Origin of the sequence: Paenibacillus koleovorans NBRC 103111, from assembly GCF_004000845.1 — a bacterium.
In the GTDB taxonomy this organism is placed as follows: domain Bacteria; phylum Bacillota; class Bacilli; order Paenibacillales; family NBRC-103111; genus Paenibacillus_AA; species Paenibacillus_AA koleovorans.
Genome location: NZ_BIMA01000010.1, coordinates 1 through 57,671 on the forward strand (window position 1 = coordinate 1; position 57,671 = coordinate 57,671).

General features: G+C 56.0%; 52 protein-coding genes, 2 tRNA genes, 2 pseudogenes and 1 riboswitch (1 of these 57 running past the window's edge). Of the genes and pseudogenes, 40 read left to right on the plus strand and 16 right to left on the minus strand.

What is annotated here, in order from left to right:
* Nucleotides 1-406: 406 nt before the first annotated feature.
* Nucleotides 407-1,381 (minus strand): MraY family glycosyltransferase, encoded by a 975-nt coding sequence (locus PKO02S_RS04965; RefSeq protein WP_127579994.1) that lies wholly within the window; start codon nt 1,379-1,381, stop codon nt 407-409.
* Between the two features lie 137 nt (nt 1,382-1,518).
* On the opposite strand from PKO02S_RS04965, the gene PKO02S_RS04970 reads away from it, so the two are divergent.
* From PKO02S_RS04970 to PKO02S_RS04980, 3 genes are read left to right on the plus strand one after another with little or no spacing between them, the layout of a single operon-like run.
* Entirely contained in the window at nt 1,519-2,100 is a 582-nt protein-coding gene (locus PKO02S_RS04970; protein WP_127580068.1) for an RNA polymerase sigma factor, read from the plus strand.
* The gene (locus PKO02S_RS04975; protein ID WP_127579995.1) at nt 2,097-3,620 is read left to right on the plus strand and encodes an extracellular solute-binding protein; all 1,524 of its coding nucleotides are present in this window, start codon (nt 2,097-2,099) and stop codon (nt 3,618-3,620) included. The genes PKO02S_RS04970 and PKO02S_RS04975 overlap by 4 nt, the downstream gene beginning before the upstream one ends.
* A 29-nt stretch (nt 3,621-3,649) precedes the next feature.
* Nucleotides 3,650-4,978, plus strand: a complete 1,329-nt coding sequence (locus tag PKO02S_RS04980) for an extracellular solute-binding protein (protein ID WP_127579996.1) — start codon at nt 3,650-3,652, stop codon at nt 4,976-4,978.
* Here the strand turns inward: PKO02S_RS04980 and PKO02S_RS04985 are convergent.
* Nucleotides 4,961-5,926 (minus strand): EamA family transporter, encoded by a 966-nt coding sequence (locus tag PKO02S_RS04985; protein WP_127579997.1) that lies wholly within the window; start codon nt 5,924-5,926, stop codon nt 4,961-4,963. The genes PKO02S_RS04980 and PKO02S_RS04985 overlap by 18 nt on opposite strands.
* Before the next feature lie 114 nt (nt 5,927-6,040).
* Between PKO02S_RS04985 and PKO02S_RS04990 the strand changes: the two genes are divergently transcribed.
* Together PKO02S_RS04990 and PKO02S_RS04995 are read left to right on the plus strand one after the other, a co-directional pair.
* Nucleotides 6,041-6,322, plus strand: a complete 282-nt coding sequence (locus PKO02S_RS04990) for a hypothetical protein (RefSeq protein ID WP_127579998.1) — start codon at nt 6,041-6,043, stop codon at nt 6,320-6,322.
* 49 nt (nt 6,323-6,371) lie between these two features.
* Complete coding sequence (locus tag PKO02S_RS04995) at nt 6,372-6,824, plus strand: hypothetical protein (protein WP_127579999.1); 453 nt, start codon at nt 6,372-6,374, stop codon at nt 6,822-6,824.
* Here PKO02S_RS04995 and PKO02S_RS05000 read toward each other — a convergent pair.
* Nucleotides 6,744-7,787 (minus strand): YkvI family membrane protein, encoded by a 1,044-nt coding sequence (locus PKO02S_RS05000; RefSeq protein WP_127580000.1) that lies wholly within the window; start codon nt 7,785-7,787, stop codon nt 6,744-6,746. The genes PKO02S_RS04995 and PKO02S_RS05000 overlap by 81 nt on opposite strands.
* Nucleotides 7,788-7,950: 163 nt before the next feature.
* Between PKO02S_RS05000 and PKO02S_RS05005 the strand changes: the two genes are divergently transcribed.
* Complete coding sequence (locus PKO02S_RS05005; protein ID WP_246066840.1) at nt 7,951-8,562, plus strand: DedA family protein; 612 nt, start codon at nt 7,951-7,953, stop codon at nt 8,560-8,562.
* Nucleotides 8,563-8,662: 100 nt separating this feature from the next.
* Here PKO02S_RS05005 and PKO02S_RS05010 read toward each other — a convergent pair whose 3' ends face one another.
* Complete coding sequence (locus PKO02S_RS05010) at nt 8,663-9,439, minus strand: hypothetical protein (RefSeq protein WP_127580001.1); 777 nt, start codon at nt 9,437-9,439, stop codon at nt 8,663-8,665.
* Nucleotides 9,440-9,715: 276 nt separating this feature from the next.
* Between PKO02S_RS05010 and PKO02S_RS05015 the strand changes: the two genes are divergently transcribed.
* From PKO02S_RS05015 to PKO02S_RS05035, 5 genes are all read left to right on the plus strand, one after another.
* Nucleotides 9,716-10,285: a xanthine phosphoribosyltransferase gene (locus PKO02S_RS05015; protein WP_127580002.1), complete on the plus strand. Its 570-nt coding sequence runs from the start codon at nt 9,716-9,718 to the stop codon at nt 10,283-10,285.
* Between the two features lie 90 nt (nt 10,286-10,375).
* Nucleotides 10,376-10,702 (plus strand): hypothetical protein, encoded by a 327-nt coding sequence (locus PKO02S_RS05020; RefSeq protein WP_127580003.1) that lies wholly within the window; start codon nt 10,376-10,378, stop codon nt 10,700-10,702.
* 89 nt (nt 10,703-10,791) lie between these two features.
* Nucleotides 10,792-11,031: a hypothetical protein gene (locus tag PKO02S_RS05025; RefSeq protein WP_127580004.1), complete on the plus strand. Its 240-nt coding sequence runs from the start codon at nt 10,792-10,794 to the stop codon at nt 11,029-11,031.
* Nucleotides 11,031-11,762 (plus strand): adenosylcobinamide amidohydrolase, encoded by a 732-nt coding sequence (locus tag PKO02S_RS05030; protein ID WP_246066847.1) that lies wholly within the window; start codon nt 11,031-11,033, stop codon nt 11,760-11,762. The genes PKO02S_RS05025 and PKO02S_RS05030 overlap by 1 nt, the downstream gene beginning before the upstream one ends.
* 79 nt (nt 11,763-11,841) lie before the next feature.
* Nucleotides 11,842-11,925: transfer RNA gene (locus tag PKO02S_RS05035), tRNA-Leu, on the plus strand.
* Between the two features lie 409 nt (nt 11,926-12,334).
* Here PKO02S_RS05035 and PKO02S_RS05040 read toward each other — a convergent pair.
* The gene (locus PKO02S_RS05040; protein WP_127580006.1) at nt 12,335-13,675 is read right to left on the minus strand and encodes an LLM class flavin-dependent oxidoreductase; all 1,341 of its coding nucleotides are present in this window, start codon (nt 13,673-13,675) and stop codon (nt 12,335-12,337) included.
* A 298-nt stretch (nt 13,676-13,973) separates the two neighbouring features.
* On the opposite strand from PKO02S_RS05040, the gene PKO02S_RS05045 reads away from it, so the two are divergent.
* The 11 genes from PKO02S_RS05045 to PKO02S_RS05095 all read left to right on the plus strand — a co-directional run bounded on the left by PKO02S_RS05045 (nt 13,974) and on the right by PKO02S_RS05095 (nt 29,836).
* Entirely contained in the window at nt 13,974-14,978 is a 1,005-nt protein-coding gene (locus tag PKO02S_RS05045) for an aldo/keto reductase (RefSeq protein WP_127580007.1), read from the plus strand.
* Nucleotides 14,979-15,088: 110 nt separating this feature from the next.
* The gene (locus PKO02S_RS05050; protein WP_127580008.1) at nt 15,089-16,204 is read left to right on the plus strand and encodes an ABC transporter ATP-binding protein; all 1,116 of its coding nucleotides are present in this window, start codon (nt 15,089-15,091) and stop codon (nt 16,202-16,204) included.
* A 28-nt stretch (nt 16,205-16,232) separates the two neighbouring features.
* Complete coding sequence (locus tag PKO02S_RS05055) at nt 16,233-19,208, plus strand: extracellular solute-binding protein (protein WP_164821303.1); 2,976 nt, start codon at nt 16,233-16,235, stop codon at nt 19,206-19,208.
* Nucleotides 19,198-20,097: a carbohydrate ABC transporter permease gene (locus tag PKO02S_RS05060; RefSeq protein ID WP_127580010.1), complete on the plus strand. Its 900-nt coding sequence runs from the start codon at nt 19,198-19,200 to the stop codon at nt 20,095-20,097. Before PKO02S_RS05055 ends, PKO02S_RS05060 begins: the two co-directional genes overlap by 11 nt.
* 1 nt (nt 20,098) lies before the next feature.
* Nucleotides 20,099-20,947, plus strand: coding sequence for a carbohydrate ABC transporter permease (locus PKO02S_RS05065; protein WP_127580011.1), 849 nt, complete (start codon nt 20,099-20,101; stop codon nt 20,945-20,947).
* A 17-nt stretch (nt 20,948-20,964) separates the two neighbouring features.
* Nucleotides 20,965-23,088: a YIP1 family protein gene (locus PKO02S_RS05070; protein ID WP_127580012.1), complete on the plus strand. Its 2,124-nt coding sequence runs from the start codon at nt 20,965-20,967 to the stop codon at nt 23,086-23,088.
* Nucleotides 23,085-25,358 (plus strand): DUF5696 domain-containing protein, encoded by a 2,274-nt coding sequence (locus PKO02S_RS05075; protein ID WP_127580013.1) that lies wholly within the window; start codon nt 23,085-23,087, stop codon nt 25,356-25,358. Before PKO02S_RS05070 ends, PKO02S_RS05075 begins: the two co-directional genes overlap by 4 nt.
* Entirely contained in the window at nt 25,355-26,224 is an 870-nt protein-coding gene (locus PKO02S_RS05080; RefSeq protein WP_127580014.1) for a carbohydrate ABC transporter permease, read from the plus strand. Before PKO02S_RS05075 ends, PKO02S_RS05080 begins: the two co-directional genes overlap by 4 nt.
* Nucleotides 26,225-26,241: 17 nt before the next feature.
* Nucleotides 26,242-27,207 (plus strand): carbohydrate ABC transporter permease, encoded by a 966-nt coding sequence (locus tag PKO02S_RS05085; protein ID WP_127580015.1) that lies wholly within the window; start codon nt 26,242-26,244, stop codon nt 27,205-27,207.
* A gap of 37 nt (nt 27,208-27,244) precedes the next feature.
* On the plus strand, nt 27,245-28,597 hold the full coding sequence (locus PKO02S_RS05090; RefSeq protein ID WP_246066841.1) for an ABC transporter substrate-binding protein: 1,353 nt from the start codon (nt 27,245-27,247) through the stop codon (nt 28,595-28,597).
* A gap of 21 nt (nt 28,598-28,618) precedes the next feature.
* On the plus strand, nt 28,619-29,836 hold the full coding sequence (locus PKO02S_RS05095; protein ID WP_127580016.1) for an LLM class flavin-dependent oxidoreductase: 1,218 nt from the start codon (nt 28,619-28,621) through the stop codon (nt 29,834-29,836).
* A gap of 158 nt (nt 29,837-29,994) precedes the next feature.
* On the opposite strand, the gene PKO02S_RS05100 is transcribed toward PKO02S_RS05095, so the two are convergent.
* Genes PKO02S_RS05100 through nfsA form a run of 3 tightly spaced genes read right to left on the minus strand, consistent with a single transcriptional unit; the run spans nt 29,995 to nt 32,863 of the window.
* The gene (locus tag PKO02S_RS05100; protein ID WP_127580017.1) at nt 29,995-31,119 is read right to left on the minus strand and encodes an NAD(P)-binding domain-containing protein; all 1,125 of its coding nucleotides are present in this window, start codon (nt 31,117-31,119) and stop codon (nt 29,995-29,997) included.
* A 47-nt stretch (nt 31,120-31,166) separates the two neighbouring features.
* A complete protein-coding gene (gene cysK / locus PKO02S_RS05105) occupies nt 31,167-32,108 on the minus strand; it encodes a cysteine synthase A (protein ID WP_127580018.1) in 942 nt (313 codons plus the stop codon).
* A gap of 14 nt (nt 32,109-32,122) precedes the next feature.
* Nucleotides 32,123-32,863: an oxygen-insensitive NADPH nitroreductase gene (nfsA, locus tag PKO02S_RS05110; RefSeq protein WP_127580019.1), complete on the minus strand. Its 741-nt coding sequence runs from the start codon at nt 32,861-32,863 to the stop codon at nt 32,123-32,125.
* Between the two features lie 223 nt (nt 32,864-33,086).
* Here nfsA and hflK point away from each other — a divergent pair, with 223 nt between their 5' ends.
* The 3 genes from hflK (at nt 33,087) to PKO02S_RS05125 (ending at nt 35,199) form a co-directional block, all read left to right on the plus strand.
* Nucleotides 33,087-34,094 (plus strand): FtsH protease activity modulator HflK, encoded by a 1,008-nt coding sequence (hflK, locus tag PKO02S_RS05115; RefSeq protein WP_127580020.1) that lies wholly within the window; start codon nt 33,087-33,089, stop codon nt 34,092-34,094.
* Nucleotides 34,091-34,963: a protease modulator HflC gene (hflC, locus tag PKO02S_RS05120; protein ID WP_127580021.1), complete on the plus strand. Its 873-nt coding sequence runs from the start codon at nt 34,091-34,093 to the stop codon at nt 34,961-34,963. The genes hflK and hflC overlap by 4 nt, the downstream gene beginning before the upstream one ends.
* Before the next feature lie 152 nt (nt 34,964-35,115).
* Nucleotides 35,116-35,199: transfer RNA gene (locus PKO02S_RS05125), tRNA-Leu, on the plus strand.
* Between the two features lie 171 nt (nt 35,200-35,370).
* On the opposite strand, the gene PKO02S_RS05130 is transcribed toward PKO02S_RS05125, so the two are convergent.
* Nucleotides 35,371-35,805, minus strand: coding sequence for a flavodoxin domain-containing protein (locus tag PKO02S_RS05130; RefSeq protein WP_127580022.1), 435 nt, complete (start codon nt 35,803-35,805; stop codon nt 35,371-35,373).
* A gap of 22 nt (nt 35,806-35,827) precedes the next feature.
* A complete protein-coding gene (locus tag PKO02S_RS05135) occupies nt 35,828-36,259 on the minus strand; it encodes a MarR family transcriptional regulator (protein WP_246066848.1) in 432 nt (143 codons plus the stop codon).
* 185 nt (nt 36,260-36,444) lie between these two features.
* Here PKO02S_RS05135 and PKO02S_RS33800 point away from each other — a divergent pair.
* The 4 genes and pseudogenes from PKO02S_RS33800 to PKO02S_RS05150 all read left to right on the plus strand — a co-directional run.
* Nucleotides 36,445-36,558: pseudogene (locus tag PKO02S_RS33800) on the plus strand (MFS transporter); the annotation flags it as partial.
* A gap of 650 nt (nt 36,559-37,208) precedes the next feature.
* Nucleotides 37,209-38,477: an IS21 family transposase gene (istA, locus tag PKO02S_RS05140; protein ID WP_127580024.1), complete on the plus strand. Its 1,269-nt coding sequence runs from the start codon at nt 37,209-37,211 to the stop codon at nt 38,475-38,477.
* Nucleotides 38,473-38,695, plus strand: a pseudogene (locus PKO02S_RS33115) (ATP-binding protein); the annotation flags it as partial. The gene istA and the pseudogene PKO02S_RS33115, both read left to right, overlap by 5 nt.
* A gap of 185 nt (nt 38,696-38,880) precedes the next feature.
* Nucleotides 38,881-39,150, plus strand: coding sequence for an AbiJ-related protein (locus PKO02S_RS05150; RefSeq protein WP_127580025.1), 270 nt, complete (start codon nt 38,881-38,883; stop codon nt 39,148-39,150).
* Nucleotides 39,151-39,363: 213 nt separating this feature from the next.
* On the opposite strand, the gene PKO02S_RS05155 is transcribed toward PKO02S_RS05150, so the two are convergent.
* Both PKO02S_RS05155 and PKO02S_RS05160 read right to left on the minus strand, forming a co-directional pair.
* Nucleotides 39,364-39,690: a type II toxin-antitoxin system RelE/ParE family toxin gene (locus PKO02S_RS05155; protein WP_127580026.1), complete on the minus strand. Its 327-nt coding sequence runs from the start codon at nt 39,688-39,690 to the stop codon at nt 39,364-39,366.
* 2 nt (nt 39,691-39,692) lie between these two features.
* Entirely contained in the window at nt 39,693-39,941 is a 249-nt protein-coding gene (locus tag PKO02S_RS05160; RefSeq protein WP_127580027.1) for a type II toxin-antitoxin system prevent-host-death family antitoxin, read from the minus strand.
* Between the two features lie 442 nt (nt 39,942-40,383).
* Here PKO02S_RS05160 and PKO02S_RS05165 point away from each other — a divergent pair, with 442 nt between their 5' ends.
* Nucleotides 40,384-40,713 (plus strand): hypothetical protein, encoded by a 330-nt coding sequence (locus tag PKO02S_RS05165; RefSeq protein ID WP_127580028.1) that lies wholly within the window; start codon nt 40,384-40,386, stop codon nt 40,711-40,713.
* Between the two features lie 32 nt (nt 40,714-40,745).
* Here PKO02S_RS05165 and cydS read toward each other — a convergent pair whose 3' ends face one another.
* Genes cydS through PKO02S_RS33585 form a run of 4 tightly spaced genes read right to left on the minus strand, consistent with a single transcriptional unit; the run spans nt 40,746 to nt 43,447 of the window.
* Nucleotides 40,746-40,850, minus strand: coding sequence for a cytochrome bd oxidase small subunit CydS family protein (cydS, locus tag PKO02S_RS33805; RefSeq protein WP_373865191.1), 105 nt, complete (start codon nt 40,848-40,850; stop codon nt 40,746-40,748).
* A gap of 27 nt (nt 40,851-40,877) precedes the next feature.
* Nucleotides 40,878-41,903, minus strand: a complete 1,026-nt coding sequence (locus tag PKO02S_RS05170) for a cytochrome d ubiquinol oxidase subunit II (protein ID WP_127580071.1) — start codon at nt 41,901-41,903, stop codon at nt 40,878-40,880.
* Between the two features lie 2 nt (nt 41,904-41,905).
* On the minus strand, nt 41,906-43,264 hold the full coding sequence (locus PKO02S_RS05175; protein WP_127580029.1) for a cytochrome ubiquinol oxidase subunit I: 1,359 nt from the start codon (nt 43,262-43,264) through the stop codon (nt 41,906-41,908).
* Between the two features lie 51 nt (nt 43,265-43,315).
* On the minus strand, nt 43,316-43,447 hold the full coding sequence (locus PKO02S_RS33585) for a hypothetical protein (protein ID WP_281280404.1): 132 nt from the start codon (nt 43,445-43,447) through the stop codon (nt 43,316-43,318).
* Nucleotides 43,448-43,734: 287 nt separating this feature from the next.
* Between PKO02S_RS33585 and PKO02S_RS05180 the strand changes: the two genes are divergently transcribed.
* From PKO02S_RS05180 to PKO02S_RS05225, 10 genes are all read left to right on the plus strand, one after another.
* Nucleotides 43,735-45,708, plus strand: coding sequence for an alpha-amylase family protein (locus tag PKO02S_RS05180; protein ID WP_164821304.1), 1,974 nt, complete (start codon nt 43,735-43,737; stop codon nt 45,706-45,708).
* Nucleotides 45,709-45,924: 216 nt separating this feature from the next.
* A riboswitch (cyclic di-GMP riboswitch) is annotated at nt 45,925-46,019 on the plus strand.
* Nucleotides 46,020-46,132: 113 nt separating this feature from the next.
* A complete protein-coding gene (locus tag PKO02S_RS05185) occupies nt 46,133-46,774 on the plus strand; it encodes an HD-GYP domain-containing protein (protein ID WP_246066842.1) in 642 nt (213 codons plus the stop codon).
* Between the two features lie 23 nt (nt 46,775-46,797).
* Nucleotides 46,798-47,151 (plus strand): hypothetical protein, encoded by a 354-nt coding sequence (locus PKO02S_RS05190; RefSeq protein WP_127580031.1) that lies wholly within the window; start codon nt 46,798-46,800, stop codon nt 47,149-47,151.
* Complete coding sequence (locus tag PKO02S_RS05195) at nt 47,148-47,945, plus strand: GGDEF domain-containing protein (RefSeq protein ID WP_127580032.1); 798 nt, start codon at nt 47,148-47,150, stop codon at nt 47,943-47,945. Before PKO02S_RS05190 ends, PKO02S_RS05195 begins: the two co-directional genes overlap by 4 nt.
* Before the next feature lie 105 nt (nt 47,946-48,050).
* Complete coding sequence (locus tag PKO02S_RS05200) at nt 48,051-48,764, plus strand: DUF1361 domain-containing protein (protein ID WP_127580033.1); 714 nt, start codon at nt 48,051-48,053, stop codon at nt 48,762-48,764.
* Complete coding sequence (locus PKO02S_RS05205; protein ID WP_127580034.1) at nt 48,761-50,506, plus strand: sensor histidine kinase; 1,746 nt, start codon at nt 48,761-48,763, stop codon at nt 50,504-50,506. Before PKO02S_RS05200 ends, PKO02S_RS05205 begins: the two co-directional genes overlap by 4 nt.
* Nucleotides 50,507-50,838: 332 nt before the next feature.
* Nucleotides 50,839-52,875 (plus strand): response regulator, encoded by a 2,037-nt coding sequence (locus PKO02S_RS05210; RefSeq protein ID WP_164821305.1) that lies wholly within the window; start codon nt 50,839-50,841, stop codon nt 52,873-52,875.
* A 599-nt stretch (nt 52,876-53,474) separates the two neighbouring features.
* Nucleotides 53,475-54,179, plus strand: coding sequence for an ABC transporter ATP-binding protein (locus tag PKO02S_RS05215; RefSeq protein WP_246066843.1), 705 nt, complete (start codon nt 53,475-53,477; stop codon nt 54,177-54,179).
* Nucleotides 54,163-55,203: an efflux RND transporter periplasmic adaptor subunit gene (locus tag PKO02S_RS05220; RefSeq protein WP_246066844.1), complete on the plus strand. Its 1,041-nt coding sequence runs from the start codon at nt 54,163-54,165 to the stop codon at nt 55,201-55,203. The genes PKO02S_RS05215 and PKO02S_RS05220 overlap by 17 nt, the downstream gene beginning before the upstream one ends.
* Nucleotides 55,204-55,236: 33 nt before the next feature.
* Nucleotides 55,237-57,671 carry the 5' portion of an ABC transporter permease gene (locus tag PKO02S_RS05225; RefSeq protein WP_127580037.1) on the plus strand. It continues 481 nt past the right edge of the window, so only the first 2,435 of its 2,916 coding nucleotides appear in the window; it begins with the start codon at nt 55,237-55,239; its stop codon lies beyond the right edge, outside the window.

The following is a 57,671-nucleotide window of genomic DNA, read 5'->3' on the forward strand; positions in this document are numbered from 1 at the left end:
AAAAATCGGACTACAGTGCGCCTCACCGCCTGGAAAAGCTCTGTAGTCCGAATCGGCCGAATTAGAGCGGCGTTTTCCAGAGGGAGCGTGTGGGAACGACTCTGCAACTGGGGAAATTCGGACTAGAGACCGCCTCAATCTTCGCTCTCGCCACGCAGTCCGGAAAAGTCGGACTGGAGCGTATATGGCTTTTTCACGCACCCGTAGTGTTATTTCGCGGCGGCTCCCCCATTCCGGCGGAATAGCGTTATAGCGTAACGTTACGGTTCTGTCTCACCCCAATCGTGCTTAGCAAGCGCACCCTTCACGCTTTAGTTCTGTAAAAAATCGGTTCGCCCAAAACTTAACTTTCTATATGGTTAAAAAGAGCCGTATGCAAGTGAACCTTGCATACGGCTCCATAATTTTAAAACCGATTTTGCAGCAGCAGCAAAATAATCGAGGACAAGCTGAAGCAAATGCTCACGAGACACAATACCGCGACCGCCTGCTTCTGATTAAAGCCCATCCGCAGCAACCGGTAGTGGGCTTGGCTGGCGTCCGCCTGGTAGATCGGCTTGCCCTGCATCATTCGCTTGACGACCACGAACAGGTTGTCGAAGATCGGCACGCCGAGCGCCAAGATCGGAATGAACAGCGAGAGCACGGTCGCTTGTTTGAACGCGCCGTCCAAGGCGATTACCGCGAGAATAAAACCGAGGAACGTCGCTCCCGCGTCACCCATAAATATTTTCGCCGGTGGTTTGTTGTACCGCAAGTAGGCGGCTGATACACCCACAAGGATAATCGCCATAATCGCGGAATTGCTTTGTCCCATCGTAAGGGCGACCACGAACAGCGTAACCGCTGAAATTCCCGCCAATCCCCCCGCTAGACCGTCCATCCCGTCCGAGAAATTGATGACCGTCGTCACGCCGAAAATCCATAGTATCGTCAGCACGAACTGCAGGACCACCGGAAGCACAACGAATTCATGGCTGATCGGGTTGTAGAAGCCTTCGAACGTAATACCAGACATGTAGACGAGCACTGCGGCCGACACTTGCACGATCATTTTCGGCAGGGAAGGGAAGTCTTTGCCCTGCGTCTTGTACCAATCGTCGAACGTTCCAATTATGAGCAGCAGCAGCCCGCCCGCCATGATGGCCGCCGTCTGCAGCGTGAATTCCCGGGTGAAAGCCAAGTAAGAAACGACAAAACCCGCATAGATCGCATAGCTGGCGGTAAGCGGAATCGGGGATCGGTGGATTTTGCGTTCCACGTCCTGACGGGGCTTGTCCACGAAGTCCAACCGGAAAGCCAGCTTGCCAAGCGGCGGGATCAGCCAAAACACGATGAAGAAGGAGAGCAGGAATGAGAGTACGTATGTAATCGGAATCACATCTCCAGCCTGAATAAGAAATAAAGTACAAGCCTAGTATACGCCTTCCGGCGGAAGATGTCGATTGAAAACCATTTTTGGGAAACTTTCATGTAGAAATGGAACGAATTGTATCTTGTATCGTCTAATTGTACGAGGTGAACGGATTGAGCAGCTTCGAATATTTGAGCGCGCTGTGCGAGACAACCGATAAGGACGCGATCTTGCAAGATTTGATCCGGCATTTCGGCCGGGATGTGTGGAATTATGCTTACTTTTTGACCGGGCGGATGGAAGTGGCGGATGACGTGTTCCAGGACGTGTTCGTGAAGGTGTATCGTAATTTGTATAACTATCGTGGGGATTCGACGGTCAAAACTTGGCTGCTCGCAATCACCCGCAATGTCGTGAAGGATCACTGGAAATCGGCTTGGACTCGCAGGGTGCTGCTGATGGGCGCTCTGACGAGGCGCCACGAGACGGTTTCCTCCACGGAGAAGGAAGTGCTCAGCCGTATGGAGAGCGGCGACATCTGGAAGGCGGTGCTGGAGCTGCCGGACAAGCTGAAGGAAGTGATGGTGCTCTATGCGCATCACCAGCTGACGGTTCCGGAGATCGCCGACCTGCTGCGGTTGCGGGAGGGTACGGTCAAATCAAGGCTGCACCGGGCGAGAGGCAAAATTCAGTTCAAGCTGGATCAGGCGGAGCAGGCGCTGGAGACAAGGGGGCGGAGCCGTTGAAACGTCATACGAACTTGCGGGACTGGGAGAAAGAGCTGAGGGCGTTCCCCATACACCCGAATGGAATTCCGAAACCATTAATTCGAAAAGTCGAGGAGCGAATCGCTATGGAAACCGGGGTCCGGCATCGTGTAAGAAACGCTTGGGTCGGAGGGCTTGCGATTGCAATGGTCCTAGCGGCTGCATTCATGCTGAGAGAGCCGCTGTTGCACATGTTCAAGCCGGTGGAACGGGTGGTCAAGGAGGAGACATTCGACCAGACGAGTGAGCGCCACATCAAGGTACAAGTCTTTCAGAGCACTGCTTTCATGTTACAGTACGGCCAAGCCTATGTCGTCAAATACCCCAATATGACGATTGAACCCACGGAGACAATTGGCCTGAGCGCTCCAGATGGTGATGTCTATAAGGCTTATGCCGATAAAATGACCAACGAGCAGTTGGATATTGTCTACCTTCCTACTGCGGTGTATAAGAAAATGGCGTCGGAAGGGCTGCTCTATCCGCTCGATGCTTTTATTCAGAAAGAAAAGTACAATCTCAATACCTTTATCCCTGGAGTAATCGATTATTTGCGTGAGCGCGATACAGGTCAACTTTTCGGCCTGAGCCCTACTTTTAACTCGCAAGCGATTTATTACAATAAGGATCTGTTCAACAAGTACGGCGTTCCGTTTCCGACGGACCGAATGACTTGGGAGCAACTGTTTGAATTAGCCGCGCGGTTCCCGACGGATGGGAGGGGGGATAACCGAGTATATGGATTCTCTCCACCAACCTCAGGTGCCTCTATCATGCTGAATATGATCGGGAGTACGAATCGGTTAAGCATGACCGACGCGGAAGGGAAGAAGCTCCTTCTGAATAGTCCGGCCTATAGGAAATCGATCTCGCTCGTAGCGGAGGGCATTCGTAAAGGATGGCTGCAGCAGTCTGCTAGAGGAACCGGTTCGATTACGGGGATAGATATGTACAAACGAAACGCTTTTTTGACCGGGAATGCTGCTATGGCTCTGAGCAACTCCGGCTTGGCCAGAGATTTGGCAGAGGGGAAACGGCGCTATAATCTTTCAACATTTGAATGGGATATGGTTACCGAACCAGTAAGCGGCGAACAGCCCAATCTTTCTACAAGTTTTTCCCTCGACGGCGTGTATGCGATCAATGCCAAGGCGAACAATCCGAGAGATGCATGGGAGCTGTTGAAGGTGATTCATAGTAAAACAATTGCCCAAAAAAATGTCGCGAGCATGCTGGTTATGCAACCAAGCACCATAGATGGCGTTCCCATCCTGCCCAAAGAAGCTAGAAGAGAGGCTTTTTCAGCTTTACAAATTGGAACTGAGGCCACAGCAGATACCGCTGCCCCTTATTCATTTTCCGCAGAGATAAACGCGATCGTTAACCAAGAGATTCAGACCTACGCACAAGGGGCGCAATCGTTGGAGCAAACTTTGCAAACGTTGCAGGACAAGGGGCAACAAGCTTTGGACAAGGCCAATCTTTTACAGCAGAAGTAGCCGGATCGTAACGAGAAAGGGACTGTTCTATGAAAAAATTAGCTTTTGCCATGCTCGTGTTCGTTGGACTTTTGACGGCTTGCAGCCCGACTCCGACGAAGGAACATCGGGAAGTGCTGCGGATTGTATTTTCAAGCGAGCAGCAATTTAATTTTCAGTACGGAAACTACTTCGCCGTAAAATTTCCCGAAATCGACGTTGAGATCATTCCGATGGATGGCGTGGTTAAAACGGGAGTGTCATTTGACGAAATGTTCGAGGCGTATCAAAAGCTGGTTGTGGAGCAAAAAGCGGACCTGCTGATCCCGTACAGGCCTCAGATCAAATATTTATCGGAAAACGGCAGCTTGCTTGACTTGGACCCCATCATCAAGAAAGAGAAGTACGACCTCTCCAAAATATCGCCCGCAGCCATCGATATGATTCGACAACTGGGGAATGACAAGCTATATGGACTCGCGCCCGAATTCAGCAGCACGGCTCTGTATTTCAATAAGCAGCTGTTTGATAAGTTTCAAATCCCCTATCCACGCGATCAGATGAGCTGGGAGGAGACATTGCAGCTGGCACGAAGATTCCCGGTCGATTCGGACCCGGAAAAGAGAATCTATGGACTTCACTACAAGTACTCGCTGCCATTCGAACTGGTAAACGAAATAGCTTCGACGCAGGCCGGAAGCTTTGTGAGCGAGGATGGGGCGAAGGTGCTGCTCGATACCCCGATCTGGAGCGAAGCGATGAGGACGGTCATTCATGGGTTCCGGACAGGGAACTTCTATTACTACGAGAACGGCGGCAAACCGATCAACTACGGCCCCGACGAAACGAAAAGGATGGATTTGTTCAGCGTAGGCAGGGCAGCAATGATGATCAGCACGACAGAACAAATGCAGCGAATGAAGCAGTTTAATTCCAGCGTGGATTGGGGACTGGTGACGGTTCCAGTCGATGCTCATTATCCAGAGCTGACGCATAGCTTGAGCATCAACACGTTTTTCGCCATCCCGGCTGCTGCGGAGCATGCGAGTACGGCTTGGAAAGTAATCAAGTATTTCAATGGAGACGAAGCGGCCAAGGTGCGGGTCCGAACTTCGGAATCATTGGCCACTCGACTGGGCTTCGCTCAGGACAAAGACGGACGCAGTCTGGAAGCTTTCTATAAATTGAAGCTGGACCCTCGAGCTACTTATGCGCTCTTGAACGTTACCGATGATATCAATAGCTACTTCCGCACTATGATAAACGAGCAGATCGATGCCGCTGTCATGGGGAGGCAGACGGCTGACGAGGCCGTCCGCAACGCTCAGAAGCTGGCCCAGGAGAAGCTGGACCAAACTCGCCTAACCCAGAAGCCTTAGTAACAACACACCCACAATAGCCGTCAATATACCCGCAAACTCCATGCGCGTCCACACTTCCTTTAGCACGAGGCGAGCGTACAGCAGGATGAGCAGCACGTTTGTGGCGATGACCGCGGAGACGAGCCCGGTGACTCCAAGCTCGAATGCCGGCAGGATCAAGAGCATGCCGGAGATGTTCGACAGTCCGACGACCATGCCTAGCCAGATCGTGCGGCTGGTCGTCCAACGGACCGCCGCCTTCGCCTTCGCTGGAGCAAGCCCCTCCGCTGCGAGCTCGCCCACGGCAGCTTCACTCACGGCCGCCGCCGCGAGCTCGCCTGCGGCCGACCCGCGCACGGCGGCCAACCGCCGTGCCGCCTGCCTCGCGCGTAGCCAGGAGGCGCCGAACAAAAGCGATCCCGTCGCGTACATGACGAACAGCGTCGGCAGCTTGTCGGCGCCCCACAGCATCGCTTGCTTTGACGATAAGTCCGTAATCCCGAAGGCGACCATGGCCAATAGCGCCCACTCGGCTCCTTTTAAGTTGCCCCATGAGATATCGTTGGAATAGCGGATCATAACAATCCCCGCCAGTATGATCACGAACGAGGCCGATTGCGCCAGGTTGAGTGTCTCGTGCCAGAGAACATAGGACGCAGCGACGACCACGATCGGCGTCAAGGCAGTGAAGATGGCGACGAGCGACGCTTTGCCCACTGCAAATCCCCGAAACATCGCCGCATTCGATACGAAAGAGAAAATCCCCATCGACACGCCGGCCCAGACAGCAGGCGTCCAGCTTTCCCGCAGCAGCAGCGCGAACAGGGCGGAGACGAGCGCCCCGGACATATAGACGCCGAGAAGCATGACGTTGCGGTCGAGCGGCTTTTGCGACGTCCAATGGTATAAGATGCCGCGCAAGCCGAAGCAGACGGCGGCAAGTGCAGCGTAGAGCAGCCATAACATGATTGCAGGACTCCTCAAGATGAATTAGACAGCTTCCCGTATCATACTACAATTCACCAGGTAGGTGTAGTACAATGAAAGCATTAGCGTAGGTTCGAGGGAGAGAGGACGCGTATGACCGACGGGGAGAACAAGCAGCAGAAACGAGAAATTACATACCAGATCGGCTGGAAAAAAGGCAAGATGGAGGTCGGCGCGAACGGCAAAAAAGCGGCGGTCCCGGAAAGCTCCATCGAGCTGTCTTCGCGTCTAGAGGGAGTTCAACGGTTTTTCATGCGCTCGGCCTATCGATCGACTCCGGCACCTTCAGCCAAGGTGCTGTTCGTCCTTCTCGGAGCGCTACCAATCGTATCGTTTCTGATGACATGGGTGCTTGTTTTCGGACTTGGAGAATAGGATCAATAGGGAGCCTGTCGGATTTTATGGAAAGAGAGGGATGGAAGACATGTATACCGCATTGGGCATTTTCGCCAGCTTGATCGGCTTGTTCGTTACCGGCGCCGCGCTGTTCGTGGCTTGGTATGTGTATGAGGAACGGAGGAAGGGACAGGAGCAGGGAGGCCGATCAGGCACCGGCTCCAAGGCGGAACAAGTACCTGAGAACGTCAGGCTGTTGCTGCAGCGCTGGATGATTTGGGATTGGGCGGTCGTCATCCTGTTCGGCCTGGGAGCGGTGTTCCTGTTCACGGACTTGCTCGCGGTACACCGCGACTTGAACTTATACCCGCCCTATCACTATGGCTACTTGCTCTGCGGCTTTATTTTCTGCGTACTAGGGATGTTGTTCTCGTTTATCCGGCTTGCGACACTGATATGGTTAAATGAACGGAAGGCGGCCCGACGGGCGGATCATACGTACGAACCACAGCATGCTTACCATGCCGAAGAGCGGATATAATGTCGTCAGCAGCGTGCTGAATCCGATCTGACTGACCAGGAAGCTGGACATCAGAATGGCGAGCACGAGCGTATTGTAGCCGATCCGGCTGCGCTGCTGCAGCTGTAGCGTCAGTCCATAGACGTTAGCTATCAGTGTTGTGAAGATTTCGCCGAAAATAACCGCTACAAAAGCGAGCTGCACCCCATGCCCGAGACGGGCGATCAGATGGGTCATCGGAATTTCGAATTGCGCGATGCCGGGCATTTGCGAGGAGAGGGCGAAGTGCCCGCCTAGTAGCATCAAGGTGATGCCGATTCCGCCGATCCACCCGCCCCGCTTCAGATGGAGCGGGTTTTTCGTTGCCGCGCCGAGCGGGACGAGCACCGCCTGGGCGGTCGCCAGATTAAACGCCACATAGAGGAGCGGCGCCGTCCAGATGCGAACCGGATTGTAATCGGACGTAAGGGTGAACCAGTTGCCGGCATTCGGCGAGTAAAAGGTGGCCGTCACCATCAGCGCGCTGAAGATGAACATCATCGGCACGACGAAGGAATTGACGGCCATGAGCGCCTTGAGCCCGCCGGTGATGACGAGGTAGGCGAGCACCAGCGTCAATAGCAGCCCGTATTGATAGGGCAAATTGAAATGCTGATGGAAGACGGAACCGGCTCCGGCCAGCATGACGGCGTTGATGCCGAACAGGACGACGAGCGAGAACCAGCTGAATGCTTGGCCAAGCTTATGGCCGAACAAATACCGGTTCAGATCCTCGTAGGATTCCGCCTGCAGCTTATGGGCTAGGAGCATCACCCTTGTGCCAAGCCAGACGAACAGAATGCCGGCCACGCCGATCGTCAGTGTCGCCATCCAGCCGTAGCGGCTAAAAAACTGCAAAATTTCTTGTCCGGTCGCAAAACCGGCGCCTACTACCGTTCCGATATAAGTAAATGCAATTTGCAGTACGGTCACCCATGCCTTCATACCCAGAGACACTTCCTTTCCACTGCCCGCCTGTCCTAAGCTTCTGTACAAGGTATGTCGCCGGGCGGGAAAAAAGGACAACAATCCGGTCTCGATTTGCACTCCCTATCTCTATCTTCTATAATACGGGCAGCAGCTAATCCCGAAAGTGGTGCGTGCTTACGTGCAGCAATTTTTGCTAGATCTGATTTGGACCTATCGCTACCTAGCCCTGTTCGGCCTGCTGGCCCTGGGCATCATAGGATTGCCGATTCCCGACGAGACCCTCATGACGTTCGTAGGCTCCCTTACGGCTTACGGTCATCTGACATTCGGCAAGTCGCTTACCGTCAGCTTCTCCGGGAGCATGACGGGCATGCTGATCAGCTATTTCATCGGCCGCAGGGTGGGCAAGCCATTCCTGGACCGGTTCGGCAAATGGTTTCATTTGACCCCGAATCGACTCGCGAAGGGGGAGAAATGGTTCCAGAAATACGGAGCCTGGGCGATCGTCTTCGGTTATTTCGTCCCCGGCGTGCGCCACCTGACCTGCTATTTGGCCGGGATGAGCGGGATACGGTTTTGGCGCTATTTTGTGTATGCCGGCAGCGGAGCTTTCGTCTGGTGTTTTACGTTCATCACGCTTGGCCGTGTGATTGGGCGCAACTGGGAAACCGTCCTGCATCTGCTGCACGTGTATATGGGCCGCGGTGTCGCGATTGGCATTCTAGTGATCGCGCTGGGGCTACTGCTGTTCATCTGGCTGCGCCGCAGGAAGAGCCGACCGGCGCGATGAACAGGCTCCAACCCCGAACAGGCTCAACTCCTCAAAAAGCCCCTTGCTACGATCAAGGACGTGAATCCTTTCGTTGCAAGGGGCTTTCGTTCTCATTATTTTATTGTTCCGTATCGGCAAACAGCTTGATCGACAAAATCGTTTGCAGTGTTGGATCGACATCCAGCTTCAGCACCGTGCCGCCGCTCTTGAACGACAACGCGTACTTGCTGCTGATGTCCGGCTTGCCTAATGCTTGCAGCGCTTGCTTGACGTTCTGTTTCAGCCTGAGGCCGTTCAAGCCCGGGTCTATGTCCTCCGACGTTATCTCGACAAACTGTACGACGCCTGCACGATTGAAGCCGACCGAATAGCCGTTGTATTCATACACGGTAATCGGATCCTGCGCGTCCTCCATCGTGTATTCGTCCTGAGGAAATCCAAGCTTGAGCTTGACTGTGGACGTGTTGTCGGTCAGCTTGACGCCCATCAAGGATGGCTGCTTAACCGAATAGGCATCCAATGGCGGAGTCGTCTTCGGATCCGTCGATCCTTGATCCGACGACGAAGCGGTAGAGCTCTTGTCCCCTGCGGCTCCGGACTGAGAACCATTGTCGCCGCCGCTTCCGTTAGCTGTCTGGTTGCTGGAAGCCGTCTGCAGCGCGCCGCCATTCGATCCTGGCGGCTTCCCGTCCGAAGGAGTGCCCGTCGGCTCATTCGGGACTATCTTCGAGCCAGTCGACGCACTTCCGCTGCCCGCTGCCGGGGAGGGTGATTGCTCGTTCCACCCGGCGGCGGATCCGTTCGGACCGGTTTCTCCCACACACCCGCCGATGACGACGGTCATACTCACGAGCACTGCTGCGAGCGCTGTACGTACTGCGTAGTCCTTTCGCATAACGGTTCTCCTTCTTCTCCGATCGAGCCTGTCTCTTTGTCTGTAGTCGCGTCTTGCTTAGTCCATCATACCGCTGCCGATCGAATCCATCAAAAGCAATGATTGCCATTTTGGCCGACCGACCTCTACTAATATAGACGGTTTAGTTTGGAAAAAAGTTGCATTCTCCCGATTATTTTTTTGTAAAGGTTTTGGTGGGCGATCCGATCTTGGCTTGAATGTTGTTTGAAAAATGTGGTACCTTAACGGAAAGGAATCAGTTCTAGGAGGAGCTCTATGGAAGAATTAAAACGGCGTATCGTACAGGAAGCGGGCATCATTTCCAAGCAAGTGCTGAATTTGGATACCGTGTTGAATCATCAAGTGGACCCTCCGCTCATCATGGAAATGGGCAGACGGTTTGCCGCTTTATTCCGGGAGCAATCGATCACGAAGGTGCTCACGATCGAGTCCTCGGGTATTACCGTCGGATTCGCCACGGCGCTGGATCTGGGAGTTCCGCTCGTATTCGCCCGGAGAAAGAAGACGCTGACGACCGATCAGGAAGTGTATTCGGAGCGAGTGCCTTCGTTCACCAAAGGGATCGTGACGGATATTCTCGTCTCCAAGAGCGTACTCGGCCCGAACGACCGGGTGCTGCTCATTGACGACATCATTGCGAACGGCGATGCGGCGCGAGGGTTGATTCGCGTGATCGAACGATCCGGTGCTGAGTTGGTCGGACTGGGTATCGTCGTGGAGAAATGTTTCCAAGCGGGTGCGCGGACGATTCGAGAGAGCGGGTTCCGACTGGAGTCGCTGGTGAAGATTCAGTCGCTCGACAACGGTGAAGTCAAGTTCCTATAACACCGGTTTCGGACATGTGAGATGAATTGGAAGCTTCCCTCTCGCCACGTTTTCCTTTATAATGAGGAAGAGAGAGAGGAGGCGATCGGCATGGGGAATGAAGGACTATCCACCGATTATATGAAGAGCAAGCTGGCGGAAGCGAAGGTTCATTTCGAGCGCGCCCTGGATTGCAAGCATACCGAATTTGACGATCTGTATCCTTACATGATTGAGCATCCGCAATTTTTCTGGTACAAACGCTATGTAGCCTGGTCGGAGCTGCTGACGATCGTCAAGCTGTGTAAGGAGCTTTCCCTGGATTGGGCTCCGGAGTTCTCGAAGCAGCAGGTTGATTATATTGAACGCAGAGTGATGTCCAGCAAGGTGCTCGACGAATGGTTCGAGAAGAACGATTCCAAGGAGCATGTGGGCTAACCAAGTGATAGAAAAGCAGCAAGCAGATAGCAGGACGGTGTGGCGGCGGCCATGCTCGTCCTGTTCGTCTATACGGAGGTGATGACGGGATGATGACGGACGAGCAGTTGGATGAATTTCGAGTGCATGGGGTAAAAATAAGAGTGGTCCGCGATTCGGAGCCGGAGAATGATGTTCGAGGCATCGTAGTCGCTTGGGACGACGAGTCGGTGATGATTCGCAGGCCGAATCGGAATATCGTCAAAGTGTCGAGAGCGTATCCGATTCAACTGTCGAGCTTGCCGAGAGAGCTAGTTGTTCCGGGCGCCGAGGGAAGAGCGGATAGTTGATGGAGATGGACACTTCTATTATTAAGGAGTGCGGTTCGTTCCCTGGGGTGCGCAGCCGGGTTGTGACGCTTCTGGAATGCCCGGTGCTCTTGTTGGAGTCGGAGCGGCCACTGCGGGTGCTGAACTCCTCGATATGGGGCGGAGGCTTCTCCGAGCGGAGGTATGTTGTTAATCGCCAAGTGCTGAAATCTTACATGAGTGACGATCCGCCGGCAGAAATGCGCGAATTTCTCGAGCATGCCGGCTTTCCGCCCGAGGAGACGGCCGGGATGCTGACCGCTGCTTGGGTCGATCATGCCGGGACCCGGCGGATGGAGCTGGACGATCTGGTCGTTAGCGCCTGGGTCACCGTCGGGCTGGGCAATCCTTCGCGTGCCGGCATGACCGCCGATGCCGAGCGTCTGTACCCCGGTACGATTAATACGATCGTGTTGATCGACGGGCGGCCAAGCGACGCCGCCATGGTGAACGCCGTCCTGACGGCGACGGAGGCGAAGGCAGCGCTGCTGCAAGACCTCGGCATCGTCGTAGGCAAGGGCGACGATCGAATCGCCACCGGCACGACGACGGATGCCGTGTTGATCGGCTCGACCGGGCGTGGCCGCGAGTACGCCTATGCGGGGCCATCGACCCGGCTCGGCTATTTGATCGGCCACACCGTTTATGAAGCTGGCAAACAAGCAGCTTTGGCGTATTTGGATGTCATGGCTCGCAAGGCATACTTGCCATAAAAATTATTTTGCATTTTTGTTGACTTCAATTCCGCGAATATGCTATATTATTTCTTGTCGCCGCTGAGATATACGACATGCGGTCGTGGCGGAATTGGCAGACGCGCTAGATTCAGGTTCTAGTGGGGTAACAGCCGTGGAGGTTCGAGTCCTCTCGACCGCATCATAAGCGACACAAGAAGAAGCCTTGCTGAGCAAGGTTTTTTTGTTGTATATCCACCTCCGCTCCTCGTAAACTCTCACTCGAATCCCCATGTTTTGTGCACAACCTCGCGTACCCGGACAGTAACCATGCGCTAACTGAACACTAACACCGAAAGCTACAACATTTGTAAACCACTTTTCGCTTTTTTAGACAATCAGATGTATAGCAATTCTACTCCTGAAACCAGAAATGCCCCCATATGTGCTGCAGATGTAGAGGTTTTGCAACTCCGGTTGGGGCGGCGGGTATCCAAAGGAGGAGGCCGTTCTCAGGTTCGTCCAGGTTGTAATCGGAATGCTAAGCGAGGGGAGAGTACGACGACACGAGCCTTACATGAATGCGGCTCGTGTCATCGATTTTCTCCAGCTCAATTCGCTTCGCGGCGAAGCGCCCAGATTCGTTTGTTTCTGTTCTCGGGCCGAGCGAGTCCCAAGTTTTCGCGAAGCGTGGTTCCTTCGTAGGCGGTGCGGAACAAGCCGCGGTTCTGCAGCTCGGGAATGACTTTGTCGACGAACGTGTCGAGGCCGCTTGGGAAAACGGGCGGCAGAATGTTGAAGCCGTCGGCTCCGCGTTCGCTGAACCACTTCTCGATAAAATCGGCGGTCTGCAGGACGGAGCCGGTGAAGGAGACATGTCCGTGCCCTGCATAGCTGCGGCTCAGAAACTGGCGGATCGTCATGCGATCCCGGCGGGCGGCGTCGATGACGACCTCGTGGCGGCTCGTGATGCCGGTATTTAAGGAGCCGAACGGCTTGGATTTCTCAACCGGCACAAGCGCGTCCAGCGGGTAATCGTTCAGGTCGACCGTGAAATAGTTCGACAGACGCTGCAGCGAGCGTTTCGTATCTACCAGAGAATCCAAATACGCCTCCAGCTCCCGCGCTTCCGCTTCCGTATCCGCAACGATCGGACTTAAGCCGGGCATAATGAGCAGTTGATCGGGAGTCCGGCCGTATTTGGCGAGACGCGACTTCACGTCCGTGTAAAATTCCTGGGCGGCCCCTATTGTCTGCTGAGCGGTAAAGATCACTTCCGCCGTCTTGGCGGCCAGCTCCTTGCCGCTCTCCGACGACCCGGCTTGGACGAGCACCGGATAGCCTTGCGGCGGTCTGGCGATGTTGAGCGGTCCTTTGACATTGAAGTAATTCCCCTTGAAATCCACCTCGTAAATTTTGCTCGAATCGAGCGCGACATCCGCCTCCCGGTCATAGACCAAGGCGTCTTCCTCCCAGCTGTCCCATAGCTGCTTCGTCACTTCCACGAATTCATCGCCGATATCATAGCGTTTGGTCGGCTCGGGATGTTCGCTCCTGCCGAAGTTGGCGGCATCGGCCGCCGAATGGCCGGTCACGATGTTCCAGGCGGCCCGCCCGTTGCTGAGATGATCCAGCGAGGCGAACTTGCGCGCGACATGGAACGGATCGTTATAGGTCGTGCTGACGGTGGCGATGAATCCGACATGCTTCGTCAGTCCGGCGAGCGCGGAGAGCAGCGTGAAAGGCTCCAGTCGGCGTCCCGTACCGGAATAATTGTCGGCCGTGAACAAGGAATCGAACAAACCTCGTTCGGCGATTGCGGCCAAGCCGGCATAATAGTCCAGACTCAGATCGCTCTTCGGATCGGATGACGGATGTTTCCAAGCTCCGGCATGATGGCCGGACCCGCGAATGAATACGTTGAAATGCAAGCTTCGAGCGGATTTTCCCATAACAGGGCATACCTCCATTTTCCTGATCTTTAGAAAAGCAAAACCGGCCGACGCGGAATCGTGGCTAAGGAGCCATGAATCCGGTTGACCGGTCTTAAATCGGGGTAAGTCGATAACTTTACTCGAAATAATAAAACATTTCATTCCCGCTCGTCAATCCCTAAATAGATAGAATTCTTAGAAAAAAAGTTATTGACAGCGATTGGAGGCGATTGATATAGTGTTAGCCATCAAACGCGATTTGATTAATCTGATTGGAATACTATGAATTAAACTCGAATAATCGGGAGGTAACAGGATGAGCAGCTATCGTCAATTGGGAAGAACGGGATTGAAGGTTTCGGAAGTAAGCTTGGGCACGATGGCCTTCGGACGCTGGATTAGCGAGCAGGCATCCGCTGAAGTGCTGGACGCGGCGCTGGACAGCGGCATCAATCTGATCGACACGGCCGACGTATACGGCAAGGGCAGCGATCTGGGCAATCCGGACTCGACCGGCGAGTCGGAGGTGATTCTCGGCCATTTGCTGAAAGAAAGAAGGCATCGCATCATTCTCGCCACGAAGGTGCACGGACGTGTCGGCAGCGAAGTCAACGACGCCGGGCAGAGCCGCTATCATATATTCCGCGCGGTAGAGAACAGTCTGCGACGATTGAAAACGGATTACATCGACCTGTATCAGGTGCATCGCTTCGATCCGAACACGCCGCTCGAAGAAACGCTGAGGGCGCTCGACGATCTGGTGCGTCAAGGCAAGGTTCGCTACATAGGCGCTTCCAACTATGCCGCCTGGCAACTGGCCAAAGCGCATGGCATCAGCAATCAGCTGAACCTGCACCGCTTCGAGAGCGTCCAGCCGGAATACAGCCTGATCTCGAGGGAAATCGAGCAGGAGCTGATTCCGTTCGTGCAGTCGGAGAAGGTGGGCGTCATCGTGTACAGCCCGCTCGGCCGCGGTATCCTGGCCGGCAAGTACCGCGCCGGCGAGGCTCCTCCGGAAGGATCACGACTCGCTGCCGGTGAGAAGCGGCTGCAGCAGTTGCTGGAGAAGCGTCACAGCTTGACGCTTCCCGAGGCGCTCAAGGCTTTGGCGGAGCAGCGCGGACTTACACTGGCGCAATATTCGCTCGCATGGGTGCTTAGCCGACCCGGCATTACTTCGGCCATCCTCGGCGCTTCCAAGCCGGAGCATATTACCGAAGCGGCCAAGAAATGGCACGAGCGCTTGACTCAAGAGGAGCAGGACGAGGTGGACGCTATTGCGGCCAATCTGCAAGCTCCAAGAGACCCTGTGCACTTCTAATAGTATAGCTCCACGGTTCGACCGTTCAGACGGAGGCGACCTGCGCAAGATTCGAGAGACGAATCGGCGCGGGCTGCCTCTTTTTAGTTGGCAGATGAGGGAGGTGCGGCATGGCGGGCATTCAGATCCGACACGTATACAAGCGATACGGCAAAGACAAGCCGCCGGTAGTGAAAGATTTTCATATGGCGATCGAGGATAAGGAGTTCATCGTGTTCGTAGGCCCGTCCGGCTGCGGCAAGTCGACAACCTTGCGCATGATCGCGGGGCTCGAGGAAATTTCCGAGGGGGAAATTTATATCGACGAGCAGTTGGTCAATCATCTCCCACCCAAGGACCGCGACATTTCCATGGTGTTCCAGAACTATGCGCTGTACCCGAACATGAGCGTGTACGAGAATATCGCCTTCGGGCTGCGGATGCGCAAGCTGCCGCGGCACGAGATCGACCTCGCGGTCCGCAAAGCGTCCCGCATTCTGGAGATCGAGCCGTACCTGGAGCGCAAGCCGCGCGAGCTGTCCGGCGGGCAGCGGCAGCGGGTCGCGCTAGGCCGGGCGATCGTCCGCAATCCGAAGCTGTTCCTGATGGACGAACCGCTGTCCAATCTCGATGCCAAGCTGAGGGTATCGATGCGGATGGAAATCATCAAGCTGCATCAGGAGCTCGGCACGACATTCATCTACGTCACTCATGACCAAGTCGAGGCGATGACGATGGCGGACCGGATCGTGGTGATGAAGGACGGGATTATCCAGCAGATCGATACGCCGGAGCGCATCTATTCCGCGCCGAACAACCTGTTCGTCGCCGGCTTCATCGGCTCGCCCCAGATCAATCTGATCCGCGGCCGCATTCAGGAAAACGAACGGGGCGGCTTGGAGTTCCACACCTCGCGCTTCTACCTGGCCATCCACGAGTCCAACGCCGCTTTGCTGCGACGCCACCAGCAAGTCAATCGGCAGGTGGTCCTAGGCATTAGGCCGGAGAACATCACGCTCGAGGCGTTGTTCTCGGAGGCGGTCATCGACGGGAAGTTCAAGTTTACCGAGCTGATGGGGGCGGACCGGTATTTGTATTTGGATATCGGCCAGGACTCGCTGCTGATTGCACGGGTGAATCCATCCGCACAGTTCGCTTCGAACGAGTCGGTCCGGCTCGGGGTGGATACGCTCAAGATGTTGTTTTTTCATCCGGATACGGGGGAACGGTTCCTCGAATCGACTTAAGCATCCAAGAATGCGGAGGAAAGGGGAAATGGAGGTGAACATTCGACTGTTGCCCAAATGGGGCGGTCTTGCGCTGATAATAAGCATCGGGCTGCTCGTACAGACGGCATCGGCGGCGCTGCCGTCGGCGCCGGACCGGCAAGCCGCTTCTGCGCAGCAGGCAACCGGCGGGCTGACGACGAGCGCGCCGACCGCCGCTAGCGTGGAGCCGAGCTATAGCGAGAGGCTGGCGGCTTGGACGGCGCAGGGAGTGGGGAGCGCACGCAGTGCGCTGCCTGTCGGAATCGGCAAACCTTCCCGGATTTCCGATCCGACCCAGCTCAAGCTCGGCGAGTATGCGGGACGCAAGGACGTACTGATCTGGAATTCGGCGCGTAAGGAAGAAGCGGCCTATGAAGTAGACATTCCGGAGAATGCTCTGTATGAAATTCATGTGACTTATCGCACGCTGGACGATCACGGAGGGACGGCGCCCATTCTATGGGACGTATCGCTGGACGGCAGCCGGCCGTTCGCGGAAGCGTCCTCCGTCGCGCTGTACCGGACTTGGCAAGACACGAGGCCGATCGTGACGAATAACGACGGCGATCAGATTCGACCGAGATCGAATGAAACGGGGGAGTGGTATACAAAGCCGCTCGTCGACTCGACGGGGGCGCATGTATTGCCGCTGCAATGGTATTTGTCCAAAGGCAAGCACACGTTGGTTTTCTCCGGATATGACGGCATTGCCGTAAGCGGCATTGTCTTGACGCCGCCCGAGCAGCAGCCTCCCGCGTATCGGGATGCGGCCCGCGGGCAGGGACAGTCGCAGCCGGTGCAGGCTCCGGTGCAGACGCTTCAGGCGGAGGATTTCCTACACAAGAACGATACGTCGATCAAGCTGTTCTCCGACCGCAATCCGCGCAGCGTACCGCGCGCCAAGGGCCGCATTACGTACAACACGGTCGGGGGAGCGCGCTGGGCCGAGCAAAACCAGGAGATCACCTGGTCGTTCGAGGTGTCCGAGAGCGGAAGGTATTCGCTTGGCTTCCGCGCCTTGCAAAATGTCTTAGCTCAGAAAACGAGCTTCCGTACGGTGAGAATCGACGGAGAAATTCCGTTCCGTGAATTTCTCGCGTACGGATTTCCTTACTCCGCCCGCTGGAAGGGGAGAGTGTTGGCCGACAACGCAATAGGCAAGCCGTATGAAATCTACTTGGAGAAAGGCCGCCACACCGTGTCGCTCGCGGTTACGCATGAGCCAGTCGCCCCTATCATTGCGACCATCCGCACGCTGTCGCAGGAGCTGGATCGGATCGACTGGGAGCTGCGCGGGCTGGTCGGCGCGGTGATCGATCGCAACCGGACATGGGATATGGCCCGCGATTACCCCGGCATGTCGGACCGGCTGACGGATCTCGCCGCGAGACTGGAGCAGCTCGCCGACCGGGCGGTCGCCGTCAATGGCGGCAAGGATTCGGTCAGCCAAGGGCTCGTCACGGCCGGGCAGGATCTTCGTTCGATCGCGCGCAAGACGGAGGAGATTCCGTACCACGCGGCCGAGATCGCGGCGATTCGCGAGCGGCTCAGTCTGTTCATCGAATCGCTGCTGAAGCAGCCGCTCCAGCTCGACGAGCTGTACATCGCGCCGGCGGGAGGATCGTTCCCGCGGATGGAAGCGTCGCTCTGGAGCCGGATTTGGGGCGGTCTCGCCAACTTCGTCTATTCGTTCGACAGCCGGGACAGCATTACGGAGCTGAGCGACGACAAGCTGAACATCTGGGTGCAGCGCGGCCGCGATTACGTGGACCAGCTCCAGCAGCTGGCCGACGAGGCGTTCACGCCGGTGACCGGCATTCCGGTCAAGGTCAACCTGCTCGCCAATCCGGAGCTGCTGCTGATGTCCAATGCCGCCGGCGTTCAGCCGGACATCGCGCTGGGGCTGACGCAGGACTTGCCGGTCGATCTGGCGATCCGAGGCAGCGTGCACAACTTGGCGGCGTTCGCGGACTTCCGCGAGCTGTACGACAAGTTTAGTCCCGGCTCGTGGCTGCCGTTGCATTACGACGGCGGGTATTACGGGCTGCCGGAGACGCAATCGTTCCAAGTGCTGTTCTACCGGAAGGACATTCTGGAGCGTCTCAAGCTGCGCGTGCCGCAAACTTGGGACGACGTCTACGACATTTTGCCGACGCTGCAGCAGAACAGCATGAATTTCTATGTCAATCCGCTGCAATTTTCCCAGTATTTCTATCAGAACCATATCGACTTCTACGATAAGGACGGTCTGCATACCGAGCTCGACCAGCCGGCCGCGTTCCGGGCGTTCAAGCAGTGGACCGATCTGTTCAATACGTACGCGATCGAGCGGGAGGTCCCGAGCTTCTATCAGCATTTCCGCGACGGAACGATGCCGATCGGCATTTCCGACTACAACATGTACATGCAGCTGTCCGCTGCGGCGCCCGAGCTGAACGACCGTTGGAAAATCGCGCTGATGCCCGGCACCAAGCAGACAGACGGCACGATCAGCCGCTGGGCGGGAGGCGGGCAGCGCACCGGCGTCATCTTCGAGCGTTCCAATAAGAAGGAGCAGGCTTGGACGTTTCTGAAATGGTGGCTGTCGGCCGATGTCCAGCAGCAGTACGGAGCCGATCTCGAGGCGGTCAACGGCATCGCGTTTCGTTGGAACACCTCCAATGTCGAGGCGTTCCTCCGGCTGCCGTGGAGAAAAGAAGACGCCGCCGTCATCCTCGAGCAGTGGCGCTGGTACAAAGACATTCCGAACGTGCCCGGCGGGTACTTCCTGGAACGGGAAGTGAGTAACGCCTGGATTCGGACGGTAGTAAGCAAGGTGAATTACCGGTCCTCGCTCGAGCAGGCGGTGCGCGACATCGACCGGGAGCTCAGGCGCAAGCAGGAGGAGTTCGGGTTCGTCGATGCGGCCGGCAACCGGCTGAAGAGCCTGAATATCCCGGTCGTGAACGAGCCGTGGGAAGGGATGGACCGCTATGTGGACTAGAGTATGGTCGGCCCGAACCTCGTACTTGTTCATCGCCCCCTTCATGTTATGCTTCATCGCTTTCATCGTCTTGCCGGTATTGGCGGCGATCGCGCTCAGCTTCACGTACTACAACGCGATCGAGCCGCCTCGGCTGATCGGCTGGAGCAACTTTCAATATTTGATCTCGCAAGACTTTCTGTTCCTGAAATATGCGCTGCCGAACACGTTCAAGTTCGCGATCATCGTCGGTCCGGGCGGGTATGCCGCAGCTTTCATCCTGGCTTGGCTCATCTCGCTGCTCGGTCCCCGGCTGCGCAAATGGGTGGCGCTGGCGATGTACACGCCGTCGCTCACGATCGGCATCGCGATGACGATCATCTGGCTGCCGATGCTGTCCGGGGACCGGATCGGCTACTTGAACAGCTTCCTGCTGGAGCGGGGACTGATCGACGTGCCGAAGCTGTGGGTGACCGATCCGCTGCTGCTGATGGATTCGATGATCGCGGTGACGCTCTGGTCGAGCATGGGCATCGGCTTCCTGGCGATGCTGGCCGGCATTCTGAACGTCGATCCGATTCTGTACGAGGCCGGCCGCATCGACGGCATCCGCAGCCGGCTGCAGGAGGTGTGGTACATCACCATCCCCTCGATGAAGCCGCAGATGCTGTTCGGCGCGGTGATGGCGATCGTCACGACATTCAAGACGGGAGCGATCGGGGTTGAGCTCTCGGGCAAAAATCCGACCCCGGAGTACGCCGGCCATCTGATCGTCAACCATATTCAGGATTACGGCTTCATTCGTTTCGAGATGGGCTATGCGGCTGCCATATCGGTGTTCCTGCTGCTCCTGATGTACGGCTCCAACAAGCTCAGCTGGCGGCTCTTCGGCAGCAGGGAGGATTCCTAACATGATCAAGTCCAAAACGGTCGGAAGAGCGCTGTTCGTCGCCTTGATGCTGACCTTCGCCGGTCTCATGCTGCTGCCGATCGTGTACGTGTTCAACCATGCGTTCAAGCCTTATCACGAGCTGTTCGTCTATCCGCCGAATTTTCTCGTCCGCGAGCCGACCGTGCAAAATTTCATCGAGCTGCTGTGGATCACGTCCAATTCGGTCATTCCGTTATCGCGCTATTTGTTCAACAGCCTGTTCATCTCGGCGGTCACCGTAGCGGCAGTCACCCTGGCCAGTGCGATGTGCGCCTATGCGCTCGCCAAACATGAGTTTCCCGGGCGGACCTTCCTCTTCTCCTCGGTTGTGCTCATGCTGATGTTCGCGCCTGAGGTGGTGCAAATTCCGCGCTACTTGGTCGTCAGCCAGCTCGGTCTGATGAATACGTACTGGGGGCATGTGCTGCCAATGGTCGCTCTGCCGGTAGGGGTGTTCCTGCTCAAGCAGTTCATGGAGCAAATCCCTCCCGCGCTGCTCGAGTCGGGCCGAATCGACGGCGCGAACGAGCTGACGCTGCTCCTGCGCATCGTTATTCCGCTCAGCATGCCCGCGGTAGCGACGGTAGCGATTCTGGCGTTCCAGAACTCGTGGAGCAACCTGGAGACGTCGACGTTTTTCATGCAGGATGACGATATGAAGACGTTCCCTTTTTTCTTGTCCACGCTGACGAACAACCTGGCCAATAATGTAGCGAGACAAGGGGCGGCGGCGGTGGCGGCATTGGTCATCCTCGTGCCGAACCTGATTTTCTTCGTCATCCTGCAGAGCAAAGTGGTCGATACGATGGCGCATTCCGGCATCAAATAAGCGAAGGGGGAGCTGCTATGACCAGACGGCTGCGGCTGCGCTCGGCCATTCTATTCATCCTGGCGGCACTTGGCGCCGCTTCGCTTCACCTGCCGGAAGCAAGCGCCCAGTTGCCCTACAGCACCTATTACAAAGACGGCTATGGCCGGACGGTGCAGATTCAATCGGCGTATTACCCGGACGGCGTGCTGGGACGCGAGCTGGGAACAGGCGCCGGCAGCACCGTGCCGCTCAACCAGCCGCTCGATCTGTTCGCGGACAGCCGCGATCAGCTGTATGTCGCCGACACCGGCAACAACCGCATCGTGCAGCTGGATGCCGATGGCCGGTTCATTCGAGAGATGAACGTCCGGGAGAGCCCGCTCAGCCGCCCGAGCGGTGTCTACGTGACGGACGCGGGGGACATCTACATCGCCGATACGGGCAATCACCGCGTCGTGCGGCTTGATGCCGAAGGTCGGCTCGTCCGGCAGTTCGGACGCCCCGAGTCCAGCTATTTGCCGGCATCGTTCAAGTACGAGCCGGTCAAGGTGATCGTGGATAAGCGAGGATTTCTTTACATCACGACGCTCGGAGCTTTCCAAGGGCTGCTGCAGCTCGATCCGGAGGGAGCGTTCCAGCATTTTTTCGGGGCGAATAAAGTGGCGTTCTCGCTGTTCGATTCCTTCAAGCGGCTCGTGTATACGAGGGAGATGTACAACCGGGAGCTGAGCAAGCTGCCCGGGGCTATCGTCAATGCGGCGATCGACCGCAACGGGTTCATCTATACGGTGACGAAGGAGACGAAAGCCGATCAAGTCAAGAAGTTCAATATCGCCGGGCTGAATCAATTGGAAAATCGCGGCGAGTTCGCATCCTCTTCCGGAGGCAAATCGAAATCGTTCGGGGAAACGGCATGGGGCCGGTCCTCCGATCCGCAGCTGCAGGACATCACGATCGACTCGCATGGCAACATGACGGTGATCGATGCGGTCCATCCGACGGTCAGCCAATACGACGAGAACGGCAATCTGCTGCTGTTCTGGAGCGGCGGCGAATATGCGGGCACATCCAAGCTCGGGCTCGTGAAGGCCGCGTCGGCGATCGAGACGGCCTCGGATGGCCGGCTGCTCATCCTGGACAGCGAGAACAGCTTGATTCAACGGTTCCGGCTGACGGAGTTCGGCCGTCTGGTGCACGAGGCGAACAAGCTGACCCAGGAGGGCCGTTACGAAGAGAGCGAGCCGCTGTGGCGGGAGGTGTATCGGCTCGACGCCTATTACACGCCGGCGCTGGTCGGTCTGGCCAAAGCCGCGTTCAAGAAGGAGCAGTACGAGCTGGCGGAAGAGCTGTTCTTCAAGGCAGGGGTGAACCAAGGTTACTCGGATGCGTTCTGGCATAATCGGCTCGTTTGGTTCCAGGAACACTTCGCGCTGCTGATGAATGTGGCGGCGGCTCTCGTCATCGCGGCCATGCTGGCCGACCGGCTATCTCGCAAGAGGGCATGGCGGGATCGGCTGCGGAGCGCGTTGCAGGCGCGGCGGGAGCTGCCTCTACAACTGCTGCATGTAAGGCGGCTCATCGCGCAACCGATCGACGGCTATCATGCGATTCGGTACGAGGCCAAGGCAGGTACGGCGAGCAGCCTGATCATGCTGGGGCTCGCGATATCAGCGTATGCCGCCATCTTGGCCGGCACGAGCTTCGTCTTCAATCCGGCCATTTACACCGGGGTACGGCTCGGAGCGTCCATCATTCCTTTTGTCGCCGTATGGGGCGGCTGGGTCGTGTCCCACTACTTGGTCAGCTCGCTCATGCGAGGGGAGGGACGTCTGCGTGACGTATTCCAAGGGAGCTCCTATGCTCTATTTCCGATTATTCTCATAGGAATACCCGTAACTTTACTTTCCCAAGTATTCACCACGAGCGAGCAATCGATATTCGGCTTACTCCAGCTGTTCCTGATCGTCTGGACCGCGCTGCAATTTTTCTGGATGGTGCAGGGCATTCAAAATTACAGCGTGGGAGAAGCGATCCTGAACATAATTCTGTCCCTGCTCGCCTTGGCGATCATCGCGGTGCTGATCTTCATCTTCTTCAGCTTAAGCGGCGAATTGATCGATTTCATCTATTCCATATACCAGGAGGTGGTGATCCGATGAAAAGCATTCGTTGGCGCAACATTCGCATCCTCTCATCGGTCGTCCTCGTCCTGGCGGCTCTCGTCTGGATCGGGCTCCAGCTGGAGACGTGGAAGAAGCTCGGCTCGATTCGAGGAGGAACGGCGCGGGCGGCGCTTGTGCTGACCGATCCGGCCCGCGCACCAGCGCTGAAGGCGGAGCTGCCTGCGGAAGACCGCTTCCGGCCGGTGGCGGAGTCGGCGTCGCTACGGCTGCTCGCGGACCCGGTTACCGCGCATTTCCAAGTGGTCAGCAAATCATCGGGCCAAGTGTGGCGCTCCTACCCCGATCCGCAGGCGTGGGCGGGAGAGAAGATCGCCGGCGCCTGGAGGAACAATCTGCTGTCGCCGATCATCGTGGAGTATGTGAACTTGGCTAACTACAAGTCGACGTCCAAGGTAGCCGGCTTGATCGATGAGGCGGGGTTTCTCGAGCAGTATCAGACGACCGCAGACGGCTTCACCGTCACCTTCGTCCTGCCTAAGGGGCAGTTCAAAATCCCGATTCGCGTAACCTTGAAGGACGATTATGTGGAGACGACGATTCTGGACGGCGGCATCGTGGAAGGGGCGCTCAGCCTGCTGAACGCCAAGCTGTATCCGTTGTTCGGCAGCCAAGCCTCCGCCGGGCAGGATGGCTATCTCTTCGTACCCGACGGACCAGGTGCGCTCATCCGGTTCAAGACCGACCGGATTATGCCGCTCTTGACTTATAATCACAGCATTTATGGACAGGATCCTGCGTTCTTCCGGGAGGATACGGGCCGGCAACGCATCGCGCTTCCCGTATTCGGGCTGAAATCCGGCGCACAAGCGTTTCTCGCCGTAGTCGGACCGGGGGAGGCTTTCGCGAATGTGTTCGCAGCCCCGTCGGGCTCGATCGGCCAGTCCAATTGGATCACGGCGGAATGGCAGTACCGTAAGCGGTTTTTCCAGAGTGTGAGCAAAAGTACGGACCAAGGCTTCTTTACTTACAGCGGAGAGCGATTCACGGCACCGGAACGGACGATCCGCTACTACTTGCTCGGATCGAATGCCGGCGATTATGCGGGGATGGCCGCGGCTTACCGCTCCCATCTCCAGAGGGAGGGCGAGCTGAAGCGGCTGGAGGGCACAAAGCCCGACATACCGCTGTACATCGACTTGATCGGCGGAGACATCGAGAAAGGGCTGGTGATAGATTCGTACATCTCGGCGACTCCCGCATCGGACGCCATCACACTGCTCCAGGATGTGCATAACACGGGCGTTCGCCAAGTGAAGGTACAATTTGCCGGCTGGCAGCAGGACGGGTACAGCACCCATGGCGGCTACTTCCCGGTTGAATCGAAGCTGGGCGGCAATGCGGGGATGAAGAGGTTCATCGATTTAGCCCATGGATTAGGCGTTCCGGTGTATTTGTCGGCGAACTACACGCTCAACACGAACGGGGATGACGGCTTCTGGTCGAGGCGCGACGGGCTGCGGGATTTGGCCGGCAATGTGCTGCAGGCGCAGACGGGGTGGAGAGAGGACCCCGGTACAATGGTCAGCCCGAAGTTTTACAAGAAGGTGATCCAATCGGACTTGCCGGAGTACAAGAAGCTGGGAGCCGACGGGATCTACTATGAAGACGGAATCGGGGCGCTGCTTCCTACCGATTTCAATTCGAAGTACTTGAGCAGCCGAGCCGATGTGATCGCGGTGCAGCGGGATTTGATTCGCGAGACGGCCGACGCGTTGGGCGGGGTTGCGGCGGGCAATGCCAACGCCTACGCCTGGAAGGGGCTAAGCCACCTGCACCGGCTGACGGACGACTACTCCTACGATATTTTCGTCGACGAGGCGATCCCGTTCGCCCAGATCGTGCTGCATGGCTCCTTGACCTATACGTCCGAATGGTCCAACATGCGCAGCGAGTCGCGCGCCGACTTCTTGCGAAGCATCGAATACGGAGCGTATCCGGCTTATGTGTTTTCGGCCTCCTCCTCCGACAAGCTGAGGCGAGCTTACACCGTATGGCAGTACAGCCTAAACTACAAGGACTGGCTGCCGTCGATCAAGCAGGAATACGAACGGGCCAACGAAGCGCTTGGAGCGGTTCAGGCCAAATGGATCGTCGGCCACCGGACGCTTGCGCCCGGGGTCAAACAAACGGAGTATGAGGGCGGCTACAAGATCATCGTCAATTATAACCGGACGGAGTATGCCGCGGGCTCGCTGCGGGTGCCGGCGCAAGATTTCGCCGTCGTGAAGGGAGGGGCCTCACCATGATCAGCCGAGGAAGATTAAGCGCGACCGCGCTGCGCAAAATCGAAGGCTCCCTGTTCATCGCACCGTGGATATTCGGCTTCTTCGCTTTCCTGGCATTTCCGCTAGGCTACTCGCTCTATATGAGCTTCCACCAGGTTCGCATTACGGTGAAATCGGTCGTATATACGTTCATCGGGTTCAAGAACTACAAGGAAATATTGGTTTCGAACGGCAGCCTGCTGTATGAAGACCTCCTGCCGTTTCTGAGGGAGTCGGCGATCATGATCCCGATCATTCTCGTCTTCTCGCTGCTAGTGGCGATCCTGCTGAATCTGAAGTTTCCCGGGCGCACGCTGTTCCGGATCATTTTCTTCCTGCCGGTCATCTTCTCGTCCGGACAAATCGTCCAGGAGTTCATCAATCAAGGAGAAGGCTCGCTAAGTGTGCTGGAATCGCTGAACATCGACGCTTATCTGCAGGAATATGTGCCGGCCTCCTGGGCTGAACCGATTCAGAAGGTGATGGGCTCGTTCGTCTTGATTCTCTGGTATTCGGGAGTGCAGATCCTGATCTTCCTGGCCGGACGCCAGACGCTGCCGGCATCGATGTACGAGGCTTCGCGCATCGACGGCTCCGGGCCGTGGAACACGTTCTGGAAGCTGACGCTGCCGGGACTCGTGCCTTACATTTTCCTCAATCTGATGTATACCCTTGTGGATCTGTTCACGTTCCCGTCCAATCCGATCGTCAGCAAGGTCAATACGACCAATTACGGCAGCTCGAGCGCGCTCGCCTGGATCTATTTCACGATTATTCTGGTGTTCGTCGGGGCGGCGATCCTGCTGTACAACCGAGTGGACCGGGCGCTGGCCGGCAGCCGCAAATGAAAGGAGGCAGCAACGCCATGGAAAAAGTGACGATCAGCCGGTCGAAATGGAACGCGGCTCCCTTGTATCGCAAGACGTCCGACTTCATCCGCTATCGGCTGATCGGCAGCGAGATCGACAAAGGCATTTTGTTCAAAATCGTCATGTACATCATCCTGATCAATGTCGCGTTCATCTATATCAAACCGATTCTGTACATGGTGACGACGATGGTCAAGGACGCGAGGAATATCCTCGATCCGGCGGTCATCTGGGTGCCGAAGTCGATCTTCCTCGGGCATCTGCAGGAGGCGAGCCGGATGCTCAGCTATCTCAAGAGCTTCGCCATCAGTCTGACGCTGGCCGGGTCCGTTGCCTTCCTCCAGGTTTTCTCCTGCGCAGTGGCCGGCTATGCGTTCGCCCGGTTGGATTTCCCGTTCAAGAAGCTCTGGGGCCTGATGCTGCTCCTGGCGTTCATCATGCCGCCCCAGGTCGTCATCCTGCCGACGATCATGCTGTTCAAAGGGTTCGGATGGCTCGACACCGTGCTGCCGATGCTCGTACCGGCGCTGTTCGGTCATGGCTTGAAGGGTGCGCTGTTCGTCATCATTTACCGTTCGTTTTATTCGACTTTGCCCAAGGAGCTGGACGAAGCGGCTAGGATCGACGGCGCAAGCGCGGCCCGGCTCTTTTTCCGCATCATGTTTCCCTTATCCAAGTCGGCGATCGTGGTGGTTGCGCTGTTCTCCTTCGTGTGGAACTGGAACGACTTCTATTTTCCTTCGCTGTTCATGTTTACGGCTCACAATGTGCCGCTGTCGATCACGCTGGCGCGGCTTGCCGGAGAGCTGGCCCGGGCGGCGGGCGCCGGCGAAATGACGGTCTATGCGGAGCCGATCAAGATGGCGGCGTCGTTCCTCATTATTTTTCCTCTGCTGATCGTGTACGCCTTCGCCCAGAAGTGGTTCATCGAAGGGGTGGAGCGGACCGGATTGGTAGAGTAGGTTTATCAAAATAAAAAGGAATAGGTGGTGCAAGTCCATGAAAGCAATGCGCAGTTGGTTGACCTTGATTCTCATTACCGGATTGATCCTCGTCCTGGCTTCCTGCGGCAAAGACGGCGTGGAGAACGGAACGGGGACGGAAGCAACGGGAGCTGTCAAGAAGCTGGGGGCGGAGCCGATCAAGCTGACGTTCTTCAGCACGAGCGGCACGTTTCCCGACGTGGAGTTCAACACGCTGATTGCGGGGCCGATCAAGGCGAAGTATCCGAACGTAACGATCGAGCGGATTACGCCGGCCGCCACGACGACGAACGAAGAGGTGCTCTCGACGTACACGCCGGACATTATTTACTCGTCTTCCTCCTCTCACCAGCGGATCGTGCGGACGGGCGCTTACGAGGATTTGCGGGAGCTGATCAAGAAGCATAAGTTCGATACGAGCCGCATCAAGCCGATCCTGTGGAACTACATTCTGGATATTACGAAAGGCAAAGGCGACGAGGTGCTGGCGATTCCGTTCAACGCGAACCAGCATGTGCTCTACTATAACAAGGACATCTTCGATAAGTTCGGCGTCCCGTATCCGACCGACAAGCAGCTGACTTGGGATCAAGTGCTCGATCTGGCCCGCCAGCTGACCCGTACCGAGAACGGTGTTCGCTACATCGGCTTGTCGACCGATAATTTGACCGGGCTCGCCAAGGGCCTGGGGTTGCCCTACCTGAACCGGGGAACGGGCGAAGCGGCGCTTGATACGCCGGAATGGCGCCGTATTTTCGAGCTGCAGAAAAAAATATTCGAAATTCCGGGGCTCATCGGTCCCGACAAGAAGTGGAACTGGGGGCGCGACGACTTTATCAAGGATCAGAAGGTCGCGATGCGCGTCACTTGGCTCGCCAATCATATCGGACCGGCGGAGGAGCTTCGCCAGCAGGGAGTCGACTTCAACTGGGATATCGCGCCGGCTCCCAACTTCAGCGATCAGCTCGGCAAGACGCGGGAGGCGCAAATCCATTCGTTGTCGGTCAACAGCAAGAGCAAATACAAGGACGAAGCATTCCAGGTCATTGCGGAAATTTTATCCGATGACGGACAGCGCATTCTGGCTCGGAACGGTCGCGTGCCTGCGGTGATCAACCCTGAGTTGAACAAGGAGTACGGACTGGATATTCCGGTGCTGAAGGGCAAGTCGGTGCAAAATGTGTTCGTCGGCCAGCCGCTTCAGGAGCACTACATCCATCCGTATGAGCTGGAAATCTCGGCTAAGCTGACTGATGCCGCCGCCGACCTCGCGATCAACGGACTCGATGTAAATTCCGCGATCCGGAAGGCGACGGAGGCGATCAACAAGGATGTCGCCACGCTTCGTACGACGTTAGGCAATCCATAAGAGGTAGAGGAGGCGAAGGCAATGGCACATGTGGAATCGACCGAGCCGGAATTCGGCTGGTACATGCCTACGAGAGGGGACGGCCCTTACATAGGGGTCAAGGCGGAGCGGGTCGTGGACACCGCGTATTTGATCCGGGTGGCGCAAGCGGTGGAAGCGTCCGGCTACACGTTCGCACTCATTCCTACCGGCGGCGAATGCTCGGACGCCTGGATCGTAGGCGCTACGCTCGCCGCGCATACGAAAATATTCAAACCGTTGGTGGCCATGAGACCGGGGCTGATCGCCCCGGCGCTCGCCGCACGGATCGGCGCCACCTTGGACGAAGTGACGGGAGGCCGGGCGCTGATCAATATCGTCACCGGCAACTCGGAGCAGGATATGAAAGCTATGGGCGATTCGCTTGCCTTCGACAAGGAGGCGAGGTATGAGCGGACGCTGGAGTACATCAAGATCGTACGTCAGCTGTGGGTGAACTCGCATGGCCGGAGCGGCGGCATATATTTGGCCGGCGGCGGCGTGGGCGGAGAAAGCACCGATGGCGGGGCTTCCGTCGAGCGTCTGAACCATGCGGGCAAATATTTCATGATCGAGGACGGCATCAGTTATCCGCCTCCGGTGCAGCGGCCGCATCCGCCGTTCTACTTCGGCGGCAGCTCGCCTGCGGCGAAGCGGGTGGCGGCGGAGATCGCCGACGTGTATCTGATGTGGGCGGAGCCGATCGACTGGATTCGCGAGCAGATCGAGGAGGTGGAGCGCTACCGATTGGAATTGCTGCAGACGCAGGGCATCGATCGTACGATCCGCTATGGAATGCGCGCGCAGATCGTCATCCGGGAGACGGAGGAGGAAGCGTGGGAGGCGGCCCGCAACATTATTAGCCAGGTCGAGCCTCGCGCTCGGGAGGCGGCTGCAGAGCGGTTCCGCGGGGCGGCTTCGACCGGCCAGCAGCGCCAGAATCAAGTACGCGAAGCGGTCGCGGACAACGATTATGTGATCGGCCCGAATTTCTGGGCCGGCCTGTCGATCATCCGGGGCGGCGGGGCGATGGCTTTCGTCGGGACGTCGGATCAAGTGGCCGACCGGCTGCTCGAGTATGTCGATATCGGCATCTCGTCGTTCATCTTGTCGGGGTACCCGAACCTCGAGGAGGCAACGCTATCGGCGCCGCTCATTCCGGCGGTGCGGCGCAAGCTGCAGGAGCGGAGAGCGGAGCAGGAGGCGGCGGCTTCGGTTTAGCGGTATTAGTTTGGAGGCTTTAAAAAGACCTGCGGATCTTCTTCATCCGGCCAGGTCTTTTTGGGCGTACATCCGGTTTAGCGGACAGGTGCTCCCCACGTACCAAACAAAGCTCGATCGCCTAAAAAACCATCAGGGTTAACCCCCGATGGTTTCTGCTATTCCCGGCCGGTAATGCGGGCGAGGATCGAGCGGCTGGCATGACGAACCCCGGCGATGAGCCGGTAGGAGGGACCGTGGCTGTGCGAGGCTAACGGTCCTGCGAAGAAGAGGCCGGGCAGGCTGCTCTGGAAGTGGGAGTCGAGGCGGGGGAACGGCTCGTAGCCGGGCGCTTCCCGCCCGATGCGGCGGCGAAGCGTCTCGTCGAGAAACGGGACGCGATCCAGATCGATGCGATAGCCGGTGGCGGCGATCAAATGATCGACTATCCGTTCCTCCCCGTTGGATAGCCGCAGCCTCAGCTTGCGTTCCTCGGTCGGCCAGGCGTGATCGATCGTAACTCCGCCGGTTTCCGGCACCTTGCCCTCCACATAGGGGCGGAGGAAATACGTGATACTGCCGTGATGGGGCTGCGACCATCGCTCCTGCTTTTGCTCCGGGTCTTTCGCGTAGAACGTATAGGCCAAGTCGACTAAATTGCGGCCGGAATCCAGATTGTTTTCGCCGCCATAATGGGGCAGCTCCTTGCGGTAGATCAGCTCGACTTGGCTGTTCTCGATATGCAGCAGCGCGGCGGTTTCCCAGGCGCTCTGCCCGCTGCCCAGCACGGCTACTCGCTTGCCGGCGAAGATGGAGAATTCCGTGCGGCCGAATGAATGGGAGACCAGGTCGGTGCCGATGCCGGCGAAAGTATCCGGGATGTACGCATAATGCTGCACACCCGTGGCGATTACCACATGTTTGGCTCGATACGTTTCTCCTCCTTCATTAATAAGGGTGTATGCCTCTTCTTCGTATGTTGCTTTATGGATCAGCTCGGGCGTAAAGACAATCTCCGCTTTCTCGGCGAACCAGAACGCGTACTCCAGAAAGTGCTTGCGCGGGAAAGGGGAGCTGAGCGGTGTCCCGGTCTCCTCACTGAACCTATGGATAGTGAAGACGTCCTCCGGGTCGGAGAAGCTGATATACTGCGGATTGGTGCGAATGAACATGCTCTGGGGCATCTGATGCTGCCAGAAAAACATCGGATAGCCGAACAGCTTGTAATGAAGTCCGGCCGATCGGGCATGGGCGGCGAGCGAGATGCCATAGGCTCCCGCTCCGATAATGGCTAGATCCAGCATAATACGTTCTCCCGTGACTGGTATGGCGAGCTGCTGTACAGGTGGGTTTAGATCACTTCCAGCGGGTACAGCTCCGTGGACAAGTAACGCTCCCCCGTGTCGGGCAAAATGACGACGATTGTCTTGCCCGCGTTCTCGGGACGTGCGGCCACCTGCAGGGCGGCGCTGACGGCGGCGCCGGAGGAAATCCCCACGACGAGCCCTTCCCAACGGGCGAGCTGGCGAGTCGTATCCATCGCGCTTTCGTTCCGGATCGCGATAATCTCGTCCACGACAGAAGGATTGAAATTGTCCGGTACGAAACCGGCACCGATCCCCTGTATTTTATGCGGCCCTTTCGCGCCGCCGGACAGAACGGGGGAGCCGGCGGGCTCCACGGCGATGACCCGAACGGATGGCTTCCGCTGCTTCAGCACCTCGCCTACCCCCGAGATCGTCCCGCCCGTGCCGACTCCGCTGATGAACAGATCGACTTGGCCGTCCGTGTCGTTCCATATTTCTTCCGCTGTCGTGCGGCGATGAATGTCGGGGTTGGCCGGATTTTTGAACTGCTGGAGGATGTAGGCGTTCGGGGTTTGGGCGGCGATCTTCTCGGCCCGGCTGATAGCGCCGGCCATCCCTTCCGAGCCTGGCGTCAGCACGAGCTCGGCGCCTAAGGCGAGCAGCAGCTTGCGGCGCTCCACGCTGAACGTCTCGGGCAGCGTGATGATGAGCCGGTAGCCGAGCGCCGCTGCGGCAAAAGCGAGCCCAATGCCGGTATTGCCGCTTGTCGGCTCGATGAGGATGGAACGTTGATTGATGAGTCCCCGATCCTCCGCATCCTTGATCATGGCGAAGCCGATCCGGTCCTTGACGCTCCCGGCGGGATTGAAGTATTCCAGCTTGGCGATGATTCTAGCCGCGCTATTGTGATGCTGATTGAAGTTGGCTAATTCCAAGAGGGGAGTGTTGCCGATCAATTGGGTAAGATTAGTCGCTATGCGGCCCATGGCGCGTTCCTCCTTTATTTAATAATGAAGCCTTGGCTGGAAAGAAAGTCGAGCATATGCCCGCGAATCCGTTCCTTGCGGAACCGCCCGACCATTTCTTGCGACCAGTATGTATCCTTGCTCCCGCCGGTGCGGTCGCGATAATACTGTTTGGACACGGGATCGTACGCTTCGATGCCCGTGGCAATTTTCTCCTCGCGATACGTCTCTTCGTGAAAAATCGCTTCCTGCGGAAGGCGGGGCCGAATATCCGGCGACTGGTCGGGAACGCCGACGCACATGCCGAAGACGGGATAGACCAGCTGAGGCAGCTGCAGCAGCTCCGATGCTCGAGCGGGATTGTTGCGAATGCCGCCGATATACACCGTCCCGAGTCCGAGCGACTCGGCGGCGATTGTCGCATTCTGCGCCGCCAGCGTGGCGTCGATCGTGGCGAGCAGGAACGTCTCGACGTTCTGCTCGAGCGACTCGATGCCGTGAAGCCGGAGCGCGGCCTGCACGCGTCTTAGATCGGCGCACCAAACGAGGAAGAGCGGACTCTCGCCGATATGGCGCTGGCCACCGGTCAGCTCGACGAATTGCTGCCGGGTCGCCTCGTTCCGGACGCCGATCACGCTGTACGCTTGAATATTTGTGGAGGTCGGGGCCGCTTGCGCCGCCGCCACGATCTGCCGCAGCTGCTCGTCGCTGACCGGATCGGGCTTGAACTTGCGGATGGAGCGGTGGGAACGGATTTGCTCGATAATGGCGTTCATGACAGCCTCCTTGTTCTCGGGAGATTCGCTTCTATGCCGCAACGCCAAGTAGAGACACAATGCGCGATTGTGTCTCCAGACGTCTGGTCAACATATTACAACTAATCCTAGCGGAATAGTTAAGTTTAAGATATCATGTTTTTTCTTGACCGTCAATTGCAACCGACTGGGCTTTTCCACCGTAGTACCTTAGTAGGGGTCTGAAAAGAAAGGATGGGGGTCCATGGAAGTCATCAACATGCAACAACGCGGCAGGCCGCAGCTGCCTCCGGGCTGGAAGAAGAAGCTGACGCTCGGCATCGCCGGGATTGTGGCACTCAGCATTGGTTTAACTTCCTTCTATACGGTGGAGGAACACGAAGCGGCGGCGGTTCTGACCTTCGGCCAGTTCACAGGGGAAACTGACTCAGGGTTGCATTTCAAGCTGCCGTATCCGATTCAGCGAGTGGTTATCCTGCCGGCGCTCCAGACGCAGAAGATCCAGATCGGTTATAGGGAGGAGAAAGGACGGATAACGAAGGTCGATTCGGAAGCGCTGATGATCACCGGAGATGAGAATATCGTCTGGGCGGATGCGGTAGTGGAATGGAACGTCAGCGATGTGCGCCAATATTTATTCAATATTTCCGAGCCTGAGCTATTCCTTCGCAATGCGGCGAGCGCGGCGATTCGTTCCGTAATGGGTTCCATAGCGCTGGATTACGCGATTACGGACGGCAAGACGGAAATTCAGGGCAAGGTCAAGGAGCGTCTGATTGAGCTGCAAAATCGCTACGAGACCGGCATTCGCGTGCTGGATGTGAAGTTCCAGGACATCGAGCCGCCCGAGGGCGACGTGCAGACCGCCTTCAAGGAAGTGACTAATGCCAGGGAAGAGAAGAGCACGAAGATCAACGTGGCGAACAAGTATTCGAACGATATTTTGCCTAAAGCGCGGGGCGATGCGCAGACGCTGCTCGAGCAGGCGGAAGGCTTGAAGAAGTCGAGAATTTTGAATGCGCAGGGCGATGTGGCGAAATTCAATGCGATTTATGGCGAATACGTCAATAATAAGGACATTACGAAGAAGCGGCTCGTGCTGGAAACGTTGGAGAAGGTCATGCCGAATGCGAAAATTCTGATTACCGACGGCTCGGGCGAGACCGTTAACTATTTCCCGGTGAATGAGCTGCTGAAGTCTAGTTCCGGCACTTCGACATCAACTAGCACGCAAGGAGGCGGGGGCCGATGAAATCGCTTTATGGGAATATTACACTGGGGCTTCTGGCGCTCGTGGTGCTGATCCTCCTGACAGGCTCTCTCTACGTGGTAAAAGAAGGCGAGCACAAAGTCGTGCTGCGCTTCGGCGAAGCGGTGCGGATCAGCTCCAGTCCGGGACTGGCCATGAAAATTCCTTTTATCGAGAACGTGACCTCTCTGCCCAAGTATCAAATGATTTATGACAGTATGCCGACGCCCATCCTGACTCGGGACAAAAAGCCGATCGAAGTCGACAATTATACGATCTGGCGCATCTCGGACGCCCGGCAATTCCTGCGGACGGCCAGATCGATCAGCTCGGGCGAGCAGCGCATCGACGCGGCCGTGTACAATACTGTGCGCCGCAAGCTGTCCGAGATCGATTATGGCGAGATCATAAGCGAGAACACGCAGCGCGGCAATCTCAACGATGAGATTACGAAGGAAGTCCGGGACGTTCTGGAGCGGGACAATTACGGCATCCAGGTTGTCGATGTGAGAATCAAGAGAACCGATCTGCCGCCGGAAAACAAGGATAGCGTATTCAAGCGGATGATCTCCGATCGCCAGTCGATTGCGACCAAATATTTGGCCGAAGGCGACGAGGAATCGAAGAAAATAATGGCCCGTTCCGACCGCGAAGCGGTGGAGCTGAAAGCCGCAGCGGAGTCGACGGCGAAGCGAATTATCGCGGAAGGCGAGCAGGAGGCGGGGCGCATCTATAACGATGCTTACAGCAAGGACCCGGCTTTCTACAGTCTATACAGGACGCTGGAGAGCTACTTGACCACCTTGAAGGGGGAGCCGGTCATCATGATGCCGATCAATTCCCCTTACGCGAAAATTTTGCTGGGCGAATGATCGGTCTGGGGGCTTAGTCTCCGACTGTACGAAGAAGCCTCCTGGCCTGCTTGCGAGCGGGTTGGGAGGCTCCTTGTATGCGTTTGAGCGTTCGCTTTACATTTGCTCCATTCCGAGCTATAATCTCTTTTGTCGTCATTTTTGACGGACATGCGGTCGTGGCGGAATTGGCAGACGCGCTAGATTCAGGTTCTAGTGGGGTAACAGCCGTGGAGGTTCGAGTCCTCTCGACCGCATCACCATAACAGAGAACAGGCTCTTGAATTTGTCCTTGCGACAAATCAAGAGCTTTTTGTTTGATCGGGATTTGCAAAACGCCGCTCATGATCTGCCTTGTTGGGAGAAGCAGCGGAGAAGGAGCGAACAGTAACAGGGTTCCCCATCGCGCAGTGCGCAGGGGGTCCCTGTTACTGAGCGAACCTCTCGGCGAAAGCCTTGATCCGATCGACGAAAATCCCTTGCAGCTGATCGGTGCCCTCCTTTGGTGCCTTGTAGGCTTTATAGCCCCCGAATGATTCAATGCAGAGCGCCGCTTTTCTAAGGTCGGCTGGAATATTCTTCTCGATAATCTCTTCCGTCTCCTTGGGTTTCTCGTTGCAAATAAAGTATCCCGTGACTTTTTTCAGGAGCTCGTCATGATTTTTTTTGATGAAGTCGCGAATCGGCTTGTATATTTTCCCGTCTCTTACTCCCGCCCCCAGAATGATACGGTCGAATTCTCCGATGGCGGGCTTGTCCGTCTCCAAGTTGCATGTCGTGCAATTCGACAGCTGCTCCGACAATACGTTTACGCATTGCGCCGTTGCTCCGGTTTTTGTTGCGAATAGAACGAGTACCGCCATTTTTTTCTTCACCCTTATCTCGTTATGAGTTGTTGCGCGCTTTCGAATGAAGATGATGGATCTGATCCTCCAGGACCGCGCTGGCTTGGCCAAGGAATTGCGTTATGAGTGCGAGTTCTTCATCCGAGTAGGAAGAGGCCAGCTTCACCATCTCCGCATGAAGCTGAAGGTATGTTCTGCTGATGTCCTCTCTATTCTCGTATAGCGGAACAATAATCACCTTGCGGCGGTCTTTCGGATCAGGTTGTCTTTGAACAAAGCCGTTCTTCTCCAACCGATCAATTAGCGCGGTAACGCTCCCTGTCGTGAGCCCGGTTAGCTTCGAGAGCTCGCCTGCCGTGATAGGGCCCTTCTCATGCAGGATATCGATGGATAAGAAATCATTATTGTATAATCCGAGAGCGGTCGCGACGCTTTGCTGATAGAGCACCGTTCGGGTTCCTAAGCCTCGCATGCGCAACGTGAAATTCTCCTGCTGCTCCGTAGGTTGTATTTGCCGATCGCTTGACAAATGGCAGCCCTCCTCTTTGGACATATAATATCTTGACTGTCAAGATTCTTTATAAACAATACACTTGATGATGCGTTATAAATCAACTTTCTTATTGGAGGCAAACAAAGGTGGAAAAGGGAAATAAGATGGGGATCATACTTGGAGGATTGTTGTTGGCCATTTTATTGGCATCAATGGATAATACCATTGTCGCTGCGGGAATTGGTACGATCGTCGGGGATTTAGGGGGATTCTACAAATGAATATGGGTCACTTCGGCGTATACGGTTGCGGAGATGGCCGGCACGCCTATCGAACTTGCGGACCCGCGCTGCCGCGGTGAAGCCGTGTATGGCCGCATTGCTCAGTACTGAAGAGGAAAAAACTGTTGTCTGCAGCTCTTGAAGGTGACAACCCCATACTATCTGAAGCCGAGATAAATGTATGTTGGGTAGTTCAAAGGATTCATGATTGAATCGAGTGCTCTTCGACTCGGTTCTTTTCTTTTTCAGAAGCTAATTCGAGGGGATTACTTTTCACGCCGCCGTTTAATTTTCCAAAGTTATGGCTACCTTCTTCAAGTCAATCACAGCATTTAACTGCATAAGAATATCAAGCCCGAGAAGTCCGTTGATGTTTCCATGAGGATCGATAACTCCAAAATCCAACTTCACTTTACTGAGGCTCACAGACCCAAGATTAATTCCTTCAACCTGCTTGGAGAAAAAGTTGTGAAGGCTGCTGAATAATCCGGAGCGAATTGAGCCAGCGTTCCGGTGAGTGAGAGCCACATCTCCGGCGTTTTTGAGCCACTTGTCCGGACGAGGTGAGCCACCCCATAGTGCCTCCTGCTAGAATGATCCGTATGCGTTGTTGAAAGACAGCGTAAATCATTCGTGAGGAGGTCACTATGACCCCATATCGTGAAATCCTGCGGCTGTATAGCCAAGGAATCAGCCAACGTAACATTGCCCTCAGTTGCGCCTGCTCGCGCAACACCGTAACCAAAATCATTCAACGAGCAGACGAACTCGGGATCGCCTGGCCGCTGGAAAAAGAGCTGACGGATGGCGAGCTGCGCCAGCGTCTCTTTGCCGAATCGGCTCAAGTCTCGCGCCGCCAGCACCCGGATTACGACTACATTCACAAAGAGATGGCCAAAAGCGGCGTCACGTTAAGCTTGCTTTGGAACAAGTACTGTGAGCAGTGCCGGCTGAGCCAAGCCATACCGCTGATGTATTCACAGTTTTGCTATCACTATCAGCAGTACACGTTGAAATCGAATGCCACGATGCGCATTCAGCGCAAGCCGGGTGAGCAGATTGAGGTAGATTGGGCAGGGCAAACGGCTTCCATCATTGACCGCGACACCGGTGAAATCGTCACCATGTATGTTTTTGTAGGCGTGCTCTCCTACAGTCAATACGCCTACGTGGAAGCCTTCCCTTCGCAGAATCAGGAAAGCTGGATTACCGCCCATATTTACATGTATCAAGCCTTCGGCGGCTCCACGCGCGTCCTCATTCCAGACAATTTGAAGACAGGAATTGAAAAGACAACTGGGCAGGAGCCCGTCATCAACAAGGTGTATCACGAGATGGCCGAACACTACAACACAGCCGTTATCCCTGCTCGCGTACGCAAGCCTAAAGACAAGCCAAATGTAGAGGGCTCGGTCGGCGTCGTTTCCAACTGGATTCTGGCTGCGCTGCGTAAACAGCAATGCTTCAGCGCGGCGGAGTTAAACCGAGCGATTCGGGAGAAGCTTGAAGTCTTGAATGCCAAGCCGTTTCAGAAAAAAGAAGGGAGCAGGCTCAGCGTGTTCACAGCAGAGGAAAAACCGTTTCTGCTGTCCTTGCCAGCTGCCCCCTATGAGATGGCGGTTTGGAAGACCGCCACGGTCCAGTTCAATTATCATATAAGCGTAGAGAAAATGCACTACTCCGTCCCTTATGCATATATCAAGCATCGTGTGGATGTCCGCATGACACGATCGACGGTAGAGGTCTTTTATCAAAATCACCGAATTTGTTCTCATCCTAGGCTGTACGGGAAACCTGGGCAGTACAGCACGGTAGAAGCGCATATGCCGGAGAATCACAAACAATATGTCCAATGGAACGCTGGGCGATTCATCGCTTGGGCACAGCAGGTCGGCCCCTATACAGGCGCCGCTTAAGGAAAGTGAAGCACGGGATTTACTCGAAATCGTTGAAGCGCGCCATCAAACCGGCGCCACCATCTTCTGCTCCCAGTTCGCTCCGGAGGGGCTGGCATAGCAAAATCGGTGAAAGTACACTTGCCGATGCCATTCTCGATCGTATTGTTCATTCCTCCTACACGATAACGATTGAAGGCACAGATTCCATGCGCAAACGCAAAGGACTCATAAAATAATGGATTGGGAGCCATCTGATGCAGGAATTTCTGCAGCTTGAAATCGAAAGATAAGCCTGGGTGTAACTAGGCCAAGCGGCAATCCAATGCTGGAGTTAACGCGCGCGGTGCGACGGCGTAGAGTTTCTTCAAGCTGAGCCGCCTTCCAAGCATGGGTGTTCCAAGTTATAGAATGTCCGTTAATTATGAGAAGAACGCTCATTACTCTGGACAAGGCGGACCCCTCTAGAGATTCTCGATCAAAAACGTTTGAAGAAGAAATCCAATGTCATGCCATAACAAACGATGACTATGAGCATTTTTTGATTTTTTATGACGGTAGGTTGGGCTTAAAGGCTGGTAATGATGAGGGTTTATTTAGGTTTCTTTGTGAAATGGTTCATCCTTTGCGCGCTCAGACAAAAGTGCTTGGCAAAGCGTTAAAGAGGATATTCATGGCTGTTAAAAATGGATGAATATGAAATAATATGATAGTGAGAAAATATCTGGTTACTTTGTTTACTTTTATAGATTTTGCGTTTAAGGATAGTACAAATATTTTGATTTGCGAGTAGGCTATTGCTGGGAAGACAGTTTTTCTGTAGAGTGACATTTTGTAATGCCTATAACATAATCGCTGTAACTAAGACCAAAAACAAAGAGAGTCTACAGCCTAATAGAAAAATGATTTAGTTTTTTGGCAGATCATCTGCAAACAGAATCGCAAGATAATCCTGTACGCCGTTCAGTACACGATGGACTGAGACATGCTCGCCTTCAATTTTATAGAAAATAAGATAAGAGCCATATATCAAGTAGCGGTAGTCGGTCTTTATATTGATTTTGGCTCTTAAGGAAGCTCCGATTTCCGGAAAATCAGCAAGCCCTTCAATTTTGTTGTAAATGGCGGTCGCCACCTGTATGGCTGCATCCGGATTGTCCTCGGCGATGTAGGCTTTAATGGCCAGGATATTAGAGATCGCCAAAGGATTAATTCTCATTTTATAGGTAGCCATCGCTAGCCCTCTAGAGCATTCCGGAGGTCATCGAGCGATTTCCACTCCTCACCGGTTTTGATAATATCCTCAGCCTCGGAAAGCTTCGACAAAAGCTTGATTATCGCTTGCTGCTTCTCATACTCCTGAATATCCAGCACTACATAACGTCCTCTGCCGTTTTTGGTCAGGAAGACAGGTGCTCCATCCTGACAGGAGCGAAGCACCTCATTGTAGTTTCTTAAGTCAGACACAGGTTTTATATTTGGCATATTGCACCTCTATATTGTCAATGTATGTTGCTGTATTTATTGTAACAAATTTTACGCAAAATAAAACAGCAAATCACATTCTACAATTCGATTTTAATAATTCCATGAGTTCCCCCTTTTCGACGAAGCTCCATGTCGTCTACATATCGCACCTGATTTCGAATGCGGGACTGTAGGGCCCCATCAACCCCTGCCACCCCAATAACTAACCTTTCCCCCGTAAATACCCGCAAAAAGTTTGCTATTAACCAACTTCCAACCGCTATGCAGCGAAATCCCCAAATCCCAGCCCATATCAGCCAACTTCCGTTTGCTAATAACAAACTTTTGTCTTTTCCGGACTACAGCCCGCCATGGGACAGGCAACATTCCGGCCGTCGCCGAATATGCTATTGGCAAGAGCGTTGCCAATGAAGGCGACGAATCCGGGGGTGAAGACGGGATGGAGAAAACGGACCTCATTCGCGAGCTGCAGCTGCTTCCCGAGCAGATCAAATGCGCGGAGCTGAACTATTTGAACGCGCTCAACATGCTGGCCGAGCTGAAGCATTTTCTGGTCGATTCGGAGTCCAAGGTGATCCGCGACGGCAAGGTGAACATGAAGAATGAGCAGACGCGCGCCGCCGATATATGGCCGTTTACGAAGGAGATTCATCAGAAAATCCTAAAAGCCGATGCGGAGGCCGATCGGCTGAAGGCGGAGTTTCATTATTTGCGCCGCAAGCTGGAGAGCATGCAGCTGCTCGTTAAGCTGATGCCGCTCCCGGAATAACCGGCAACTCCACTATTCTTACCGCTGGGGCGCTATTTGCGCGGTGTGACCGACCCTTTGGCGCCCCAGATGAACAAACCGGCAACCGCAGCCGCAACCGTTATCAGAGGCGCCGCCATAATAAGAAACGTTTCCATCCTCAACGCATCTCCCTTCCAACCCACTTAATGTTTATCAAAATTACCCTTTACATATTTCGCATCGAACAGGAACAGCCGCATGAGCAAGTAGAGCGACGGAATGAGCAGCAGCAGGCCGAGCACGAACACGATGACAAGCGCGACAGCCATGGCTTCGCTGGTGAAGTTATCATGAATCGTCAAGTACGGGTACAAAATATAAGGCAAATGCCCCGCCCCGTAGCCGAAGAAAGCAAAGCCGAACTGCAGCATGACGAACACGAACGCCCAACCGAGCTGCTTGCGCGTCCAGACGAAGTAGACCGCCACGAGAAAGCTGAGAAACGAAAGCACGAACATGCCGGTCAAATCCAGCATTTTGTCGAAGTGGACCGGGTTATGGCCGCGGATCGAGAAGAACACGAGCAGGCTGCACATGATGGTCGGCAAGCTCCAGGCGAGCGCGTATTTGCGCACGATTTCGAAGGCCGGCCGGTCGCCGGCTTTATGCGCATAGTAGCTCAGAAACATCGCCGAGATGTAGAGCACGCTGACGATCGCCAATAACACGACGGACCACGAATATGAGCTTTTCACCAGGTTCCAGAACAAGAAGCGCACCTCGCGCGAGCCACTCACCTCGATATAGCCGCCTTCGGAAATCGTAAGCACGGTCGACAGCGCCGCCGGGATCAACAAGCCGCTCGCGCCGTATAGCAGCATGTACATTTTGCTCGTGCGCGAGCCGTATGTGTTGAAGGCATAGTACGAGCCGCGAATGGCGAGCAGCACGATCGCGATGCTGCCGGGGACGAGCAAGGCGGTGCCATAATAATAAGCTGTGTCAGGGAAAAAGCCGACGAAACCGACGAAGAAAAAGACGAGAAACACGTTCGTCACTTCCCACACAGGCGACAGGTAGCGCTCAATGACGTTCTGAATGAGATGCCGAGTGCCTGTCACCGAGCTGTAGTAGCTGAAGAAACCGGCGCCGAAGTCGATCGAGGCTACGATCAGATAGCCGAACAAAAACAGCCAAAGCACCGTAATGCCTAACACTTCGTAGCTGATGTTCATCCCTTCACGCCTCCTTCTCCTCCATCGATGCCGCGTGCGATCAATTCATCCTCCGCTCGATTCGTACGGAACATTCGAGTTAACACCCTCACGGACGTAACGCCCAGCACCAAGTACAAGATCGAGAATACCACCAGCATCGTATCGACGTGATCGGAGGTCGTCGCTCCTTCGGAGGTGCGCATCAGCCCACGCAAAATCCAAGGCTGCCGGCCGACCTCGGAGAAAATCCAGCCGTGCTCGATCGTAAGCATCGCCACAGGGGCAGACGCAATAATCAGCCGGAGCAGCCATTTGGCATAAGGATTCGTCCTGCGCAGCTTCATGAACACCGCGAACAGCAGTACGACGAACGTCATGTAAGCGACATACCCCATTTTAATATCGAACAAATAGTGAATATAAAGCGGAGGATGCTCGTCGGCAGGGATATCGTTCAAGCCGATCACCTCGGCCGACGGGTAGCCGTGAGCCAGGATGCTCAGCGCGTTCGGAATATGAAGTCCATACTTCACTTCATTGTTCTCGTCCAGCACACCTCCAAGCACGAGCGGGGCATTCGTGGTCGTCTCATAATGCCATTCCATCGCCGCCAGCTTCTCCGGCTGATATTTAGCCAAATACTTGCCCGATAAGTCGCCGATGATGGCTGTGGAGAACAGGAAGACAAGCGCGCTAATCATCGTCAGCTTCAAAGCCTTTTTATAATAAACATGATCGCGTCCCTTCAGCAGCGACCAGGCGGCGATAGCGGCCAGCACAAGCGCGCAAGTCAAGTAGGCGGACGAGAGCACATGGGCGACCTTGGTCGGCATGGCCGGACTCAACATGGCGGCGAGCGGATTCACGTCTGTAATTTTACCGTCCACATAGTTGAACCCTACCGGGTAGTTCATGAACGCGTTCACGATCGTGATGAAGAAGGCGGAAGCCGAAGAGCCGATCACGACCGGGATGAGCAGCCAGAAATGCGCGGTCCGGCTTTTGAACCGATCCCATGTATAGAGATAGATGCCGAGGAAGATCGCTTCAAAGAAGAAGGCGAATGTCTCCATAAACAGCGGCAGGGCGATCGATTGCCCGGCGACGCGCATGAAGCTCGGCCAGAGCAGGCTGAGCTGAAGCCCGATGGCGGTGCCGGTGACGACGCCGACCGCTACGGTAATAACGAAGCCGCGAGCCCAACGCCGCGCGAGCAGCAAGTAGTGAGGGTCGCCGCGTTTGATGCCGATCCACTCGGCGAGCGCGATCATGAGCGGGACGCCAACCCCGATCGTAGCATAGATGATGTGGAAGGCTAACGTGAGCGATGTAAGAATACGGCTGAGCATGACAGGATCATAGCTGGATGACATAGGAATTCCTCCTTACGGCTGGGAGTGAAGCGTTGGCCATACAATTTCGTTTCATCTGAAGAGATGCCTTACTATCGAGAGCAGCATAATGCCGGCGACGGCGATGCAGAGTACGATAAGCCGTTTCTCCTGCTTGGCGATGCGTTTGTTCGGCTCGTCGGAGCCCGAGGCTGGGTGGCGCATGGGGACAGAACCCCTTTCTATAATAGGTTTGTGAAATTATTCACGGGCTATATAGTAAGTATAAACGATTCCCGTAGTAGTCAATCACCGACATTGTGTCCGGGTTTTGAAGAAAATATTGCAAATTGATGAAGTTTCTCCGGCGGTTTGTCATTCGGTAGTGCAATCCGCCCGGTTGGCGGGAAATCGGACAAATGTACGGATTTTGCAGTACTTCCCATTCATCCGCTATGGTACTGTTAGAACAGGAATTGGAGACGCTTGCATTTCGGGGAGGGATTCAAAGAATGAATCGATTGGCGACAAGGCAAGTACATCTTGATTTTCACACATCGGAGTGGATCCCAGAAGTAGGAACCAGATTCAGCAAAGAAAATTTTCAAGAGGCGCTCAGGCTCGGAAAATTGAATTCCATCACGGTGTTCGCCAAATGCCATCATAGCTGGAGCTATTATCCGACTGAAGCGGGGACGATGCACCCGGAGCTTGACTTCGACTTGACCGGGGCGATGATCGAGGCTGCCCATGAAATCGGTGTGAAGGCGCCGGTTTATATCACGGTAGGCTGGTCTTCGAATGATGCGGAAGCGATGCCTCATTGCGTAACGGTCACCCAAGACGATCAAGTGAAAATGAGCAACGGAACGACGGAAGCTTCTCCGGATGAGGCTCGACCGATCGTGTCGTGGAAATTTCTGTGCCCTAGCGGGGATTATGCGGATCTGATCTACAAGCAGACAAGAGAAATTTGCGATCGTTACGCGAACTTGGACGGGTTGTTCTACGATATTTGCTTCCATCATGCTTGCTGGTGCAGAGCTTGTGTAGAGACGATGAGGGCGGAGGGATTGAATCCAGACGATCTACAGGACGCGGAGACGTATAAAATCCGCAAATGGCGCCGCTTCACGGAGCAGTGCACGGCGATACTGCGGGAGAAACATCCGGAGGCGACGATTTTCTTCAACGGAGGCGCGCATGTCCATGAGCCCGTCTGGCATGACACTCACACCCATATCGAGATGGAGGATTTGCCGACGACTTGGGGCGGGTATGATAAAATGCCGCTGCGAGCAAAATATTTCGCAAGGTATGGGAAAGATTACTTGGGCATGACCGGCAAATTCCACACAATGTGGGGCGAATTCGGCGGCTTCAAGCCGGCCGATGCGATGCGCTTCGAAAGCGCGGCGATGCTCGCATACGGGGCCCGCTGCAGCATTGGCGACCAGATGCACCCGTGCGGCGAGATGGATCTGGAGACGTATCGGCTCATTGGGGAAGCGTATGCCTATGTCGAGCAAATCGAACCATGGTGCTTCGACGTGGAAGAGACGTCCCGGCTTGGCATTTTCCTGTCAGGCTCGACCGAATCGGATGAAGGCTTGGCGAAAATATTGCTCGATCGCCAGCTGGATTTCGATCTCGTGCTGGAGTCGGCGGACTTGCTGCGCTTCGATGCCGTCATCCTGCCCGATCAGGTGAAGCTGAACGAAACATGGGCGCAAGCGCTTGGCGAATTCGCAGCCCGCGGCGGGGGCGTGCTGTTGACGGGCAAAAGCGGTCTGGATGAGGCGACAGGCTCCCGGTTTGCGCTCGACATCGGAGCGGAGCACCAAGGCGCCTCTCCATACGATTGCGATTACTTGCAGCTGGATGGCGCTCTCGCGGAAGGGCTGGTCACAAGCCCATTCTTGTTCTACGAGCCGGCTCAGCAGCTGCGGCTGACGGACGGCGAGCCGCTCGCCTCGATTCGCGAGCCGTACTTCAGCCGCACGTACGCCCGCTACTGCTCGCACCAGAACACCCCTTACAAGCTGGAGCCCTCCGACTCGCCGGGCGCCGTGCGCAAAGGCAGCGTCGTCTATTTGGCGCATCCGATAGGCCGGCTTTATTTCAAACATGGCGCTCAGTTTCACCGGGACTACTTGATCAACGCATTGAAGCTCGTTTACCGCGAGCCGGTCATGCGCATTTGGATGCCAAGCGCCGCTCGCGTTCGCTTTGTACGCCAGCCTGCGGAAAGCCGCTATGTGCTGCACCTGCTGTACGGCTCGCCGATCCAGCGTGGCCGAACGTCCGTCATCGAGGACTTGCCGCCGATCCGCGCCGTGCGGACCGTGCTGCGAGTGGAAGAGCCGATCCGCACCGTTTCGCTCGCTCCGCAGGGCGCTCCGCTCTCTTTTACCCAACGTGATGGGGTGATAGAGTTGATCGTGCCGGAGGTGCTGTGCCATCAGATCGTAGTGCTCGACTATTAGAACAAGTGACCGTATAGAAGAATGGTTTCTTCACGATTGAACTTGGCAGTCGCGATCTCCGTCTACCTTCATAGAAGGCGGAGATTGTTTTTTTGGAGGCGGCTCGACAAGTTTTTAGTTTGGGGTGACAGAATTATACAAATAGGGTACAATAGAGCTATTGTAATGGAGTCTTAACCGTGACAATAGGGCCTAGGGATTATTTTTTACATAAGGATTCAGGCAAGGCACACTTATCGAAAGATAGGGTCGCAAACCTAATGGGGCTACCGTGTATCGCATCACTACATCATGCCAGCCAGGTTGCAGAATGATGAGAGCGCCCTCGAACTTGAGGGCTTTTTTGTTGATCGTGTAAACCCATACATAACGACGCCCCATTCGCTTGTGAACCATTTTTAGCCGAAAAGGGGGTGTTATCCAGTTGCTGGACGCGGTCAAACGCGTTCTGAGCCGATTGTCGGCGAAGGACAAGGACACATATGGACATGTATTGAGAGTAGGTGTAATGGCGCAGCGATGGAGTGAATATTACGAGTGGCCCTTGCAGGAGAACAAGCTGTTGTTTATTGCCGGGTGCTGCATCCATGACGTCGGCAAAATCCGGATCGAGGATGCCATCCTGTTCAACACGTCGAAGCTCGAGCCCTCGGAGTGGGATGTGATGAAGCGGCATCCGGAGATGGGGGAGAAGCTGCTTCTCGAGGAAGGGGTCTCCGACGGACGACTGCTTGGCATCGTCAAACATCATCACGAACGATGGGACGGCAAAGGGTACCCGCTTGGCATGCGCGGCGATGAAATACCGGCGTTGGCGCGCATGTGCTCGATTCTGGACGCCTTCGACGCGATGATCTCGGACCGTCCCTACAAGAAAGGGATGTCTGTGGAAGAGGCGCAGAGCGAGCTAGTGGCGCAGAGCGGCATTCAGTTCGATGAAAGTTATGTTCGGCAGTTTCTGGCGATTCCGGGCGTGCCGCCACGTCATTCGAAGGAAACGGAGACGGATCGATCAGCCACCTTCGGGTCTATATTCTCCGTACAAATGTTCCGGGAGTGGAAATGATTGAGCTTAAGGAGAACACGGTCATGACACATAAAAGAGTGTATTCGCGAAGGGCGACGCTGTCGCTCAAAATGTCTGAATTCGAAGTGCCGCCGATGCAGGATTTGCTCGTTATCGGCCGCAAAGCCCCGATCGGGCCGGAGGCGGTCAGACGGATGGCAGAGGCGCTGTCGCCCGAGCAGTTCACGATCATTCGGCTGGAGCATCCGAAGGTAGAAGCGGTACTGCTCCGCACGTCCTTGCTCCAGATGCTGGATAAGGAGATCCTGATCAACATCATTCTGGAAGAAGCGGAACGAATGATCAGCGATACAATGGTGATCCGCTCCGAGATCAATATCGAGATATCCGTTCAACGCGAGGTGGAGCTGTCGTGAGAGTCGGAGATATGATGTCTACTCCGGTCTGGACCGTAACATCCAGCAAAAGCGTACGTTACGCGTCCGAGCTGATGTCGCAGCTCAAAATCGGTTCCCTTGTCGTCCAGGATTACGAGACCGTGCTCGGCATTATTACGTCGCGCGACATTCGCGAGACGCATCCGAACCGGATCGTAGCCGATGCGATGACCTCCGAGCCCGTATGCGTGCCGATCGCAAGCTTCGCTTGGGATGCGCTCGATACGATGGAGCGGCTGCAGCTCGAACGGCTTCTGGTGACGGACAAGGAGCATCTTTGCGGCATGATCACAAGAGATACGATCCGCATTCGGCTGAAAGAGCTGCAGGATCCGATGACCGGGCTGTTCCGTCAACCGTTCGTTCATTCCATCGGCACCGATTTTTTGCGGAAAAAGCGGGGGTTCCATCTGCTATTCATCGATCTGAACAATTTCGGCGAAATCAACAAGCAGTATGGGCATCCGATCGGTGACGACCTGATTCGGGGGTATTCGGAATGGCTGGATTCGCTTGGCACGAGTGATGACTACTTGTGCCGATATGCGGGAGATGAATTCGTCATCTTGTCGGCTCGTCCGGCCGCCTCGTTGCTGCAGCTCGTCGAAGTGCTGCACGAGCCGGTGATGATCGAGGGTATTGAAGTGACGACGGCGATCGGCATCGTCTCCGATTTAAGCGAGCCTGATTTTTTCCAGATGTCGTTCCGCGAGTTGATCAGCCGCGCCAGCTTGCACTCGACTTCGCTGAAGCCGGGCAATACATACGCATAGAGAGGAGCCCTTGCGCATCGTCAGCCGGTACCCTTGATTGCCAGAAGCGGACGCCGTTGGTACAATAGGTACGAACAGGAATTCGCTTCTGGAGGAGGTTGTCCGATGGCGGAACGGAACACTAGAGCGCAAGGGCAAGGTGTTTTGCAGCCCTCATACCGGATCTTCATCGTATTGTTCCTCTGCAGCTGCATCTGCGCGGGCCTATTCGCCACTCGGGTTGTTGTGATGGACGCATGGACGTACCGCTGGCTCATCGTGCCCAATTTGATGCTGGCATGGATTCCGTTTCTTTTGTCCGAGTGGATCGGGCGTAGCTATTGGACCAACGGTCGCGTCAAAGCGACCACATGGCTGCTTGGCGTAGTCTGGCTGTTTTTTTATCCGAATTGTTCTTACATTTTAACCGATATCGCCCATGTGGGTTATTTCAGCCGCGGGGCGAAGCCGACGATTGCGTTCTATGATCTTACGCTGAATGTGATGACGGCGATAACGGCTTGGCTGCTCGGCGTCTTCTCGCTTTATAGGCTCCACGGACTCGTGCTACGCGCGATGGGGAATGTCACGGCACACACGTTCGCGGCTGTCATCCTAGGCTTGAGCAGTATCGGTGTCTATATGGGGCGGTTCTTGCGCTGGAATTCCTGGGATCTGTTCACGAGACCGGTCCATGTGTTGACGAGCACGCTGGAGGCGCTCGTTCAACAGGACGCGCTGCTGTTCGTGACGTCATTCGGACTGTTGATCGGAGGACTGTATGCGGCGCTGTACATTTGGAATCCGCACCCGACCCGCACGGCCGAAGGTGATGTATGAAGCCGCTATTATCCGCCCTGCACAATCGTTTCCAGCTGAGGCTGCTGCTATTCCTGCTGCTAGTGGGCTCGATCCCGCCGCTGCTTGCGGCATTGTTGTTGAATAATCAGTTGGGACCGATCTATGAAGAAGAGAGGGCTGCGTTGCTCGAGCAATCGCATAAAAGGGTGCTGGACCGCGTCCAACTGGAGCTGTCGAGCATTTCACAGGAAATCCAGCAGGCTTCGGAGGATTACGCGGTTCAGCGCTACGCGTTACGGCCCGGTCTGGCACTGGAGCCTGTGGAGGAGCGGCGCATTCGCGACTACCTGGACGTGATGATCAAGCAGCAGCTCGAGCAAAGCCGCTATATGGCGCAGCTGTGCTTGTCGTTCCGGGGCACGAATCAGACGATCTGTTCCCGTCCTTCGAACGAGCTGGGTGTCGTGTACACCTCCTATATGGAGGCGCCTGCGACACGCGGCAAGTATGTGCCGGTACAGGTCGCGGACACGGCCTCGGGCCTTACGGGCAAGAGCCAGAGCCATTACGTCGCCAATACGATACCGATAACGGAGAGAGGTACGAGATTGGAGCTTGGGACCGTCGGTGTGCTCGTCTCGCTCGATCGGGTGGTGGCCGATGCGCAGGAGCACGAGCTTCGCGGCCCGCTCACGATCTATGACGACGAGAAGCGGGTGCTGTACGAATCATCCGGAAGCGGGAACGTGAAGGTGAACGGGGAGATGGGGGAGCAGCTCGAATCGACTGCCACCATCGCCTGGCCGAATGGGGAATGGGTGTCGAGCGAAGCTGCGGTGGAGGCGTCGAATCCGTATTTGACGCGGATGCATAGCGTGCTCGTCGTTTTGTTGATCGGACTGGCGCTCGTGTCCGCCGTCAGCGCCTATGTGTTCGCTCGGCATGTAACGAAGCCGCTCAATCATCTGCGCGGGCTCATGAAGCGAGCCGAGCTCGGCGATCTGAAGGCGTACTGGATCGACGACGGCATCGACGAGCTGAATGCGCTGGGCCAGAGCTACAACCAGATGCTGAATCGGGTGGAAGAGCTGATCAAGCAGGTCAAGCAGGAAGAAGCGCTGAAGAAAGACGCCGAGATGGAAGCGCTCCAGTATCAGCTGAATCCGCATTTTCTCTACAACACGCTCAATACGATCAAATGGGTGGCCAAAATCCACAAAACGCCGCAAATTTCCGAGGTCGTCAGCGCCCTGGTTCGGCTGCTGCAAGCGAGCTTGGGCAAAAAGGGCGACTTCATCACGATCCGCGAGGAAACCGGCCTGATCCGTGACTATATGGAAATTCAGAGCTTTCGGTACGGGGAGCGCGTCCGGATCAAGCTGGAGATAGATCCGCTGGCTGAAGGCTGCCTCGTGCCGCGGATGCTTCTCCAGCCGCTGGTGGAGAATGCGATTCTGCACGGCATCGAGCCGGGCCGGCGGGAGGGGGTCATTACGATCCGTGCCTATCTGGACCGCGACCTGCTCTTGTGCGAGGTCGAGGACGACGGGATCGGCATCGCCTCGAAGGCGGCCGGCGAATATGAAGCGGCCGATCTCGGCCAAGCCGTGCGGCGCGGACCGCTGTCCAAGGAGAAGCTGAGCGGCGTCGGCATCACGCATATCCGCGAGAAGATCAAGCTGTACTACGGGCCGGACTACAAGATGTTCATCATCAACAAACCCGGGGAAGGCACGACGGTTCGTATATTCCTGCCGATTCATCAGAGCGAGGAGACCTAATCGAGGCGGGGGAGCGGGCTAGATAGATGTACAACAATTGTACATCTGAAGCTCAAAAGGCCTCAATATCGGCTGCAGATGTATAAGGTTTGTACAACTGCGCTCAAAAACGAGCTGATTTCGCGTTCAAAGTCTATAAAATAGACATCTGAACGGCGTAAATCGGTGTTTGGTGTACAAATCCTATACATCTGAGACGCGAAAAGGCCGATTTTAGTCTCCAGATGTACAAATCTTCTACAATGGGGCGACGGTCGTTCGGCGCTCAGTCGTCCGCTAAACCCGCCAAGTAGTTACAATAAACTCAATACATGGGATCGGGGAGAAGCAGCATGAATGTGCTAATCGTTGACGATGAGCCGATCATCCGCATCGGGCTGCGCTCGATGCTTGATTGGCGGGGCGCCGGGCTGACGTTGCTCGGCGAAGCGGAGGATGGCGAGGAAGCACTGGCAATCCTGGAGTCGCAGCCGGTCGACCTGCTGGTGACGGATTTGCTCATGCCTCGCATGGACGGGCTGGAGCTGCTGAGGCGGATCAAGGACAGCGGGCGGGATGTCGGCATCGTCGTGCTGAGCTGCCTGGACGATTTCGCCTGGGTGAAGGAAGCGATGAAGCTTGGCGCGAGGGACTACATCCTGAAGCCGACGATGGAGCCCGAGCAGCTGCTCGCCGTGCTCGAGGAGACGCGACGCGAGATGGAGGGGCGGCGGGCCGAGCGGGACCGCGAGCGGCAGTGGCGCCAGGAGCTGCAGCAGACGAAGCAGGCGCAGCTGGCGCTGAGGGTGCAGGCCGCGCTGCAGCAGGGGTGGCCGGATGCGCTGCTGGAGGCGGAGCTGTTCGGCGACGCGGCGCGGGGGTTGGAGCCGGCGGCGAGCGCCGCGGATGCGCCGCCGGGCGGCTCGGTGCGGCCGCTCTACAGCGTGCTCGTCGCTGGAGAGCCGGCTTCGCGGTTGCACGAGCCCGACCGGGACGGGCTCGGCTGCCGTTGCGCCGTGAGGCTGTCGCCGGAGCGGCTGCTGCTGTTGTGCGAGGCCGCGCCGGATACGGCGGCCTCGGTGCTGTTGCCCCGGCTCGAGCTGGCAGCAGCCGAGCCGGCGGGGGTGGACGGCTGGCCTGGCTTGCCGCCGGCCGATTGGTTCGCGAGCGCCGACCGCGCGCCGCTCCGTGATTGGAGCGGGCTGCTGCAGGCGATGGAGCGCCATGAGCGGCGGAGGCAGCAACGCTTCTACATGGCGGAGCCGCCGCGCTGGATGGCGGAGCTGTCGCTGGCGGAGATGCCCGACGGCTTGAGCGGAGCTGTACAGCCAGCTCCGCCTACGGCGCAAGAAGAGGCTCAACTGCAGCCGAAGTCGCAGATGCAGCTGGAGCTGCAGTCGCAATCGCAGCCGCAGTCACAGTTACAGTCGCAGTTAGAGTCACAGCCGCAGTTGCAATCACAGTCGCAGTTGGAGTCAAAGTCGCAGTCACCGTTACAGTCGCAGTTGGAGTCGCAGTTAGAGTCACAGTGGCAGTCGCAGTTAGAGTCACAGTGGCAGTCACAGCCGCAATCGCAGCTGCAATCACAGTTGCAGTTAGAGTCACAGCCGCAATCGCAGTCACAGTTACAGTTGCAATTAGAGTCACAGTCGCAGTTGCAATCACAGTCGCAGTTGGAGTCAAAGTCGCAATCGCGGCTCTTGCCGTTGCCGATCGAGACGCGCAACGACCTGCTCCGCGCCGTCTCGCACGGCAACGCGCCGGGCTTCCGGCACCACGCTCGCGAGCTCGGTGCGCAGCTGGCGGCGGCGCGGCGGCCGCTCGCGGAGGTGACCGCCTTCGCGGCCGAGCTGCTGACGCTGACGCTGAGCTATGCGCGGCATCGCGGCTACCGCCAGCTCGAGCGGCTCGAAGCGCTCGGCGAGGCGGTCCACCCGCTGCTGCGCCGCTGCGGCACCATCGGGCAGCTGCAGGCGCTGTTGGACGCCGTCTACGAAGACTTGGCATCCCGGCCGCTCGGCACCGAGCCCGAAACCGCCAGCGCCGCTGCCTCGGACCGCTCGGCATCCCCCTTCGTCCGCAAGGCGCTGCGCTTCATGCAGGAGCAATACCACCGCAACCTCAGTACGGCGGACATCTCCGAGCATGTCAAGCTAAGTCGGAGCTACCTAAGCGACCTCTATTCCAAGGAGACCGGCGAGTCGCTAAGCGAGACGCTGACGAACATCCGCATGGAGGAAGCCAAGAAGCTGCTTCGTGCCGGAGAGCTCAAAATCTACGAAATCGCCGAAGCGGTCGGCTTTCCCGATGCGAAGACGTTTACCAAAGTATTCAAGCGCGTCGTAGGCTGTTCGCCCAAGGAATATGAGCTTTCGATCATTTCTTCTTAGGTTGGCGTTGTTTGGGGTCGCAACAGCGCGGGAACGGCGAAATAGCGTTAGGCGGGATACGGCACATATCGCTTGTTGCCCGGAAACATGGGGATCCGGGCGACGGGAGCGAAATAAGCTGATGTTAAAGTAGGATCGTAGTATGGCGTGCGAGTAGGGTAGTAGGAGCACAGCCCGACGAAGAGTCTCGGGATTTGTTTCGCCTTACTCTACATAGTATCCAGCCGCCCGTTCCAGCGGCCAAGTAGCCCAATTTTACCCTACATCGCATCGAGTCGACCATTTCATTCGCCACAACACTTAAGTAGTAACTATGCAACTATGCAAACACCTAATTTGCTCCTCTGACAGAGAATGTGGAAGAATAGCGCTACAGGCAAGCATTATTTTCACGAAATGGCCGAATTCCGCTCTTGTGGAGCAATAGCACTTTGGCAGCAGGCATACCTTTGTTTGTATCGCACATTCGAACAAATAGACACCTTTTCTAACAAAAAGGCGTCTGTTTTTTTATTTGGAAACGGGTTACAGTGTAACCAGACTCATACGAGCATCCATAAAAATGCTGCAAAATGATAGTTTTGCAAGGAGGTCGGACAGTGGAAGCAGCTAGAGCAGCGGAGCAAGAGGAGCCTATCGTGCAGGCAATCGGCGTGATCCGGACGTTCGGCCGCGGCACGGGGGCGGTCACCGCGCTGAAGGGCGCCAATTTATCGATCCGCTCCGGCAGGCTGGTCGCCTTGCGGGGCCGGTCGGGGTCGGGCAAGACGACGCTGCTGAACTTGCTCGGGGCGCTTGATAAGCCGACGGAAGGCGCGGTTTATTTTCAGGGCCAGGAGCTTAGCGGCATGTCGGAGAAACACCGGGATTTCATTCGCAGGCGGCATATGGGCTTGATTTTCCAATCGTTCGCCCTGGTCCCCTACATGTCGGCATATGAGAACGTGGAGTTCGGTCTGCGCATCGCAGGGGTGTCGACTCAGCAGTACAGGAGCATGGCGGAAGAGGCGCTCGATTTCGTCGGCCTGAAGGCGCGTATGAAGCATCGCCCGTACGAGCTCTCCGGGGGCGAGCAGCAGCGGGTGGCCATCGCGCGGGCGATTGCGCATCAGCCCTCGCTTATTCTGGCGGACGAGCCGACGGCGGAGCTGGACAGCAAGATGGGGCTGCAAGTGCTGAAGGTGTTCAAGGATCTGGTGCAGCGAGGGATGACGATCATCCTGACGACGCATGATCCGGCGATTATGGAGATTGTCGATCAAGTTTATTCACTGGAGGATGGGATCATTGTCGACGAAGGGTAAATCCGTTTTTTTGAAAACGATTGCATCCGGCATGCTGCTTCTGCTGCTAGCAAGCGGCTGCTCGCTGTCGCCGGAAGAAGAGCAGGCGCTCAAGCCGCCGCTCGTGAAGCCGGTCAAGGAAAACTTCGAAACGTATGACGTGAAACGGGGCACGATCGTCAAGCAGTTGAACGCGACCGCAGTCGTCACTTCCAGCAGCTCGGAGAACTTGTTCTACAAGGAGTCCGGCGGAAGGCTTGCGTCCATCGACGTGAAGCTGGGCGATACGGTACTGCTGGGACAGGTTGTGGCGACGCTGGAGCGTGGCGATCTGGAGAGCCGCATTCGGCTGCAGCAGCTGACGCTGGAGAAGGCGAAGATCGCGCTGGAGCAGACGAAGCAGGATCAGCTCGGGAATGTGAACGCCATCCGGCTGAAGATGATCGACGTAGAGTCGGCGCAAATCCAGATGGATCAGCTGCAAGCGCAGCTCGAACGGACGAAGCTCGTCAGCCCGCTCGCCGGGGTGATTACGTATTTGGACGCCAGTAAGCCGGGTGATACCATAACAGCGTATAAGACACTCGTGACCGTGGCTGATCCTACGCAAGTGCAGCTGGTTTATGAGAACTCGAACACGACGGAGCTGAGCGGCATCCATGTCGGGATGGAAGCCCGGATCAAAATGCCGAACGGCGAAGTGAAGGGCAAAGTGCTGCAAACCCCGGCTACCGCGGCTTATACCGACAACAAAACGCAGGCGGATCGCAACGCACGGACGATTATTTTCGGCGGCGTAGACAATCTCACCCAGCAGGCGAAGATCGGCGCCTCGATCGGCGTGATCGTCGAGACAGATCGGGCCGACAACGTCATCGTTATTCCAAGGCTCGCTTTGCGTTCCTACCTCGGGCGCGATTATGTGCAAATTCTCGAAGGCGAGAGCCGCAAGGAGATCGATGTGGAGCGCGGACTCCAAGGCTCGACCGAGATCGAGATTCGCAAGGGGCTGAAGGAAGGCCAGAAGGTTATCTTGGGCAATTAGGCATATGACTTTTGAAGACAGGAGTTGGGTTTGGTGGCCTTGCTCGTAATGATTTTGCGCAAGATGGCCAAGAACAAGTGGCTCGAGTTCAGTCTGTTGATCGGGCTGATCGTTTCGGTCGCCTTGGCCAGCTCCATGCCGATCTATACGAATGCGATTTTGCAGCGGATGCTGGTTAAGGACTTGGAAATTTTGCAGACCAACTCCGGCTCGTATCCCGGGATCGTCTCCACATTCGTCTATTTGACGCCGGAGCTCGATAAAGTGGTGAATTGGAAAAAGGACCTGGACGCCGCCGATGCGTTTCATCGCAGCCAAGAGTCGCAGTTCGGCATTCCGATTCTGGCTTCCCGTATTCAACGGACTACGATCGGGTATAATCTGGTTCCGTCCGACACGACTCAAGCCGATCCGACCAAAAACCGGTTCGTCGAAATTTCCGCGATGAGCGGGATGCAGGACCATGTGCGGATCGTGGACGGACGTTTCCCTTCAGGCCAGCCGGTGAACGGCGTCTATGAGGTGGCGGTGACGGAGGAGGTGCTGGGCAATCTGCGGCTTGTGCTCGGCAACGAATTTACGGTCGAAGACAAGGAAGTGAAGACTCCCATTCGGTTCAAGCCGGTCGGGGTCATCGATCGCAGCGATTACAACGATGTGTATTGGTCGAGCAATTTGACCGGCTACGATGCTACATTCTTCATGGACTATGACTTGTTCGAGCGAGAAATAACGACGACCGGCAAAATGAATATCATTTATTCCACGTGGTACAAGGCGCTCGACTACTCGCAGCTCAAGCTGGAGCGGTTGACCCAGTTCACGAACACGGTAGCGGGTTTGGAAGCCTATACGAAAAACTATTTCGGCAGCCATTTCAACAACACGGTCAAGGCGGCTTCGGTGCCGATCATCAATACGTACTACGACAAAGAGAAGCAGCTTCGTCAAATGCTCTGGTCGCTGAACTTGCCTGTTATCATCTTGCTCGCCTTCTACTTGTTCATGGTGGCGAATTTGATTACGGAGCGGCAAAAGACGGAAATCGCCGTCCTCCGAAGCCGCGGTGCCAGCCGACTGCAGATCGTGTTCAGCTACTTGGTGGAAGGCGTTCTGCTAGGTGCGGTAGCATTCGCAATCGGTCCGCTCGTCGGGCTGCAACTGACCAAAATTTTGGGTGCGGCTAACGGCTTCATGCAGTTCGTGCAGCGGGCCGCAATCGACGCCAAGCTGAATGAGGAAGCGTATCGCTACTCGCTGATCGCGGTGCTGGCTTCCGTCACGATGACGCTGATTCCGGTGCTGAATGCGACCCGTGCCTCTATCGTCGGTCATAAAGCATCGATGGCGCGGCAGCTGAAAATGTCGTTCCTGCACAAATCGTTCCTCGACGTCCTGTTGATGGGCGTATCGATCTACTTGCTATTCTCGTTCCATCGCCGGATGGAGGACCTGGTCGCGCTCGGGCTCGATGCGAAGGACTTGAAGATCGATCCGCTGCTGTTTCTGGTCCCGGCTTTGTTCATGCTATCCATGGGACTTCTGCTGCTGCGGGTGTACCCGTTCTTCCTGCGGCTTGTGTACTTGATCGGTCGCCGCTGGTGGCCGCCTTACCTGTACTCCGCGCTGCTCCAGGTGGGAAGATCGGCGACGCAATACCAGTTCATCATGGTATTCTTGATCTTGACGCTGGCGACCGGATTGTATAGCTCCAGTGCGGCCAGGACGATGAACCAGAACATCGAGGATACGCTGCGGTATAAAAATGGGGCCGATATCGCTTTGCAGACGAAGTGGGAAAACGACGCTCCGCCTACTGACATGGAGATGGGAGGCGCTGGCGCGGCCATATCCACAACGCCGAAGAAGATCCAATACACGGAGCCGCCTTTTCTGCCCTATACGCAGTTGCCTGGCGTCGAAGCCGCCGCTCGCGTATTCAGTAAGAAGGATGCGGTGCTCACGGTGGGCAAGGAAACCACGGCCATCCAGCTGATGGGCATCGATACCGACGATTTCGGTCGGACCGCATGGCTTCGCGATCAGCTGCTGGACCACCATTTCTATGAGTATTTGAATTTGCTGGGCTCGGATCCGAAGGCGGTGCTGATCTCCAAATCGACGGCTGATCAGTATAAAGTCAATGTCGGCGATACGATCGCACTTAGCTGGAGCGGCATCAAGCAGACTAGCTTCCAAGTGTACGGCATTATCGATTTCTGGCCGAGCTGGAATCCGAACCCGCCGTCGAATGCGGCGCTGAAGACCGTCACAACTGGCAGCGGCTCGAGCACGGCTAACAAGGCGGTTCCGAAAGTGAAGCTGCCGATGCTCATCGTCGGTCATCTGTCGTATATCCAGAACAACTTGGCGTTGGAGCCTTACGGTGTTTGGATCAAAATGAAGCCGGACGGCACTAGCAAGGAGCTGTACGCGGCCATGGAAGAGAAGATGATGCCGATCGTCGG

Coding starts and splice junctions, on each gene's coding strand:
- PKO02S_RS04980 (WP_127579996.1), top strand. CDS start 3,650: ATGAAAAAATTAGCTTTTGCCATGCTCGTGTTCGTTGGACTTTTGACG.
- PKO02S_RS04985 (WP_127579997.1), bottom strand. CDS start 5,926: ATGTTATGGCTGCTCTACGCTGCACTTGCCGCCGTCTGCTTCGGCTTG.
- PKO02S_RS04990 (WP_127579998.1), top strand. CDS start 6,041: ATGACCGACGGGGAGAACAAGCAGCAGAAACGAGAAATTACATACCAG.
- PKO02S_RS04995 (WP_127579999.1), top strand. CDS start 6,372: ATGTATACCGCATTGGGCATTTTCGCCAGCTTGATCGGCTTGTTCGTT.
- PKO02S_RS05000 (WP_127580000.1), bottom strand. CDS start 7,787: ATGAAGGCATGGGTGACCGTACTGCAAATTGCATTTACTTATATCGGA.
- PKO02S_RS05010 (WP_127580001.1), bottom strand. CDS start 9,439: ATGCGAAAGGACTACGCAGTACGTACAGCGCTCGCAGCAGTGCTCGTG.
- PKO02S_RS05015 (WP_127580002.1), top strand. CDS start 9,716: ATGGAAGAATTAAAACGGCGTATCGTACAGGAAGCGGGCATCATTTCC.
- PKO02S_RS05020 (WP_127580003.1), top strand. CDS start 10,376: ATGGGGAATGAAGGACTATCCACCGATTATATGAAGAGCAAGCTGGCG.
- PKO02S_RS05025 (WP_127580004.1), top strand. CDS start 10,792: ATGATGACGGACGAGCAGTTGGATGAATTTCGAGTGCATGGGGTAAAA.
- PKO02S_RS05030 (WP_246066847.1), top strand. CDS start 11,031: ATGGAGATGGACACTTCTATTATTAAGGAGTGCGGTTCGTTCCCTGGG.
- PKO02S_RS05040 (WP_127580006.1), bottom strand. CDS start 13,675: ATGGGAAAATCCGCTCGAAGCTTGCATTTCAACGTATTCATTCGCGGG.
- PKO02S_RS05045 (WP_127580007.1), top strand. CDS start 13,974: ATGAGCAGCTATCGTCAATTGGGAAGAACGGGATTGAAGGTTTCGGAA.
- PKO02S_RS05050 (WP_127580008.1), top strand. CDS start 15,089: ATGGCGGGCATTCAGATCCGACACGTATACAAGCGATACGGCAAAGAC.
- PKO02S_RS05055 (WP_164821303.1), top strand. CDS start 16,233: ATGGAGGTGAACATTCGACTGTTGCCCAAATGGGGCGGTCTTGCGCTG.
- PKO02S_RS05060 (WP_127580010.1), top strand. CDS start 19,198: ATGTGGACTAGAGTATGGTCGGCCCGAACCTCGTACTTGTTCATCGCC.
- PKO02S_RS05065 (WP_127580011.1), top strand. CDS start 20,099: ATGATCAAGTCCAAAACGGTCGGAAGAGCGCTGTTCGTCGCCTTGATG.
- PKO02S_RS05070 (WP_127580012.1), top strand. CDS start 20,965: ATGACCAGACGGCTGCGGCTGCGCTCGGCCATTCTATTCATCCTGGCG.
- PKO02S_RS05075 (WP_127580013.1), top strand. CDS start 23,085: ATGAAAAGCATTCGTTGGCGCAACATTCGCATCCTCTCATCGGTCGTC.
- PKO02S_RS05080 (WP_127580014.1), top strand. CDS start 25,355: ATGATCAGCCGAGGAAGATTAAGCGCGACCGCGCTGCGCAAAATCGAA.
- PKO02S_RS05085 (WP_127580015.1), top strand. CDS start 26,242: ATGGAAAAAGTGACGATCAGCCGGTCGAAATGGAACGCGGCTCCCTTG.
- PKO02S_RS05090 (WP_246066841.1), top strand. CDS start 27,245: ATGAAAGCAATGCGCAGTTGGTTGACCTTGATTCTCATTACCGGATTG.
- PKO02S_RS05095 (WP_127580016.1), top strand. CDS start 28,619: ATGGCACATGTGGAATCGACCGAGCCGGAATTCGGCTGGTACATGCCT.
- PKO02S_RS05100 (WP_127580017.1), bottom strand. CDS start 31,119: ATGCTGGATCTAGCCATTATCGGAGCGGGAGCCTATGGCATCTCGCTC.
- cysK (WP_127580018.1), bottom strand. CDS start 32,108: ATGGGCCGCATAGCGACTAATCTTACCCAATTGATCGGCAACACTCCC.
- nfsA (WP_127580019.1), bottom strand. CDS start 32,863: ATGAACGCCATTATCGAGCAAATCCGTTCCCACCGCTCCATCCGCAAG.
- hflK (WP_127580020.1), top strand. CDS start 33,087: ATGGAAGTCATCAACATGCAACAACGCGGCAGGCCGCAGCTGCCTCCG.
- hflC (WP_127580021.1), top strand. CDS start 34,091: ATGAAATCGCTTTATGGGAATATTACACTGGGGCTTCTGGCGCTCGTG.
- PKO02S_RS05130 (WP_127580022.1), bottom strand. CDS start 35,805: ATGGCGGTACTCGTTCTATTCGCAACAAAAACCGGAGCAACGGCGCAA.
- PKO02S_RS05135 (WP_246066848.1), bottom strand. CDS start 36,259: ATGCGAGGCTTAGGAACCCGAACGGTGCTCTATCAGCAAAGCGTCGCG.
- istA (WP_127580024.1), top strand. CDS start 37,209: ATGACCCCATATCGTGAAATCCTGCGGCTGTATAGCCAAGGAATCAGC.
- PKO02S_RS05150 (WP_127580025.1), top strand. CDS start 38,881: ATGAGAAGAACGCTCATTACTCTGGACAAGGCGGACCCCTCTAGAGAT.
- PKO02S_RS05155 (WP_127580026.1), bottom strand. CDS start 39,690: ATGGCTACCTATAAAATGAGAATTAATCCTTTGGCGATCTCTAATATC.
- PKO02S_RS05160 (WP_127580027.1), bottom strand. CDS start 39,941: ATGCCAAATATAAAACCTGTGTCTGACTTAAGAAACTACAATGAGGTG.
- PKO02S_RS05165 (WP_127580028.1), top strand. CDS start 40,384: ATGGAGAAAACGGACCTCATTCGCGAGCTGCAGCTGCTTCCCGAGCAG.
- cydS (WP_373865191.1), bottom strand. CDS start 40,850: ATGGAAACGTTTCTTATTATGGCGGCGCCTCTGATAACGGTTGCGGCT.
- PKO02S_RS05175 (WP_127580029.1), bottom strand. CDS start 43,264: ATGTCATCCAGCTATGATCCTGTCATGCTCAGCCGTATTCTTACATCG.
- PKO02S_RS33585 (WP_281280404.1), bottom strand. CDS start 43,447: ATGCGCCACCCAGCCTCGGGCTCCGACGAGCCGAACAAACGCATCGCC.
- PKO02S_RS05180 (WP_164821304.1), top strand. CDS start 43,735: ATGAATCGATTGGCGACAAGGCAAGTACATCTTGATTTTCACACATCG.
- PKO02S_RS05190 (WP_127580031.1), top strand. CDS start 46,798: ATGACACATAAAAGAGTGTATTCGCGAAGGGCGACGCTGTCGCTCAAA.
- PKO02S_RS05200 (WP_127580033.1), top strand. CDS start 48,051: ATGGCGGAACGGAACACTAGAGCGCAAGGGCAAGGTGTTTTGCAGCCC.
- PKO02S_RS05205 (WP_127580034.1), top strand. CDS start 48,761: ATGAAGCCGCTATTATCCGCCCTGCACAATCGTTTCCAGCTGAGGCTG.
- PKO02S_RS05210 (WP_164821305.1), top strand. CDS start 50,839: ATGAATGTGCTAATCGTTGACGATGAGCCGATCATCCGCATCGGGCTG.